Here is a 54,706-nt window from a genome sequence, read left to right as displayed (position 1 = left end):
CAGCAGCGCAACCTGGCGCCCGCTGAGCGCGGGCTGGCGTCCGTGCAGGCGGCCGCCCCCCAGCCCTTGGGGGAAGAGCCGGTGACCTTCGCCCACCTCAGCAGCAACCGGCTGGGTGAACTGCTGGTGCAGAGCGGCGACCTCGACGCCTCGGGCACCCGCGCCGAGCTGATCGCACCGCGCCGGGATGGCACCCCCCAGGGGTCGCGCTCGCGCCTGCGCTGGCAGGCCACCGGACCGATGCTGCTCCTGCCCGGCGGCGGCGCTGTGGTGGTGCCCGACAGCGAGGGGCTGCATCTGGAAACCCTGCCGCCCCGTCAGCCCCGCCGCCAGACCCTGCCGGGAAGCCGCGACCTGAGCAGCTTCTGCCCCCAGGCGGGGCGGGCCCTGCTGCTGCGGCACTGGCCCGACTTCCGCCGCTCCCTGGAGCTGGTGGAACCGGGTCAGGCCCCCCGCCAGCTGTGGCTGGGCCCGGAGGCCCTGGTGGCCAGCGCCTGCAGCCGGGGCGGCGACCGCTCCTGGGCACTGCTGGTGGAGGGTCGCGGCCAGCCCGAACTCTCCCTGCTCGTGCTCGACCGGCAGGGCCGGGAGCTGAGGCGCCGGCGCCTGGGCGGTTGGGAACTGGAGCCAGGCACAGGCCTCTACTACGACCCCAGCAGCGAGCAGTTGCTGGCCGCCCTGCGGCCCCTCTCCCCGATCAACGAGCCGCCGCCGCCGGCCCAACCCGTGCTGATTGATGCGGTGAGCCTGGCCTTGACTCCGCTGCCCCTGGCCGTGAGCCAGGTGCACTGGCTCCCCCCCGGCTAGAACACCAGCATCGACCATGCGCCTGTGGGTCCCACACTCAACGCCAGGCAGACGCGCCTGCTGGACACCCTGCGGCAGACGCCCCAGGAGCTCTCCGGCCAGGATCTGCATGCGCGGCTGAAGGCCGAGGCCGCCCCCATGGGCCTGGCCACGGTCTACCGGCACCTGCGCCAGCTGCAGCAATGGGGCCTGGTGCGCTGCCGCCATCTGCCCAGTGGCGAGGCCCTGTTCGCCCCCACCGAGCGCGACGACCACCACCTCACCTGTGTGGACTGCGGCCACACCCACAGGCTGCAGTGCTGCCCGGTGCACGGCCTGGAGCCACCCCGCCACGAACTGGCCGGCTTCCTGCCCCTGTTCCACACCCTGGAGTTCTTCGGGCTGTGCCAGGCCTGCCAGCAGCGTCAGCAACAGCAAGCCCAGGAAGGGGTGCAGCGAGCGGCGCAGGGGGGAGGCGCAGGCCCCGCCTAGGTTTGGGCTGGGCTTCCTGGCCCATCAGCTCACTCCCACACCGCCTGCGCCCATGAGCGAGACCGTCGACCGCCTGACCGGCCTTGGCTTCCGGGTGTTCCGCCGCAAGCGCAGCGCCTACGTGATGCTCGAAGGACCGCTCAGCTGGAAACGGGCCCGCAAGCGGGCGCGCAGGCTCGGCGGCGACCTGGCCACCGTGAACAACCGCAAGGAAAACCGCTTTCTCACCCGCCGCTTCGCCCCCATCGCCGCCGATGAGTGCGGGCTCTGGATCGGTCTGAAACGCAGCAACAAGACCGGCGGCTACAGCTGGTCCTCAGGCCAGCGGGCCAAGTACCGAAACTGGCTGCCGGCAGGCACTCCCGGTTACCGCCGGCCTGAGCCCAGCCCGGAACGCAACCAGCGGTTCGTGCACCTCTATTTCAACCCGAATGCCCGTGGGCGCTGGAAGAATTCCGACAACACCTACCGCGAGGTGCTGATCAGTGGCGGCATCGCCGAATTCCAGATCTGAGCCCTCCCCCCATGTCCCCGCAAGCCATGAGCACCTCCAGCCCCACAGCCCCCGCCGCCCTGCCGGTGACGATCCTCTCCGGCTTCCTGGGCGCCGGTAAAACCACCCTGCTGAACCACATCCTCACCAACCAGCAGGGGCTCAAGACCGCCGTGCTGGTGAATGAGTTCGGCGAGATCGGCATCGACAACGAACTGGTGATCGCCACCGGCGATGACATGGTGGAGCTCAGCAACGGCTGCATCTGCTGCTCGATCAACGGTGAGCTGCTGGATGCCGTGTACCGCATCCTCGAGCGCCCCGAGCCGGTGGACTACCTGGTGGTGGAGACCACCGGCCTGGCCGATCCGCTGCCGGTGGCCATGACCTTCCTGGGCAGCGACCTGCGCGACACCACCCGCCTGGATTCGATCATCACCCTGGTGGACGCCGAGAACTTCAGCGCCGATCTGCTGGAGGGGGAGGTGGCCCGGGCCCAGATCGTCTATGGCGACATGCTGCTGCTCAACAAGTGCGATCTGGTGGAGGAGGAGAAACTCCAGGCCCTGGAGCGGCAGTTGCGCGAGATCAAGACCGATGCCCGCATCCTGCGCTCGGTGAAGGGGGAGGTGCCGCTGCCGCTGCTGCTCAGCGTGGGGCTGTTCGAGAGCGATCGCCTCGTGGCCCAGCCCGCGGCGGCACCGGCCGCCGAAGACCACAGCCACTGCGACCACGACCACGGCCACTGCGAACACGAACCCCACCAAGAGCACGGGCATCACGACCACAGCCATAACCACAGCCATAACCACAGCCACAGCCATAACCACGACCACGACCACGGCAGCAATCCCGACCATGCCGCCATCGAGGGCTACACGTCCCTCGCGTTCGAGAGCGAGGGGCCCTTCTCGCTGCGGAAGTTTCAGAACTTCCTCGACAACCAGCTTCCTGCCGGCGTGTTCCGGGCCAAGGGGATTCTCTGGTTCAACGAGAGTGAGCGGCGCCACGTGTTCCATCTGGCGGGCAAGCGCTTTTCAATCGATGACAGCGACTGGCCCACGGCGAAGCGGCAGAACCAGATCGTGCTGATCGGCAAGGAGCTCAACCACGACCAGCTGCGCCGCCAGCTGCAGGCCTGCGTGGCCAAGGATGCCGGCAAGGGCTTTGGCTGATCAAGCGCTGCCCCCACCGGACCGGCGCGCTCCTGATCGCCAGCTTCCGTTTCCGAGCAGCCGGTGTCGGGATCACCGTCCCTGAGAACGGTGATCCCCGTTACACCCGCACCAGACAGCCTGGCTAGCATCCCCACATTCCTGAGAACAACATGGCTGAATTGCTGTTGTGCATCGGCGTTCTGGGCGTTCTCGGTCTGGCGTTCTGGCTCACCACGGATTCCGACGACGACAACGGCGGCGGCGGCCTGATGCAGCCGGCCCTCGTGCCCGTGCGCGTTCGCCGCAACGGCTGATCCCAGAGCCGTATCAATGGTCACGCGCCTTTGCCTCTTAGGCACGGATCCACGCCTGGGCTGATCCCTAGGTTCTTGAGGTTGTTGACGCCAAGCGTCCCGAATGATCGCTTCAACCCTGAGCGGACGTGCCGTTGGCAAACTGGCTCTGGCTCTGGTCGTCTCCCTTGGTGCCATTGGATGCGCCAACCAGAAGGAGAATGCAGCCGATTCCTCCGCCGTGCCGCCTGAGCTGGCTGGTACCGAGGTGGGCGTGTATTCCGGCCGCCACTACAACACCGACAAGGAGCTCTACAAGGAATTCACCGAGCGCACGGGCATTGAGGTGAAGCTGCTGGAGGCCAAGGACGACGCCCTGATCGAGCGCCTGCGCAGCGAGGGTGAGAACAGCCCCGCCGACCTGCTGGTGCTGGTGGATGCGGCCCGGCTGGACAAGGCCACCCGCATGGATCTGTTCCAGCCCACCGAGTCGCCAGCGTTGCAGCAGGATGTGCCCGCCGAGCTGCGCGACTCCCAGGGCCGCTGGTTCGGCCTCACCCGCCGGGTGCGGGCCGTGATCGTGAATCCCGAGTTGGTGGATCCCGCCACGATCACCACCTACGCCGATCTCACCAAGCCGGAGCTCAAGGGCAAGCTCTGCCTGCGCAACAGCAAGAGCGTCTACAACCAGTCCCTGGTGGCAGACCAGATGATCCAGCAGGGCGACGACGCCACCAAGGGCTGGGTGCAGGGCATGGTGGCCAACGTCGAGCAGCCCTTCTTCACGTCGGACACCCCCATGTCCCGGGCCGTGGCCAAGGGCGACTGTGGTGTGGCGGTGGTCAACACCTACTACGTGGCGCGCATGCTCTCGGGCGAGAACGGCGCGGAGGACAAGGAGCTGGCTGGCAAGCTCAAGGTGGTGTTCCCCGATCCCTCCCACGTGAACATCAGCGGTGCCGGCGTGACCCGCCACGCCAGCAATCCAGAAGGAGCCCGGCTGCTGCTTGAGTTCCTGGCCTCTCCCACCGGTGGCAAGGGCTACGCCGAAGCCAACAATGAGTACCCCCTCAGCGGCTACGGCGATAATGAGGTGCTCAAGACCTTCGGCACCTTCAAGGCCAACGGCGTCTCAGCTGAACAGATGGGCACCAAGAACCAGGACGCCGTGGCGTTGATGCAGGCCAGCGGCTGGAAGTGATCGCCCATTCCGCAGAGGTCCAGGGGCCGGGGGGGCGTCCAGCCCCCTGGCCCCGTTGGCCCACAGCCACCCACCTGCCCCAGCGGTCGCTGCTGGGGGCGGGCGTGGTGCTGGTGTCGGGCCTGGCCCTGCTGCCGGTGCTGGCCCTGCTGGTCTTCGCCGTCCAGGAGGGAGGCCTCGAGCAGCTTGGCCTGGGCTACGAAGGTGGCGAGCAGGTGGCCAACACGGTGGCGCTGGTGCTGGGGGTGGGCCTGGCCGGGGCCGTGCTGGGCACCGCCAACGGCTGGCTCACCGCCAACTGTCAGTTCCCCGGCCGGCGTTGGCTGCGCATCGCCCAGCTGTTGCCCCTGGCCACCCCCACCTACCTGCTGGCGGCCACCGCCATCGACCTCGGCAGCCGCCTGAGCTGGCGGGTGCATGGGCTCGGCTGGGCCCTGGTGGTGCTCACCCTGGGCACCTACAGCTATGTGTTCCTGCTCAGCACCGAGAGCTTCGCCGTCAGTGGGCGGCGCCAGCTCGAGGCCTGCCGCTCTCTGGGCGCCGGCCCCTGGGGATCCTTCCGGCGGGTGGCCCTGCCGATGGCCCTGCCCGCGATCGGCGCCGGCGTGGCCCTGAGCGGCATGGAGGTGGTGAACGAGCTGGGAGCGGTGGAGTTGCTGGGGGTTCCCACCCTCTCCACCGGCATCCTGCGCCGCTGGCAGGACCAGGGAGATCCCCAGGGTGCGGTGGCCCTGGCCCTTGTGGCCCTGGCGATTGTGAGCCTGTTGGTGGCTGTGGAGGGTCAACTGCGCCGCCGCAGTCGCCGCTGGCTGATGGGCAGCAGCGGCGACAGCCTCAAGCCCTGGCGGCTGAAGGGCTGGCGGGCCAGCCTCAGCCAGCTGCTCACGGCCCTGCCCCCCCTGCTCACCCTGGGCCTGCCCCTGGTGTGGACGGCGATGAGCTGGGACCAGCTGCGGGGCGAAACCGCGGCGGAGCTGGCCGGACTCACCGGGCGCACCCTGGGTCTGGGCCTGATGGCGGCGGGGCTCACCATGGTTCTGGCGCTGCTGCTCGCCATCGCCCGGCGCTGGATTCACCAGCACTGCTGCAACAGCTCACCTTCGTGGCCGGAATGGGCTACGCAGTACCCGGCACCGTGCTGGCCCTCGCCCTGATGCTGCTGGGCGGGCCCTGGCTGCTGAGCCCGCTGCTGCTGTTGGTGTGGGGGTACAGCGACCGCTTTCTGGCCGTGGGCAAAGGCGGCCTCGACGCTGGCCTGGAGAGAATCCCCCCCTGCGTGGATGAGGCCGCCACCGGGCTGGGCTGCAGCTGGCCCCAGGTGCTGCGGAGGGTACATCTGCCGCTGCTGCGTGGGCCCCTGTTGGTGGGAGGTCTCCTGGTGTTCGTCGACACCGTCAAGGAGCTGCCCCTCACCTTTGCCCTGAGGCCCTTTGATTTCGACACCCTGTCGGTGCGGGTGTACCAGTACGCCAGTGACGAGCGGGTGGGGGCCGCCCTGATTCCAGCGCTGCTGATTCTGCTGCTGGGCCTGGTGGCCTCCCTGGCCCTGGTGCCCAGCCTCAAGGAGGACTAGGCCTTGCCGCAGCGGCACTTGCCGCCCTTCCAGTTGGAGCACTTGCTGGTCTTGCAGCCCTTTTTCTTGGGTTCGCTGGGGCCCCGGCGGTTGGCGGAGTCTGGGCTGTCGTTGGCGGGTCCGATCGGCTGAGCCATGGTGCGGATTGACGGGCGAAGAGAGGAAAGAAACGGGGGGATGGGAGCCGGCTAGGCGTTGGCCAGGGGGGCTGACTCCACCAGGGAAGGAGCCAGGCGCATCCCGGCAGACCCAGGGGGCACTTCGATCAACTGGGCCTGGCGGATCCTCGAGATCAGCCGGGTGGTGGTGACCCGGGTGGTGCCGATCAGTTCGCCGATGCGCTCGTGGGTGAGGCGGAAGGGCAGATCACACCAGGGGCCGCAGCGGCGTCCCATGCGGCGCACCAGCATGGCCAGCAGGGCATGGAGGCGCTGCTCCGCACTGCCGAGGTGGCGGATCCGCAGCAGCTGCAGGGTCCACTCGTTCACCGGGTCGAGCCCGGCCTCGGGGTCGAGGGCAGCGCTGCTGCTGAAACAGAGCGGCGTGAGGGCCTCCACGCAGGCGCCCTCGCTGCAGAGGCGTGAGGCGTCGAGCTGATCGCCGGCCTGCAGGAAGGCCAGGGTCATGCCCTCGGTTTCCTCACAGGGGCAGTACACCCGGGCCACACCGTCGAGCACTTCGATGCAGCCACTGCCGGCGCGGCGGGCCGGATCAAGCAGCACCGAGTGCCCGGCCGGCAGCCGCACAGCGCTGAGGGGCGTATCGGAGAGCAATCGGAAGGTCATTGCCTGAGGGGCCTAGTTGCGAATGACTCGCAACCTAAACAAGACCGGCGGATTTTGCAAGCGATTCTCAATAGCGAGTGGCAGCTGCGATTCAGGCCGCCCGCCCTCTGCAACAAAGCCGTGCCGTTTCCGGGCAGCGTCGCCAATCTGCGGAGGTATCCCGCCATTCACAGGGGATTGACCATCCATGCTCACCCGCACACCGCGTCTGCACCGCGGCCCCCTGGGCTTCCTGGCCCGCACCGGGCTCCTGGCCACGGTCGCTGTCGCCTCCACCTGGGCGATGGCCTCCGCAATGGGAAGCCCCGCGGCCCGGGCCGCCGAAGAGACCCTCCATTACCAGCTCGAGACCACCTGCACCGTTCGGGGCGGGGCACCCCTGCCCTGCACGGTGGAAGCCGTCGATGAAGCCAGTGGGGATGTCACCATCTACCGCCACACGATCGGCAAGAACGTCACCTCGATCCGGGTGACCGACGACCCGCTGACGATGAGCGTGATGGCCCCAGGCAGCCAGGACTGGGTGGACATCAGCTCCGCCGGTGCCCGCTTCTCCACCAACACGATCTGCTTCAACGACCGCGATCTCTGCGTGGTGAACCCCAACTACCTCAACAGCGTGCGCGAGGAGCGGCCCCAATCCACCGCCGGCCGTGACCTCGTGGTGGTGCTGTTCGACGACGACGGCCGCGTCAACCTCACCTGTTACGACGACGGCTGTGAGGGGGTGCTGGAATGAAAGGCCTACGTTCCGGCTTCGGTCTGCTGCTGGCCGGCGTCCTGGTGCTGCCCAGCCTGCCGGCAACAGCCAGCTTCGGTTCGCCGAGCCCGGCCCAGCTTGAGTCTGGGGCCAGTGGCGAGCTGATCGCCCGCAAAGGTGGCGGTGGTGGCCGCAAAGGTGGGGGCGGCCACAGAAGCGGCGGCCACAAAAGCGGGGGCCACCGCAGCGGAGGCAGCAAGCACCGTGCCTCCAAGGGACACGGCGGCTTCAGCTCCTCGGGCTCCAGCCTCAACCGCGGCTCCAAGAAGCCCAGTGGTGGCTGGAGCAAGAAGGCCAAGAGCAGCGGCGGCCCTTCCTTGAACCACGGCAAGAGCTCCAAGGCCAAGGGCAGCAAGGGCTCCGGCACCAACCGCAAGGCCAGCAACAACAACCGCGACCGCAACCGCGCCACCGCCAGCAACGACCGCAACCGCAACGGCAACCGCGATCGCAACGGCAATCGTGACCGCAACCGCGACAATCGCGACGACCGGCGGGATCAACGGGGCGACCGGGCGGAAAACAGGCGCGACTGGAAAGATGATCGCCGCGAGGATCGCTGGGACCGGCGCGACAACATCCGCGAGGACCGCTGGGACCGGCGCGACGACCGTTGGAACGACCGCTGGGATCGCCATCCCGGTTGGGCCCGGCCCGGCTGGGGTTACGCCCGGCCGTGGAACACAGGCTGGTATGGCGGCTGGTCCAGTCCCAGCTGGGGCTGGTGGGGCGCCAGTGCGGCGGCCTGGGGGGTGAGCACCCTGGCCACGGCAGCGATCATCAACTCCGCCGTGGACAACGCCGTGAGCAACCAGTCCACCTACATCGTGGTGCCCAACAGCGACTACCGGCTGCTGTACGGCACCGTGGAGCCCGTGGGTGATCAATCGGTCTCGTTCGAGGCGATCAGCGGCGACAACTCGATCACGATGCAGGCCGACTGCGACCGCGGCACCCTCAACGGCAGCACCCCCAACAGTGCCTCCGAAGCGGAACTGCTCAATGCCGCCTGCCAGGTGGCCTACGGGTCGGTCTGAGGTCATCGGCCGCCATCAACGCCTGCCCTCTCAACGAGGGCAGGTTTTTCATGCGACTGCATTCAGGGACGGCAACACCCAATGTGGCCAACTGCTAAGGCACAGCTCCCAGGCGCGGCCAACGGCAGAAGATGACCAGTAGGCCTTCACGGACAGGGAGTAACGACACCATGCCTTTTCGTGTCCCATCCCCCCGTCAGCTGCTTCCCGTCGCACTCACCGCAGCCACGGCGCTGACCTGGGCTCTGCTGCCGGCGCCGGCCCGATCGGAGGTGCTCTACACGCTCGAGACCCAGTGCAGCCTCAAGCAGGGGGCAGCCCAGGCCTGCACGGTGGAAGCCACGGAACAAGACGGCACCACCCTCTACCGCCACACCATCGGCGACCGCGTGGTGCTGATCCGGATCGAGGCTGAACCCAGCCGCATGAGCCTCTGGAATCCAAGCAACAACCTGTGGACCTATCTGACCTCCGCCGGAGCCCTGCTGTCCAGCAACACCGTCTGCTTCAACGGGATGGATCTCTGCGTGGTGAACCCCAACTACCTCAACAGCCTCGTGGAGGAGAAACCTGCGCTGTACGAAGGGCGGGATCTGGTGCGGGTCAAGTTCGGCATCGATGGCCGGGTCGACCTGAGCTGCTTTGACACCGCCTGCGCCGAGGTGAACTGATGAAACGGCCCCTTTCAGCCTTCGGCCTGCTGCTGGCCGCCGTGATGGCCCTGCCGGCCGCACCCTCCTTGGCGGCCTTCAGCTCAGCAGCCGAGGTCCAGGACTCCAGTGAGCTGCTGGCCCGCAAAGGTGGTGGTGGGCGACGGGGTGGCAGCCGCCATGGAGGCAGTCGCAAGCGCGCCTCATCCCGGGGCCACACCGGCTTCAAGCACTCCGGTTCAAAGATGAACCGCGGCTCCAAGCAGCCCAGGAGCGGCTGGAGCAAGTCATCGAAGAGCAAGCGCGGCCCCTCCATGGACCGCTCCAGCCGAAACAGCTCCAAACGCAACAGCAAACGCAACGGAAACAGAACCACAAACAGAAACACCAACCGCAACGTCAACCGCAATGCATCTAGAAACACAACCCGGAATGTGAACCGGAATGTGAACCGCAACAGCAACCGGACTGGCCATCGCGGCCGTGACTACAACCGCGCTGGCAACCGCGGCAGAGCCTATGACCGCGGCTACAACAGGGGCTACCGCCGGGGCTATAACCGAGCCAACAACAATTGGCGGCGCTACGACAGCCGCTATCGCTACAGGGGTGGCTGGGCCCGGCCGGGCTGGGGCTATGCCCGCCCTTGGAATTATGGATGGTATGGCGGTCGGTACAGCTCCAGCTGGGGCTGGTGGGGCGCCAGTGCGGCCACCTGGGGGATCACCACCCTGGCCACGGCAGCGATCATCAATTCAGCCGTGGATAACGCCGTATCCACCAAAACCGAAGTCATCGTGGTGCCAAACACCGACTACGAGCTCTACTACGGCTCGATTCAGCCCACCAATGACGATGATGTGACCTTCCTGGTCAAGGCCGACGACGGGGACTACCAAATCAGCGCCGATTGCAAGGCCGGCACCATTGATGGCCAGTCCCCCAGCAACGCCTCCGAAGCGGAGCTGCTCAATGCGGCCTGCCAGGTGGCCTTTGGCTCCGCGGAGGCCTGACGGCCGATGTGGCCGCAGGCACAGCTGCAATAGACCACCCGCCCCTGCCCCAAGGGCGGATGAGACAGTGGAGCGCCATGCCATCGACTTCGCGTGCGAGCCCCTTGCAGAGCCATGGCACCCATCCCCTTTTGCCTGGCAGCCGGCCTCTTAGTCGCCTCCACGATGGTGGGAGTGAGCGCGGCCCGGGCTGAGGAGATGGCCGACAGCCCTGAACCAGAACAGGCTCCCGACTGGTCGGGCACCCTCGAGATCTACGGCTTTACGCCACTGAGAACCACGGGCACCACCACCATCAACGGGTTCGAGAGCGATGTGGATCTCGATCTCGGCGACATCCTCTCCGCCCTGGACTGGGCCACCTTTGTGCGGGGAAGCGTGGAGCGGGGCCGCTGGGGCCTGCTCACGGATCTGAGCTACGTGAAGCTGGGCGCCCAGATCGGCAGAACGACCCCCCGGGGCCGCATCACCGCCAAGACAGACATCGGCTCAACCCAGGGGATCTACGACCTGGCCGTGCGCTATCGCTTCGGTGACCCCGAATCGGCCGTGGCCAAACCCGGCAGCTTCAGCCTGATCCCGTACATGGGGGTGCGGGTGATTGATGTGGGCCTCGATGTACGGGCCCAACTGCAGAGCAACGGGCCTGAGCAGATTGTGCTCGGCGCCGAGCGGTCGTTTGATCGCACCTGGGCCCAGCCCCTGGCGGGAATCCAGGGCACCTATTTCCTCTCGCCCAAGCTGCGGGCCTTTGCCCGGGCCGATATCGGCGGCTTCGATTTCAGCGGCGCCAAGAATGTGTCCGGTAATGCCCAGATCGGCCTGGGCTACGCGGTGGGAAACAACACCGATCTCACCCTGTCCTGGCGCTATCTGGGACTGCAGTATGGCAATGGCAACACCCCTGCCAGTGGGTTCACCAGCTACCAAAATGGCATCGAGGCTGGCGTGAAGTTCTTCTTCTGAATCTGTTCAGCCGGCCCTGACCAGGTCCCGCTTCTGCCAGCGGAGAAACACGGTGGACATGATCACTGTGATCAACACGTAGCTGAGGATGGCCGGAATCAAGTCCGGCAGCACCTCGGGTGGCGCATAGGTGAAGGCCAGTTCCGCCGCCAGGCCCGTGTTGCGCATGCCACTCACCAAGGCAACCGTGCGCCGCTCCAGGGGATCCCGCCCTGCCAGGCCATAGCCGATCGCCAGGGAGAGCACGCTGAGGCCAGCCATGGCAGCCAGGCCAGCGAGGTTCTGCTGCAGGAATGGCAGCAGCTGGCGGGCGCTCAGCCCCAGCAGGGCGATCATCACCAACGCCAGCAGCAGGGTGGCCAGCTTGCCGAGCACCGCACTGCAGCGCTGAGCCAGGAGCGGCCGCCACTGGGCCAGAAGCACCCCGGCGATCACAGGCAGCACCTGCACCTTCAGCACCTGCACCGCCACGGCGATCGGGCTCACCTCCCAACCGCTCACTGGCCAGCCACTCAGGCCTGCACTGGCCTTGAACACGATGGCCAGCAGCGGAATGGACACGGTGGCCAGCAGCGCCGCCGCGATCTGCAGCCGTGCCGCCAGCTCAGCGGTGCCGCCACTGCTGCGCACCCGAAACAGGATGAGGGGGGCGCTGGGGCAGGCCAGCATCAGGGCCATGGCCACCCAGGCCGGCCGTGAGAACAGGGCCTGCAGGGGCAGAAGCACCAGCGCCAGGCCGGCCAGGGGCACCAGCAGGCAGGTGCCGAGCAGCACCCGCCAGAGGAAGCCGGGCCGATCCCTGAGCAAAACGAAGGGATAGTCCTTCAGGCCCAGGCCGAGGCTTAGCATGAGCGTCACGATCGTGGCCGTGACCAGAAGGCCTGCGGATTGGGGCATGGGAGTTAGATCGCCACAGAGCCAGTGACCAACAGCGCGAAGGCGGCAATGCCGATGATCGTGAGGGCAATGGCCGTGAACGTGGTGATCGAGCGCTGATCCACATACACGAAGTCGTCGCGTCGAATCAATCTGAGCGTGTGCAGGTGCTGCCGGGTGGCAGCGGCCATCGCCAGGATGCCGGTGAGCACAAAACCCATCGCCACCAGCCGCACACTCAGGCCGGCATGGCCACTGCCTTCGAAGCGGCTTCTGTTGATCGCCCCGATGATCTTGTCGAGGCCGAAACCGAAGCTGATCAGCGAGAGGCAGGTACGAATCCAGGCCATCATCGTGCGCTCCGCCGCCGCTCGGTTGCGCTCCTTGGCCAGTTCGTTGTTGAGGTTTCCCATCGTGGCTGAGGCCCGTTAACCTGGTGAGGATGGTGTGCTGGGAATGCCCCCAAGTGCCTTTGCCGAAGCAGCATCCTGGCTGGAGAGGGCATCTTCTAGTTTCTGCTCAGCCTCCACTTCCCGGGCCAGGAAGACATTCAGGAAGGTGCGGATCACGGCGACCACTGCCAGCTGAATCAGATTTTCGTTGGAGGGGGCAGTGGTGGTGGCCACGATGTCGGCAGCGAGCTGGAACTCCAGCGCCAGCGAGAGCCAGCTGCCGAAGGTGAGCCGCAGGCTGTTGAACGGGCGGGGATGACGACGGCGGTAGCCCCCTCGGCGCCTCAAGCGCAGGGCCTGGCCCAGGGTCAACGCCAGCCCCAGCCCCACCGTCACCACCGATAGACCTTCCAGCAACAGCCGCAGGCCACCGGACAGACCCTCCAGGGCGGACTCCAGCAGCGCCTGCTCCATTGCTCAGGCCCCTGCCACGCACCGGAAGCCAAGATGACAGGTGGAGGTATCGATGCCCTGGGCCATGCGGGCCGCTGGCCGGTAGCGGCGGCAGTAGCTGGGGGCGCACAGGAACGAGCCGCCCTTCACCACCTTGCGGGGAATCGAGCCGTGCTGGGAGGTGATGTCGATACTGGCCTCGCGGCCCAGGCCGCGGGGATTCTCGATCGTGCAGCAACCGCCCGCGGCCTTGTGGGCCGACACCAGGGCGGCATGGTCGCCGTACCAGTCGTCGGTCCACTCCCACACGTTGCCGATCATGTCGAGCAAGCCGTAGCCGTTGGGAGGGAACGAACCCACCGGCGAAGTGCGCTCAAAGCCGTCAAGGCGGCTGTTGTAGTGGGGGAAGTCGCCCTGGAAGGTGTTGGCCATGGGGCGTCCACCGGGGTGGAGCTCATTGCCCCAGGCGAACTCCCAACCCTCCTGGCCGCCCCGGGCGGCGCGCTCCCACTGGGCCTCGCTGGGCAGGGCCTTGCCGGCCCAGGTGGCATAGGCGAGGGCATCGGCATGGGCGATGTGCACCGCCGGGTGGTGGTCGCGGCCCTTGATCGAACTGCCCGGACCCTCGGGGTGGCGCCAGCTGGCGCCGGCCACGTACTGCCACCAGCGGTAGGGATCGCCTGTGCTGATCGGGCCCGGAGGCGGCACGAACACGATCGAGGCGGGGGCCAGCAGCTCTGGGAGCGCGTCGGGGTAGTCGGCGGGATCGGCGGGTCGCTCGGCCTCGGTGGTGTGGCCCGTGGCCTTCACGAACTTGAGGAACTGGGCATTGGTGACCGGCGCCCGATCAATCCAGAAGCCCTCCACCTGCACCCGGTGGGCCGGGGCCTCCTCGGGGTAATGGGCATCGGAGCCCATGGTGAAGCTGCCCGCGGGGATCCACACCATGTCCCGCGCCGGCGGCCGGCCGGGCGAGCGCTGAGGAGCGGGTGCGGGCAGCGTGTCGGCGGTGGAAGGAGCCAAGCGGGGGCAAGGGCACTGCCCGCAGTGTGGGGACCGGAGCCGCGGGTGGCAACGCCCCAGGGGTGACCATGGAGCGACAGCGCTTCCGCACGCCGCAGACCATGCTGGACACTCTGCTTCAGCTGACACGTCGTCGCCTGCCAGCCGCAGCGGTGGCCTTCGCCATGGGCCTGGCCACGGTCCTCAGCCTGGGGCCAGGCCTGACCATGGGGGCTACCGCCGCTCTGGATCTCGGCGAGAGCAGCAGAGGCGATGGGCCGCCCCCGCTGGCCAGCAAACAGTGGTGGGATCTGGACCGAGCCAGATCCTGCGGCCGGCTGAAGTGCAGCCAGGTGGTGAATCCCCACATTCCCCTCGGCCCCGGTGAACCGAAGATCACAGTGGCGGTGCTGGCCAGCGACGCCGAAGGGGGAGCGGCGGCGGCAGCGGCGCGGGTGGAGGCGCGGGCGACGGCCGTGGCGACCAGCCTGAAGCGGATCGCCTCCCTGCGGGAGAACCAGGTGGAGCCCGGTTCGGTCCGATCGAGCCGGCGGGGGGGAGGGTTCTGGCTGGACCGCCGCGGCAAGCCTCGCCATCCACTCACCCCCTCGCTGGCGGTGGGCGTTCAGAACCGCAGCCCGGTGATCTATCTCCCCGCTGACGAAGACAGGAACACGCCGCAGGTCACCCTGGTGACCCTGACCGGGCCCGACAGCATCGCCAACGGGCTGGACCGCCAGGCCCTCGCCCAGCAGTGGAAGGCGATCTTCGAGCGCACCCTGAGCGAAGCGCTCTGGGGGGCCAGTTTCGATCGGCACTTCCCCTGGGCCCGCTGGAGCGGTGCCCTGCTCACCCTGGTGCTCGGGTCGCTGGGCGTTGGGCTCAGTACCCGGGCCCTGGCGCAGCTGCGCCGGATCAGCCACAGCTGCGCCCAGGCCATGGAGGAGCTGAAATCGGCGCTGCCTGAGGTGGGACAGGACCTGCAGCTGCGCAGGCTGCAGCATCTCGAGCAACGCCAGCGGCGCTCCCGCTTCCGCCTGAAGATCCTGCAGGTGGTACGCATCGCCCTGGCGGTGATGGCGGTCACGATCACCCTGTTCATCTTCCCGGAAACACGCCTGGCGGCGATGGCACTGCTGCAGCAATCGGCAGGGATTCCACTGATCTGGATCGGGGTGATCCTGCTGGAAGGGCTGCTGATCTGGGCCGTGATGCGGCGTCTGAACCGCTGGGCCGAAGAAGCCCAGATGGCCCAGCCCAATTCCCTGCGCCCCCAGATCCGCCTGGAGACCAATGCCCGGGTGATCCGGGGCGGCATCGTGATCGGCACCACACTCCTGGGCCTGTATTTCACGGTGCTGCTGTTCGGGATCAACCCCGAGGTGCTGGCTGGGGCAGGGATCGTGGCCGTGGCGGTGGGCTTTCTGGCCCGCGGCCTGGTGGAAGACCTGATCGGCGGCGTGCGCATCCTGGCCACAGACCGCTTTGCCATCGGTGATTCGATCGCCGTGAACGGCCACAGCGGCCTTGTGGAGGAAATGAACCTGGTGCAGACGCAACTGCGAGGGGCTCAGGGGGAGGTGATCACCATCCCCAACGGCATGATCCGGGTGAGCGAGAACCGCAGCAAGGAATGGTCGCGGATCAACTTCGAGATCGACATCGCCTGGGATAGTGATCTGGAGCAGGCCTGCGCGGTGCTGGAAGGGGTGGCCTGCGCGCTTGCGGAGGACCCGGCCTGGCAAGGGCAGATCCTCGAGCAGCCCTCCTTGCTGGGAGTGGACCGGCTCGACCAGAGCGGCGTGCGGCTCAAGCTCTGGATCCGCACCCTGCCCTTGAAGCAATGGGGAGTGGCCCGCGAATTGCGCCGGCGGCTCAAGGGCGCCTTCGATGCGGCGGGCATTGAGCCGGGCAGACCGCAGCAGGTGCTGCGGCGCCCGTGATGGCGTTGTCCCCCCGCTGGGGGGAGCAACTCAGGAATGCCCTGTGGTGCTGAGCATCTTCTCCATCACCTCCTCCAGCGAGAAACTGGCCGCCTTCTGACGGGGCGGGAACTCCTGGAAGGTGGCCAGGAAGCGGGCCACGTAGGTCTGGGCCGGCACCAGCATGAAGGCGTGGTCGAGCATCCAGTCCCAGTAGGTGTTGGAGGTGATGTCGGCCCGTTCGTAGGGGTCGGTCTTGAGGTTGAAGATCTTCGGCACCCGCAGGGCCGTGAAGGGTTCCGCCCACACCTGGAGGGTGCCGGTGGCCCGCTGCTCCATGAACACCATCTTCCAGTTGTCGTAGCGCAGACCGGTGAGGTCGCCGTCATCGGAGAAGTAGAAGAACTCCACTCGGGGACTCTTCTCGGTTTTGCCCGTCCAGTAGTCGAGCATGTTGTAGCCGTCGAGATGCACGTGGTAGTGGCGGCTGCCGGCCTGGTATCCGGCCTTGAGCTTCTCCTTGACCTCGGGCTCCCCGGCAGCGGCCACCAGGGTGGGAAGCCAGTCGAGATGGCTCACGATCTCGGTGAACAGGGTGCCGGGCGCAATCTTGCCCGGCCAGCGCACCAGGGCGGGCACGCGGTAGGCCCCTTCCCAGTTGGAGTTCTTCTCGTTGCGGAAGGGAGTCATGCCGGCGTCAGGCCAGCTGTTCATGTGGGGCCCGTTGTCGGTGCTGTACATCACGATCGTGTCATCGGTAACGCCCAGCTCGTCGAGCAGGTTGAGCATCTCGCCGATGCATTCGTCGTGATAGATCATCACGTCGTGGTATTCCGACTGCCAGCGACCGCTGCGGCCCAAATCCTGGGGTCGGGCATGGGTGCGGAAGTGCATGTGGGTGGTGTTGAACCACACGAAGAAGGGCTCACCGGAAGCCACCGCATCGCGGATGAAGCGCTTGGCCTCCTTCAGGAACTCCTCGTCGCAGGTTTCCATCCGCTTCTTGGTCAGCGGGCCGGTGTCCTCGATCCGTTGGCTGCCGTCAGGGTTGGCCCAGGAGTGCAGCACCCCCCGGGGGCCGAAATTCTTGCGGAAGTCGGGCAGCTCCTCCGCCGTGGGGTAGTCGCGCAGTTCCGGCTCCTCCTCGGCGTTGAGGTGGTAGAGGTTGCCGAAGAACTCGTCGAAGCCCTGGTTGGTGGGCAGGTGCTCGTCGCGGTCGCCGAAGTGGTTCTTGCCGAACTGGCCGGTGCGGTAGCCCAGCGGCTTCAGCAGCGAGGCGATGGTGGGATCCTCGGTGCGGTAGCCGAGCTCGGCGCCGGGCAGGCCCACCTTGCTGAGGCCGGTGCGGAACACGCTCTGGCCGGAGATGAAGGCCGCCCGGCCGGCGGTGCAGCTCTGCTCGGCGTAGTAGTGGATGAAGCGGCCGCCCTCGTTGGCGACGCGGTCGATGTTGGGGGTCTGGTAGCCCATCAGCCCATCGCTGTAGCAGCTGAGGTTGCTCTGGCCGATGTCGTCGCCCCAGAGGATGAGGATGTTGGGTTGGCCGTTCGGCATGGTGGGTTGGTGCTTGAACCTGCCCTGCATTCTGCGCGCTGCAGCCCCAGGCTCATGAGCCGTTGCGGTTCTCAAACCCGCGCCAGCAGGCCCTTCTGCCAGCGCAGGAAGGGAGCCGACAGCAGCACGGTGACCAGCAGGTAAGCCAGTACGGCCAGCTTGATGGCGGGCATCCCAGCCCCGTAGGTGGTGGCAAAGACCAGGGCCAGGCCCGGATTGCGCATCGAGGTGACCAGAGCCACGGTGAGGCTCTCCCCGGGCGCTGGACCAGCAGCCAGGGAACCGATCACGAGCGCCGTGGCCACCATGACCGCCATGAAACCCAGGGCCGGCAGGTTGGCCGCCACGAAGGGCAGCAACACAGGGCCAACCCTGATCAGCACCACCAGCACCAGCAGGAGGAACAGACCATTGGCCAGCTTGTTGAGGGGCCCCTCCAGCCGCTCCACCAGGCCCCGCCGCCAACGCCGCAGCAGCAGTCCGGCCAGCAGGGGCAGCACCTGGGCCAGGCTCACCTGCATGGCCACCTGCCTGGGGCCGATGTCCCAGCCCTCGATGCCGAACGAGGCCCGAAACAGATCGGCCAGCAGGGGAATCGACACAATCGCCGCCACCGCCGCGCAGGCCTGCAGCACTGCCGCCAGCTGGTGATCGCCCCCCTGCTTTCCTGCCTTGCGCAAGGTGAGCGGTGCACTCGGCGAGATGGCCATCAGGGCGATGCCGAAGCGCACTGGCGGCGAGAGGGCGGCGCTCAGCGGCAGCTTCAACAGCACCAGCGCCACCAGCGGCACGAGCACACAGGAGCCGATCAGCACCCGCAGCACCAAGGCGGGTCGGCGGCGGATCTGCCCCAGGGCCTGGGGCTGCAGGCCAAGCCCCAGGGCAAACATGATCGCGAACAGGGTGAGCCCGGGGAGGGCGGCCGCGAGCTGGGCCAAGGAGGGGAGTCTTGAGCAGGACATGAACCTATGACCGCCGGCCCAGGCGCGACTGCGTCAGGGGCACTCAGCCTCCAGAGGTCGGGCTGGAGGATCGGCAAACACCCGGGCCCAGTCGTCGCGCATCGACACCACCATCCAGCCCCTCCCGGGCGCTTCCTTGAGGGCCCGATCGAGGCGGCCAATGGACGACGGGCTGTCGTAGGCCACCTCCCGCTCCGGATCGTCGTGGTGCAGGATCAGCCCCAGGCTCGCCCCAGGCTGGCTGGTGGTCCACTCCAGCATTTCGAAGTCGCCATCGGAATTGCCGAAGGCGGCAATGGGCTGACGGCCGATCACCTGCTCGATCATCACGGGCTTGATGGCCCCGTCGTTGATCAGCTGCACCTCCGCCTGGCGGACGATCGTCGGCAGCCCCTCCTGGAGGGCATAGCGGCTGGCCACAAACGAGCCGATCACCTGCTCGGGGGGAATGCCGTAGAGCTCCTCGCTCACGACCCGAACGAACTCCACGCCACCAGCGGAGACGATGTAGGTCTGGAAACCGTGGCTCCTGAGGTAGTCGAGCAATTCCCGCATCGGCTGGTAGGTGAGCGCGCGATAGGAACGCTTCCAGGTGGGATGGCAGGCGCTGGCGAACCAGTCGCCGACCAGCTCCCGGAACGCCTCGGCATCCATACCCGCATGGGTGAGGGCCACCAGCTCCAGCAGCTCTGGGATGCCCATGCTGGGCATCGCCTCAGCTTGACCGGCCGCAGCGGCCGCAGCGAGCACCGGATGGGCGGCCAGCTCAGGTTGCTGACTCACCAGCGTGCGGGCTCGATCGATGGCGAAGGCCAGCTGCACATACATCGGTTGCTCCGCCCAGAGCGTGCCGTCGTTGTCAAACACGGCGATGCGCTCCGCCGGCGCCACGTAGTCAGGGCCACCCGGTGTCGTCACCGCCGCCACGAACTGAAGGATGCGCTGGCGCGCAGCGCCCTCGTTCCAGGAGGGCAGGGGTTGGATCTGGGCCGCAACTGGAACAGTCGGCAGCCAGTACAGCGGGGCCAGCAGCAGGCCTGAAACCAGGGAACGCCACATCCTTCGTGATCTCAGCACGGCTGGCGCCCATGATGCCCCGCTCAGGAGCCGTCGCCGGCCTCGTGCTGCAGGAAACGCTCCACGGCGCGCTCCACAGTGAGGTGGAGCCGGCCCGGCCCGAGGCGGCTGCCCAGCTCGGAGCGGCGCACCACCTGCAGCACTTCCGGATTCAGCCCGGCCATCCACAGCTCGGTGCCATCGCGGCGCAACCGGCGCTCGGCCTCCACCAGGGCCTTGAGCGCCGAGTATTCCAGGTCGATCACCGCGCTGCCATCCAGCACCACCACCCTGGGCCGGCGCTGATGGATGCGTTGCCGCATGCGGCCGGCCACGGCCTCCGCATTGGCAAAGAAAAGCCGACCTCGGGATGGAGGATCAACAGCCCGGGCCAGGTTTCATCCTCAGGGTGCTGGGGCGAGACGGGGCGAAATCCATCTGTGCCGGGCTTGCGGCCCATCTCGTAGACGGCAGGGCTCACCTCCTGCTGCGCCAGGGACAGCAGCGACAGCACCACCGCCACCAAGATGCCCTTGAGGGTGCCGAGGAACACCACCCCCAGGAAGGCCACCACCGCCCAGCGAAACTCCTGGGCCCGCACGCGGCGGATCGCCAGGAATTCAGCCGGCGCGATCATCGCCAGGGCATAGGCGATCACCACCACGGCCAGGGCGGCCTGGGGCATCAGGGCGATCAGGGGCGCCAGCACCAACAGGGTGGCCACCGTGGCGGCCGCCGTGACCAGCGCGGCCAGCTGGGTGCGGGCGCCGGCGTTGCGGTTCACAGCGGTCTGGGAGGTGCCGCCGCCCGCCGCCATCGCGCCGAAGCAGGCCCCCAGCAGGTTGGCGGCGCCGAGGGCCAGCAGATCCTGATTGGCATCCGGCGCCGGTTCGCCCATCTCGCGGAAGGCCCGCGAGGCCGCGGCGCTCTCGGTGAAACTCATCACGGCGATGCCGGCCGCGGCCGGCCACAGCTGGTTGGCCAGGGCCAGGGGGGATGGGCCTGCGCTGTTGAGGAAAGGCAGTTGAAAGGCCGGCAGCCCACTGGGGATGGCCCCCACCACGTCCACGCCGCGCTCCGGCAGACCCAGCCCGGCGGTGAGCAGGATCGCCACCACCACCATCAGCAGCGGCGCCGGCAGACGGGGCCAGCGGCGCTCCAGGCCGATCAGCAGGGCCACCAGGCCAAAGGAAAGGGCCACGGTGGCCAGAGACGCCTGGGGCAACGCCGCCACCAGCGCCGCCAGGTCCCGGAACAGCCCCAGCTTGTCGATCGACACCCCCAGCAGTTTGGGCAGCTGGTCGACCACGATCACGACGCCGATCGCGCTCTTGAACCCCACCAGCACTGACTCGGAGATGAAGCTGGCGACGAAGCCCAGCCGCAGCAGCGAGGCAACCAGCAGCATCAGGCCCACCAGCAGGGCCAGCAGGCTGCTGCTCGCCAGCGCCTGAGCCGGATCCTGGGCCACACCGAGCCGGTCCAGCTCGCTGCCCACCAGGATGGCCAGGGTGGTGGTGGTGCTCACGCTCAGGGGCCTCGAGCTGCCCAGCAGCGCATACACCACCATCGGCACCAGGGCCGTGTAGAGCCCCACTTCCACCGGTAGGCCGGCGATCGTGGCAAAGGCCAGGGCCTTGGGCAGTACCACGGCCGCCGCCGTGAGCCCTGCCACCAGGTCGAAGCGGAGCCATTCAGGCCTGTAGGAACGCAACCAGACCGGGAAGGGGAGAGCCAACGGGGCGGAGTTCAGGACTGTTCGGCACAGCGGGGGCAGAGGGCCCGCACCGTGAGCACACAGTCGAGCAGACGAAAGGCGTGGGCCTTGGCCGCCTCGTGGCCGGCAACCAGCACCGCGGTGTTCTCGAATTCCTCGGTGCGACCGCAGCGCACGCACACCAGATGGTGGTGATCGCGGGTGGTATCACCGGCCAACTCAAAGCGCCGCCCCTCCGGCAGTTCCAGCTCCTGCAGGCGGCCCATCGAGCTGAGCAGCCTCAAGGTGCGGTAGACGGTGGCCAGGGACACCCGCTCGCTGGCTCTGAGCAGGCGTTGATGCACCTCTTCGGCGCTGAGGTGGGTGCCCTCACCGCTCTGCTCAAACAAAGCCAGCACCCGCTGGCGTTGAGGCGTGAGCCGCTGACCGCGGTCATGCAGGCTGTTGCGCAGCCCCTCGCTGTCGCTGAGCAGGCCCTCAGGGCCCCCCGTGGGCCCTGCGGCGGCAGCCCTGGAACCAGGGGTGGGGGGGGAAGGCACCACAGCGAGCCCAGGCTTCTCAACAATAGGCGCAATTGCGAAGCATGGCCATGGCGGCATGGCTCGCAGCTCAGGGGCGCCACTCAGACCACAGGTCGAGCTCCTGGGCCGCTCCTGCCCGTGGGGCGATCCAGGCGCTGGTCCAGGCGAGCCGTGAGGGCCGCCAGCAGATCCGCCAGGGTCACCGCGAGCCGGTAGCTGATGGCGATGGCCAGCAGCGGCGCTTCGGCGATCTGGCCGCCGAGCCGCAGCAGCAGCACCGCCTCGAACACGCCAATGCCCCCGGGAGCGCCTGGCACCACCAGGCCGGCGGTCCAGGCGAGGGCGAAGGCCGCCAGCCAGCCGCCCCACCCCAGGGACCCCTGCAGCTCAAAGGCGAGCACGCAGCAAGCGAAGCCGCCGAAGCGCAGCAGCACGAAACCCAGCTGGGCCAGCAGCGGGGCCACGGGATAGGCACCGGGCAGGGGAACGTCGCTCTGGCCCACAGCCAGCGTCTCGGAGCCACTCGCCAGATCCAGCTGGGGGCCCCGGCGCCGTTCGAGGGCCAGCAGCAGGGGCCTCAACCAGCGGGGCAGCAACAGCAACAGGGGCAGCAGCGCCACCAGGGCCACCCCACTGCGCCAGCCATCGGCCGCCACCAGGGCCAGGGCTGCCACGGCGGCAATCATCGGGTCAAGCAGCACGGCCGCCAGGGCCTGGGGCAAAGCCGCAGGGCTGCGCAGCGGACCGGCAGGATCCCGCAGCAGGGCCAGCCGGCTGGTGAGGTGCCAGATCCCCCCCGGCAGAAACTTGCGCAGGTTGGTGTCGAGATACATCCGCACCAGGCGGCCCAGCGGGGACGCTGCCCCAGCCAGAGCAACACCGCGCCAAAGCCGAGCCCATTGGCCACCAGGCTGAGCAGGCTTGCCCCCACCGCCAGCAGCAGCCAGAGCCAGCCCTGCAGGTCCAGGCTCAGTTGCAGCATCTGGCGGCCGTGGTTGACCAGGGCCGCCAGCAGAAACCCGAAGCTCAGCAGCGTGAACCAGAGCCCCAGCCCGCCGGGCGGGGCAGGCAGGCGCGCCACCCTGGCCTGAAACTGCCGCTTCAGGCCACTCGCCAGGCCGCCCAGACGCCCGCTCATCGGGCCTCCTCAATGGCACCAGGCTGCCCCTGATCACACGGGCTGCGCAGGGCCTCCTCAACCACGGCTCGCACCTGCTCAATGCTGAGATTGTGGCTGCGGGCGAGCCCCACCAAGGCGTCGTGTTCTGGTTTGCTGCGCCAGCGGCCGTCGGGCAGCAGGGCCTGCTTGATCGGCACCTCCCCCAGGGGGGTGGGGAGCAGCCGCTGGCGCCGGGGCAGCACCCAGCGAGGCTGGCTGCGTTCGCGCAGACCCAGGCTGGTGCTGTGCTGCCACCACACACCCCGCAGACTGGCCGCCATGACCGGGTGGGCCAGGGCCGTGACCAGCCAGCCGGGGCGTCCCTTCTTCATCTGGATCGGCGTGCAGAACACCTCCAGGGCGCCGGCCTGGCGCAGGGCCTCCTGCAGCACGGCCAGGTCTTCAGGGGTGGCGTCGTCGATCTGGGCCTGCTGCTCCAGCACGGTTTCCACAGCGGGCCCCAGCTCCTGCTCGCCCTGGGAGGGCCCTGGGGAGGCCCCGGGCCCCTCCACCGGATCGGCCAGCACCAGCCGCAGCAGGTTGGGACGGTCGAGCTGACGGCTGCCCAGGCCGATGCCCACCTGGCGCGGCCGGTGGGCCGGGGGCAGGCCGAAGTTCTCCGCCCATGCCGCCATCAGGGCCAGACCCGTGGGAGTGGTGAGTTCGCCGGCGGGGAAGCCGGCCGCGGAGGCCAGGGGAATGCCATGGCAGCGGGCGATCTCCAGCACCGCGGGGGCCGGCAGCGGCAGGAGGCCGTGGGCCGTGGCCACGGTGCCATGCCCCGCCGGCGGCGGGGTGCACTCCAGCCGGCTGATGCCCAGGTGCAGCAGGGCGGCGCAGACCCCCACCACATCCACCAGGGCATCGAGGGCCCCCACTTCATGGAAGTGCACCTGCTCGGGTGCATGGCCATGAACGCTGGCTTCGGCCTCCGCCAGCAGCTCGAACACGGAGAGCACCCTGGCCCGCAGCGCCTCGGGCCAGGGGGCCGCCAGCAGGGTGCGACGCAGGGATTGCCAGGTGCGCGCCGGGGGGTCGGCGTCCTGGTCCACGACCTCCAGGTGCAGGCCCCGCAGCCCGCCGCTGCGGCGCTCGCTGATCTCGAGCGCGTAAGTGCCCGCAAGACCCAGATCGGCCAGGGGGGCATGGACCACCGCTGGCGGCACGCCGAGATCGAGCAGGGCCGCCAGCAGCATGTTGCCCGCCAGGCCGGTGGGGCAATCCAGCAGGGCCAGCGTCATCGGCCCGGCTCGGCGCCGGAGTCTTCCGTCGGCGCCGCGGCGCCCGAGGGCGGTTGGTGTGAGCTGTCTGGCGGGGAGCCCCGGCCCCGGCCCAGGCGCGGTGCCGCCGCCAGCAGGGTCTGGGCCTGGCCATCCAGATCCTCGCGCCGCTTCCGCAGGCACTGCTCCACCTCGCGGCGGGCTCGGCGCTGTTCGCGCTGGGCCGTGTCCACGTCGTGGCCCGAGAGGCCCCAGAGCCGGCCCAGCAGGGCGCGATCATCGGCGCCGCCGACGTTGTCGCCGAAGATCACCTGCTCGGCAACCATGCCCGCCTGCAGAACCCGGCTCCAGCGGCGCAGGTCTTCAAGGGCCAGTTTGGCGCTGGCCGGAGGCTCCAGCTCGGTGGTGCCGCCGGCGCTGAGGCCCACGCGCAGACAGGCGAGGCTGCCCACCAGCACCTGGCGCACCACCATCCCCTCCTGGGCGGCGATCAGCACATGGCCGGCCTCATGGGTGGCGATGCGCCGCAGCCGCAACTGACCGCCTGGCATGGCCTCGGCCAGCAGATGGCCGCCCCGGCCCCCGAAGCGGAAGGCATCCAGGCTCAGACCACCGAGGCAGAGCGCCACCGCCAGGGCGATCCACCAGGGTGAGAGCCCGAGCAGGGGCCCCAGCACCGCCAGCAGACTGATCAGGGCGACCACCACCCCTGCGGCCAGGGGAGAGGTCATGGCTGCATCAGCCAGCCCGCAGCGGGGGCCAGCACCAGGGCCGCCAGGCCGTTCACCACCGAAGGATGGGGCAGCAGCAACAGATCTAGGGCCAGGGCCAGCACCAGAAGCCCACCCACGGCCGCCGTGAACAGCACCGCCGGCGCCTGGGAGGGATCGCCCACACCAGTGGCCAGCAGGGCGCCGACGCCGGAGAGGCCGAACTGCAACACACCGAGCGGCAGCAGCACCCAGAGCACCACCAGACCCACCCCGGCGGCCAGCACCGCCGCGCTGAGGCCGTCGAGGCCGGCCTTCACCAGCAGGAGATCGGGATCCCCCAAGGCGCCATTGCGCAGACAGCCCAGCAAGGTCATCGGACCGATGCAGAAGAGCACGAAGGCACCGCTCACCACCTCCGCAGCGCCGCGGGATGGGTCAGCCGCGCGGGGGCGGTTGAAGCTGGCCAGCCAGGCCTCAAGCCTGCGCTCAAGGGCCAGGCAGTGACCGAGCCAGGAGCCCAGCACCAGCACCAGCAGGGCCGTCAGCACGGCCGGGAAGGGCCCGAGCCGCAGGCTCCAGAGAGGCTGAACCATTTCGATGGCCAGCAGCAGAGTGATCACGCCGAGCCACTGCTGCCACTGCCCCCTGAGATCGGCGGGCAGACGGCTGCCGAGGCGCGAGCCCAGCAGGCCACCGCTGAACACCGCCAGCAGGTTGATCCAGGTGCCGCCGGTGGCCGCCCAGAAGGCCATCTCAGCCCACCGGGCGACTCACCGCCGTGCGACCGCCACCGCGCTTGGGGGAGGGCTTGCCACCGCCGTCACGGCGGCCCTTGCCACCACGGCTGCCCCGCTGCGCCACCGGTGCCAGCACCTCAAAGCTCTCGAGCTGCAGCTGTTCTCCATGGCGCCGCATGGCCAGCGACACGAAATGGCGCAGATGGTCGAGGGGAACTTCTCCCTTGAGCTGCAGCTTGAACGGAATCGGCCTGCTGCCATCGGAGCGGGGCATCTGCCGCACCTTGACCACCAGATCCCCCGTTTCAGGGCGGGTGTAGATCAGCTCGCCCCGCACCGAGAAGTAGTCATCGCCCTCGGGCAGATCGTCGCTGGCCACAGGGGCCACTGAAGCCTCGCTGACCGCAAGCTCAGGGACCGCAGGCTCGCTGGCCGGCGGCTCAGCAAGGGTGCTGGGTTCCCAGATGCCCACCATCTGCAGGTGCAGACCCTGCTCCTCCCGGGAGCGCGGGTACACCACCCAGAGATGGGGCTGGGAGAGATCGAGGTGCCGACGCATCAGGGTGAGCAGACGGCCGAGCACCACGGCCTCCACCGCCTGGCCATCAGCCGTGTGGATCGCTCCGCGGGTGAGCTGCTCGGGGTCGGTGGGCACATAGGTGCCGCGCACCACGCCGATGGCCCGGTACTGCAGCGGTTCTGTGACCGGTGGGATGGGGTGGTCGCGCATGTCGACCAATGTAAAGGCCATGGCCAGCCGTGCTGCCGGGGCCCCGGGGCGGAGAACCAGGGCAGACTGGGCACCATCTGCAGCGGTTGTCCGGCGCCATGCCACCAGCCCCCCGATGGCAGGGTCCCTGGCTCGCCGTTGCCGCCGTGGCCCTCGCCGGCACGTCTCTGACGGCGGGCTGGTGGCTGGGGCAGCAGCGGGGCGGCAGTGGCCCCGTCTCCTCAGCATCGCGGCCGGGGCTGCAGCGCGAGGCCGCCCAGCTGCGGCGCCGCTTCGACAGTGGCCAGGCCAACGATGCCGAGCAGCAACGCCTGCTGGAGTTGCTGGTGGCCCTCGACCGCCGGGCTGAGGCCACACCCCTGGTGGAGCGGCTGGCCGACCAGCAGCCCCAGCGCTGGTCCCTGCGGCTGCTGTTGGCTGAACTGCGCCGCGACCAGAACGACCGGGCTGGAGCCGAGCGGGAACTGCGTCAGGTGCTGAACCAACGCCCCGACCAGGTGGAGGCCCTCCAGTTGATGGCCCTGATCCAGCTGGAAACCGGACGTGCCGCTCAGGCCAGCAGCCAGCTGGAAGCGGCCCTGAAGCGGGCCAGCACGCCCACAGCCAAGCCCAGCGCCGTGCCGATCGGCCTGCTGCTGGCCAACGTGCTGCAACGCAGCGGCCAGGCCGGCCAGGCCGAAGCGGCGTTGATCAAGCTCTCCGCGGCCTTCCCGGACGACCCACGGCCCCTGCTGGCCGTGGCCCTGATTCAGCAGGAGCGCGGCGACACGAAGGCCGCCCACGAGACCTTTGCCAAGGCCCGTCAGCAGGGCGGCAAGGGCGATGATTCCCGGCTGGACAGAGTGGCCGCTGCCTGGGGCCTGGAATCGATCCGGGGCAAGGGACCGGCCGAGCCGCGACCGGAGGTCAGGGAGGGGGCAGCTGGGAGCCAGGAGACGCCGGCTGGGAATTGAAGTCCTGCAGCGCGGCGTCCACGGCATCCCCGGGAGACGTGGCGTCATCCAGTGCGGTGGCCCGCCGCAACCGGTTCATCAGGTCCATGGGGTTGGTGGCATCGAGGATGTTGCCGCCGCTGCTACGGGGGGCGCCGGTGCCGAAGTCCTCGTCGTTGGTGCCCAGCGGGCCGCCGAGGGTCTGGCCGTAGCCAGCCTGCTGAGCCCGGGAGGGTGAGGCCACCAGTCCGGCGGAAGCCCCCGCCAGAGCTGCGGCGACAGCCAGCCCGAGAACCAGGGACGCCGGGCGATTCAGAGCCGTCAGGGCCATGGGGAACGCTCGCGAAGCCGACCTCTGGATGCTAATGGGGTTGGAGCCGCTGCTGAGCCGAACCCGCCGATGCGCATCGCCACCTGGAACGTGAACTCGGTGCGGACCCGCCTGGAGCAGATCCAGGCCTGGCTGCAGCAGGAGCGCCCCGAGGTGCTCTGCCTGCAGGAGACCAAGGTGGCCGATGAGCTCTTCCCCCACCAAGCCTCGGTGAGCTGGGCTACGGCAGTGCCATCAGCGGCCAGAAGGCCTACAACGGCGTGGCCATCCTCAGCCGGCTACCGCTTGAGGACGTGCAGATCGGCTTTGCGGCCCTGCTGCCAGGGCAGGTGCAGGCCGAGCGGCTCGGCGAGCAGAAGCGGGTGATCAGTGCCCTGGTGGATGGACTCAGGGTGCTCAACCTGTACGTGCCCAACGGCAGCGCCCTCAGCAGCGACAAGTACCAGTACAAGCTTGAGTGGCTGGACTGTCTGGGGCAGTACCTCAGCATCCAGGCACAGCAGGGCGACCCCCTCTGCATGGTGGGCGACTTCAACATCGGCCCCGAAGCCCGCGACCTGCATGATCCCCAGCGGCTCACGGGGGGAATCATGGCCAGCGAGGCCGAGCGCCAGGCCCTGGCCACAGCGCTGGACAACAGGTTCAGCGATGCCTTCCGCCTGTTCGAGGCGGAGAGCGGCCACTGGAGCTGGTGGGACTACCGCAGCGGCGCCTGGGACCGGGACCGGGGCTGGCGGATCGATCACATCTATCTCTGCCAAGAGCTGGTAGCCTGTGCCACCGGCTGTCAGATCCACAAGCACACCCGGGGCAACGAGCAACCCAGCGACCACGCACCGGTGGTGGTGAACCTGGCCTGGCCACCCGAGGAGGAGGACGACGAAGACGGGGAAGGGTGAGTTCAGTAGCCTTCGCCCACCTCTTTTTCATCCTTCATGGCACGGCGTCAGGTCATCTCCAGGGGGATGAAGCGTTGCAGCAGGATCTTGAAGGGACAGCTGGTTGGCCTGGCTCTGCTCGCGGTCGCCGGTTCAGGGCTGCTCAGCCAACCCGCCAGGGCGGAAGAAACGCTCTCCTTCTCCTATGGGCCGCTGATCCGTTCGCTGAAGCTGAGCTCACTGGAGGCCTTTGCCAAGGATGGAACAGTTGAAGAGGATCTCGGTTTTTTCCTGGCGGCGGTGAAGCCCGAGCAGTACCCCCTGCTGCGCAAAGCCCTCACCACGAAGGCCAACGTTGACCCCCTGATCGTTTCGCGATTCTTCAACACGGGAATCGGAGAAGACATTCTCGAGCGCCTCGGCAAAGCGATCACGGTGCTGCGCGGTGAGAACGGGAAACTGGTGCTGCGGGCCGCCTTGGTGAATGCAGCCTTCTCCGAAGAGGGGCTCAGCTTGCTGTCGGTGCTCGACCAACTCCCCACCAACATCCAGATCCATGGCGAAAAGGTGCTGGGAGCTGAAAAGGCCACGGAGCGCGTGATCGCTGCCACCGAGCGCCTGAACACGGTGATGAGCAGCCTCACGGCTGCTGAAGCCGAGGCTCAGCCCGTGGAGGACTACGCCACCCTGGCGAATCCGCGCCAACCGGGTCCGTACACGGTGAGCAAGGACGTCTGGACCCTGACGGATGCCACGCGGGACCGTTCATTCTACGTGAATGTCTACACACCGAAGATCAAGGGATCAACAACGATTCCCGTGATCGTGTTGTCCCATGGCCTGGCCTCCCGTCCGGAAGATTTCGCTGAGGTCATGCAGCAGATTGCCTCCCATGGCTATCTGATTGCCGCCCCCCAACACCCCGGCAGTGATGCGATCTGGCTGCAGGAGATGCTGCGGGGCCTGCACCAGGACATCTTTGACGTCAACGACTTTGCCAACCGGCCCAAGGATGTCAGCTTCGTCATCGATGAGCTGGAGCGCCGTAATGCAGACCAGTTCAACGGCAGACTCGATCTCGAAAGAGTCGGCGTGGCTGGCCATTCCTTCGGCGGCTACACCGCGCTGGCCCTGGGTGGCGCCCAGGTTGATCTCGCCTACCTGAAGCAAGACTGCGAACGTCCCTATGCGGCCCTGAATGTCTCCCTGCTGCTGCAATGCCAGGCCCTGAAGCTGCCGGCCCAGGAGCTCACCGGCCTCCAGGACGGGCGCACCGCAGCGGTGTTCGCCGCCAACCCGGTGAATCGAAGCATCTTCGGCAAGGAGGGCATCGGCCAGCTCAAGGTGCCGGTGGTGATGGCCTCAGGGAGCTATGACCCCGCCACGCCCCCGGCCCTGGAGCAGGCCGCCTCGTTCACCTGGCTCACGGCCCCCGACAAGTACTGGTTGATCGTGCAGGGACAGGCCCATGTGAACTTCACCAAGATTGACCCGGGCATCAAGGACGCCATCCAATCCATGACGGATCTGACCCTGCCCAGCCAGGGCCTGATCGGCGGCTACATGCAAGGCATGGCCTTGCCCTTCTTCGAGGTGCATCTGCAGGGGAACGACACCTACAAGCCCTACCTGCGGTCCTCCTATGCCGACTATCTCAGCAGGGATGAGAGGTTCAAGCTCTTCATGGTGAGCGGCGCCTCCTCAGAGAAACTCAGCGAGGCCATCGAAGCGTTCCGCAAGGAGTATCCATGAGCAAGAACAATCCGTTGGGAAAGCCCAGCGGATCAGAACACCACAGCCTCCTCGGGCAAGCTGACCCCTTCCTGCTTCAGCACCTGCACCCGACGGGCTGATTCCGCGCAGGTGCGCGGGGTGGGAAAGATCTTGCCGGGGTTGGCCCCGCCCAGGGGATCGAAGCAGCGGCGCACCAGCTGCATCGTGGCCAGGTCGTCTGGGCTGAACATCCAGCTGAGGTAGCAGCGCTTGTCGCTGCCCACACCGTGCTCACCGGTGATGCTGCCGCCCGCCTCCACACAGAGCCGCAGGATCTCCGCCCCCAGCTCCTGCACCCGCTCAGCGATGCCCGGCTCACCGGCCCGATAGAGGATCAGGGGGTGGAGATTGCCATCGCCGGCGTGGAACACATTGGCCACCGGCAGATCAAAGCGCTCGCCGAGGCCCTCGATCGCCGCCAGCACCCGGGGCAGGGCGCTGCGGGGCACCACCCCATCCTGGAGGTAGTAGCTGGGGAAGCGTCGGCCCAGGGCCGAGATCGCCGACTTGCGGCCCTTCCAGAGCAGGGCCCGCTCCTCGGGATCCCAGGCTTCGCGCACCCGCCTGGCCCCCGCCTGGCGGCAGAGGGCGGTGGCCAGCTCAGCGGCGGCGGCCACCTCCCGCTGCTGGCCATCCAGCTCGATCAGCAGCACGGCGGCGGCGTCGCGAGGGTATTCGTCGTGGCCGAAGTAGTCGTCCACCGCCTCGATCGTGAGGCGGTCCATCATTTCCATCCCCGCCGGCATCACCCCGGCCGCCGTCACCTGGCGCACGGCTTCACCGGCGGCCTCCATGGAGGTGAAATCAGCCAGCAGCACGGCAACGCTCTGGGGTGCCTGCAGCAGCCGCAGGGTGATGGCGGTGGCGATGCCGAGGGTGCCCTCGCTGCCGATGAAGGCGCCGCGCAGATCGATCTCGGCCATCTCATCGAGCTGACCACCCAGGGTAGTCACTGTGCCATCCGGCAGCACCACCTCCAGGGCCAGCACGTGGTTGCTGGTGACGCCGTACTTGAGGCAGTGCACGCCGCCAGAGTTCTCGGCCACGTTGCCGCCGATGCTGCAGGCCACCTGGCTGGAGGGATCGGGGGCGTAATAGAAGCCATCTCCGGACACCGCCCGGGTCACCCAGCTGTTGATCACGCCGGGCTGCACCACCACCCGCCGGTTGGCGAGGTCGAGCTCGATCAGCTTGCGCATGCGGCTGGTGGCCACCACGAGGGCCTCGGTTTCGGCCACGGCCCCACCGGAGAGGCCGGTGCCACTGCCCCGGGCCACGAAGGGCACCCCCTCGCGGTGGCAGAGCGCCAGCACATCCGACACCTGCTGGGTGGTCTCGGGCAGCACCACCAGGGGCGGCTGGTGACGGTTCAGGGTGAGGCCGTCGGAGTCATAGGCGAGCAGCTCCTGGGCCGCCGCCACCACGGCACGAGCAGGCAGCAGCCGAAGCAGATCGCGCTCCAGGGCGGGCCAGTCGATGCGCCCGGCGGCAGAGCTGGCCGAGCCGGATCTCAGGGTGCCGGAGCTCACAGTGCCGGAAGATTCACAGGGCCGGAAGGCTTCCAGGGCCGGTTGAACGTGACCCGAAGCTACCCACAAACCGTTCTGCCGGGTCTTGGGCCAGGATGGGAAGCGGTCGTTCCGTAATGCTCCACCGTTACGGCGCACTGCACCGGGCTCTCCCCGGCGGTTGCTCCCCGGCCTCCGACACCCTTCACCCCCCGCGGAATCCGCTTTGACCTCGGCTCCCGTATCGGCCCCCGCCCTGAACACCGCCCGCTCCCAGGAGATCTTCACTGCCGCCCAGGCCCTGATGCCCGGTGGTGTGAGTTCGCCGGTACGGGCATTCCGTTCCGTGGGGGGCAATCCGATCGTGTACGACCGGGTCAAGGGCGCCTACGCCTGGGACGTGGATGGCAACCGCTTCATCGACTACATCGGCAGCTGGGGGCCGGCCATCTGCGGCCACGCCCACCCCGAAGTGATCGCCGCCCTGCACAGCGCCCTCGACAACGGCACCAGCTTCGGCGCCCCCTGTGAACTGGAGAACGAGCTGGCCCAGCGGGTGATCGAGGCCGTGCCCTCCGTGGAGATGGTGCGCTTCGTGAACAGCGGCACCGAGGCCTGCATGTCCGTGCTGCGCCTGATGCGTGCCTTCACCGGCCGCGAGAAGGTGATCAAGTTCGAGGGCTGCTACCACGGCCACGCCGACATGTTTCTGGTCAAGGCCGGCTCCGGCGTGGCCACCCTCGGCCTGCCGGATTCACCGGGGGTGCCCCGGGCCACCACCGCCAGCACCCTCACCGCCCCCTACAACGACCTGGAGGCCGTGAAGCAGCTGTTCGCCGAAAACCCCGGCGAAATCTCCGGCGTGATCCTCGAACCGGTGGTGGGCAATGCCGGCTTCATCCCGCCGGTGCCGGGCTTCCTGGAGGGCATCCGCGAGCTCACCAAGGAGAACGGCGCCCTGCTGGTGTTTGACGAGGTGATGACCGGCTTCCGCATCAGCTACGGCGGCGCCCAGGCCCGCTTCGGGGTGACCCCCGACCTCACCACCATGGGCAAGGTGATCGGCGGTGGCCTGCCGGTGGGGGCCTACGGCGGCAGGGCCGACATCATGGCGATGGTGGCGCCGGCCGGGCCGATGTATCAGGCGGGCACCCTCAGCGGCAACCCCCTGGCGATGACCGCCGGCATCAAGACCCTCGACTTGCTGCGCCAGCCGGGCAGCTACGAGCGGCTGGAAGCCACCACCCAGCGCCTGATCAAGGGCATTCTCGAGGCCGGCAAAGCGGCGGGCCTGCCGATCTGCGGCGGCTCGATCAGCGCCATGTTCGGCTTCTTCCTCTGCGCTGGGCCGGTGCGCAACTTCGAGGAGGCCAAGGCCGCCGATGCGGCCCGCTTCGGCAAGCTGCACCGGGCCATGCTCGAGCGCGGCGTGTATCTCGCCCCAAGCGCCTTCGAGGCCGGCTTCACCTCCCTGGCCCACAGCGACGCCGACGTGGACGCCACCCTCACCGCCTTCCAGGAGAGCTTCGCTGCCATCGCCTGAGGTCCTGATGGACCCCACGCCTGCGGTCAGAGCCCCCGCCACAGACCAGCCGCTCAGCTTCACCAGCCTGCGCCAGGCCCTGGGGCCGGGGGTGCTGCTGGCCGGTGCCGCCATCGGCGGCTCCCATCTGGTGGCCTCCACCCAGGCCGGTGCCCGCTATGGCCTGGGGCTGCTGGCCCTGGTGCTGCTGGCCAACCTGGTGAAATATCCCTTTCTGCTGGTGGGCACACGCTTCACGGCGGTCACCGGCCTCAGCCTGCTGGAGGGCTACCAGCGCCAGCGCCCCTGGTATCTGCCCCTGTTTCTGCTGATCACCCTCGCCACCGGCGTGGCCAACATCGCCGCCGTGACGGCGGTGGCCGGCAGCCTGGCCACCAGCTTCCTGCCCTTCAGCCCGGTGCTGCTCTCCCTGGCCCTGCTGGGCCTGGGGCTGGCCCTGCTGCTGCTGGGTCACTACCGCAGCCTCGATCGGTTCAGCAAGGTGATCGTGCTGCTACTGGTGCTGTTCACGCTGCTGGCCACGGGCGCCGTGCTGCTGCGGGGGCGCCTGGGCAGTGGGGCCAGCCTGTTGAGCCCCAGCCCCTGGAGCCTCACGTCCCTGCCCTTTCTGGTGGCCCTGATCGGCTGGATGCCCTGTCCGCTGGATCTGGCGGCCTGGTCATCGCTGTGGATCTTCGCGCGGGAGGACGACACCGGCGTCCGCAGCAGCCGTGCGGCCGTGGAGGCCGACTTCAACCTCGGCTACGCCCTCACCACCGTGATGGCCGTGCTGTTCCTGCTGCTGGGCGCCTGGGTGATGCACGGCACGGGCCGGGAGTTCTCGCAGGCCGGAGCCGCCTTTGCCCAGCAGCTGGTGCAGCTCTACACCGCCAGCCTGGGGAGCTGGGCCTACCCCCTGATCGCTGCTGCGGCCTTCATCACGATGCTGAGCACCAGCCTCACCTGCCTGGATGGCTACCCCCGCTCGGCCTCAGCCGGCCTGCGGCTGCTGCGCGGCCACCGGGGCCGCCAGGTGCACGATCGCCGCGATCAGCAGCTCTGGATCGGCCTACACGCGCTGCTGGCGGCTGCCGTGGTGGGCCTCTGGCCCGGCTCCATGGGCACCCTGGTGCAGCTGGCCATGCTGGTGTCCTTCCTCACCACACCCGTGCTGGCGGCAATGAACCTGAAGGTGATGCAGGGCCGCCAGGTGGCCCCGCAGGATCGCTTCCACGGCGGCCTGCTGCTGCTGGCACGCCTCGGCCTGGGGCTGCTGTCGGCGTTTCTGCTGGTGTTCCTGCTCAGCCTGGGCTGAGTTCCCGGCGCAGGCGTTCGCCCAGCGCAGGGCCAGGGCGATCACAGTGAGGCCCGGCCCCACCGCCGGACAGCTGGGAAACACGCTGGCATCGGCCACGCTCAGGTTGGCCAGGCCATGGCAGCGACCCTCCAGGTCCACCACGGCCTGGGCCGGATCTGAGCCCATGCGGCAGGTGCCGCTGGCATAGCCCATCACCGCCAGCGGCGCCTCGCCACGGGGGTAGATCGGGGCGGCGCGCACCACCTGGGTGAGGGGGTCGGCCTCCAGCTTCTGGATGGTGTCCAGCCAGCGGTAGACGAGCCGGTCGTGGGCCTCACGGTTGTTGGGCAGGTAGTTGATCTGGATGCTCTCCCCGCGCAGGGTGACGCGGTTCTCGGGCTCGGGCAGCACGCCGCTCATCGCCCACCAGCTCACGGAGCGATCGGCCAGCCATTCCACGGCGCGATCGGGCAGCAACCGGGTGATCAGCGACAGGATGGGCGGCGATTCGGCGAACAGCGGATCCTGCAGCACACCCCCACCGCTCTGGATCGAGCCGAGCGGGAAGCTCACATTGCGGTCGCCCCAGTAGTAGTCGCTGATGCCGAGGCTGCGGGCATAGCGACCCGAGTTGGGTTCGCTGGCCAGCTGCAGCATGGCGGTGAGCTGGGGCTTCATCAGGTTGCGGCCCACCTGGCCGGAGCCGTTGGCCAGGCCCTCGGGATGGCCGTCGCTGGCGGAGCGCAGCAGGATGGCGGCGGAGTTCACGGCGCCGGCAGAGAGCACCACCTGGTGGGCCCGGAACAGCCAGCGCTGGGAGCCGATCTCCGCCTCCACCCCCTTCACTTCAGTGCCTGCGGGGTTCACGTGCAGGCGCCGCACCTCAGCGCCCGTGCGCAGCACACAGGATCCCGGCCCTTCCTCACAGGCGGGCCACACGCCGAACAGCTCAGCATCGCCGGTGGGGTCATCCGGATCGCTCGACCAGCTCAGGGGCAGGGGATAGGGATGGAGGCCCCGCCGCTGCAGGCCAGCCTCAATCGCCTCCATCAACGGCTCGAAGCGCCGCGGCGGATGGGGGTAGGCCGTGCTGCGGGTTGGCTCCGTGGGATCGATGCCGGCACGGCCATGCACCCGGTAGAGCTGCTCAGCGCGGTCGTACCAGGGGGCCAGATCGCCATAGCGGAGGCCCCAGTCGGGGCTGCGGCCCTCCTGCAGGGCCAGGCCGCTGAACTCCGCTTCGCGCATGCGCTCAAGCACACCGCCCCAGATCTTGGAGTTGCCGCCGGGGGCATAGAGCATCTGCGGCAGAAAGGGATCCCCATCGGGGCCAAACCAGCTGCCCGAGGGGTGGTAGCGGCGGCGGCGGAACAGATCCACATCAGCCACGTTCTGATCGGCGAGCGGCAGGGAGATGCCGCGCTCCAGCAACAGCACTGAGCAGCCGGCCCGCACCAGCTCAGCGGCGAGGGTGCCACCGGCTGCGCCGGCGCCGACGATCAGAACGTCGTAATCGCGGTCGTCAATGATCATGGCTCCGGGTCCCAACTCAGCCACCGCGTCAGACCTGCCACACGTAGAGGAGCAGGAACAGCACGATCCAGATCACATCCACGAAGTGCCAGAACAGCGACACGGCCACCACGCCCACCTCGCCGTCGTCGTAATTGCCGGGCCGAAAGGAGCGGGCCAGCATCAGGCCCATCAACAGGATGCCGCTGATCACATGCAGGCCATGGAAGCCCGTGAGCAGATAGAACCCCGCCCCGAACACCCCATCACCGAGGCCGAAGGGCAGCCGCAGCCACTCCATCACCTGGCCATAGATGAACACGCTGCCCATCAGCATGGTGAGCAGCCACCAGGCGCGGAAGCTCCAGAGACGGCGGCGGTGCAGGGCGCGTTCGGCCAGCCAGGCCACACCGCTGCTGCTCACCAGCACCGCGGTGTAGGCCAGCGGTTCACGCACCTCCAGGCCCGTCACCCCCGGCGGCAGCCACAGCGGCGAGGAGGCCTTGAGCACCGCATAGCCGGCAAAGAAGGCCAGGAAGATCACGCTCTCCGAGAGCAGGAAGATCACGAAGCCCGTGAGCGTGTGGTTGGCGTGGCCGTGGCCATGGCTGGCGGCGGCGGCCGTGGTCTGGGAGGAGAAGTCCGTCATGGCTCGATCCGGCCGGCGGCCTCGGCCCAGTCCACGTAGCGCTGCTGGTCTTCCACGAGCGGTCGGTTCAGGCCGTAGCCGTAGGGACCGCTGATCACGGTGGGCACGTGGTCTTCGAAGTTCTCCACGGGCGGTGGTGAGGGCAGCAGCCACTCCAGACCGATCGCCTGCCAGGGGTTGGGCGGCGCCTTGGCGCCCCGGGCCCAGGAGCTCACCACGTTGAGCAGGAAGGGGATCGTGGCCACCCCCAGCAGGAAGGCGCCGAGGCTGGCCAGCACATTGGCCAGGGCGAATTCGGGGTCGTAGGAGGCCACCCGGCGTGGCATGCCCATCAGGCCGGCCCAGTGCATCGGCAGGAAGTTGAGGGTGCTGCCCACGAAGGTGAGCACGAAGTGCAGCTTGCCGAGGCTCTCCACCATCATCCGGCCCGTGAATTTGGGGAACCAGTGGTAGATGGCGGCAAACACGCCGAAGGTGAGGGTGGAGAAGATCACGTAGTGAAAATGGCCCACCACGAAATAGGTGTTGCCCACGTGGATGTCCACCGGCACGGTGGCCAGCATCACGCCGGTGATACCGGCGAAGATGAAGTTCACGATGCCGCCCAGGCAGAACAGCATCGGCGTGCTGAGCCGGATGCGGCCGCGCCAGAGGGTGCCGATCCAGGCAAACACCTTGATGCCGGTGGGCACTGCGATCAGCATGGTGGTGACCATGAACACATTGCGCATCCACTGCGGCGTACCGCTGTAGAACATGTGGTGTACCCACACGATCAGGCTGAGGCCAGTGATCGCGAACGAGGCCACGGCCACAACCGGATAGCCGAACAGGGGCTTGCGGGCGTACACCGGCAGGATCTCCGAAAAGATGCCGAACACCGGCAGGGCCATCACATAGACGGCCGGATGGGAATAGAACCAGAAGAAGTGCTGATAGAGCATCGGGTCGCCACCGCCTTCAGGGCGGTAGAAGCTGGTGCCGAAGCTGAGGTCGAACAGCAGCATCACGGCGCCGCCGGTGAGCACCGGCAGGCCGATCAGCTGGATGATCTGGGCGGCGGCGGCGGTCCAGCAGAAGATCGGCATCCGAAACCAGCCCATCCCAGGCGCCCGCATGCGGATGATGGTGGTCACGAAGTTCACCGCCCCCAGGATCGAGGAGATGCCGGAGAGGGCCACCGCCAGAATCCACAGAAACTGGCCGTTGAGGAACAGCCCCAGGGGGTTCTGCAGACTCAGGGGCGGGTAGGCCCACCAGCCCGAACTGGACGGACCACCGGGCACCAGGAAGCTGGCCATCAGGATCACCCCGAACACCGGGAACATCCAGAAGGCCAGGGCATTGAGCCGGGGAAAGGCCATGTCCGGCGCGCCGATCATCACCGGAATCAACAGGTTGTTGAAACCGTTGAGGATCGGGAACAGAAACAGGAACAGCATCACTGTTCCATGCATGGTGTAGAGGCCGTTGTACACGGTGGGATCCACCAGATCGGCCGGCGGAGTGATCAGCTCACCGCGCATGATCATGGCCAGCACACCGCCCACCAGCAGGAAGAGCAGGGCCACGGCGATGTACTGAATGCCGATCACCTTGGCATCGGTGTTGAAGCTGAAGAAGCGCCGCCAGTTGTCCGGAGCGCCGGGTACCGGATGGGAGGCCTTCAGCACCCGGGGATCAAAGGGGGAGGTGGAGGTCATCTCAGGCGTCGTGGGGGGCGGAGGGGTCGGCGCTCACGTTCACCTGCGGCGCTGGAGCCGGTGGCACGGTGGCCCAGCCGCGGTCGCCGCGGGCCTGGCGCTGCTTGTAGAGCTCCACGGCAGGGTTGGCGCCGGGGCGCAGGGGCTCGCGGCTGGCTGCCTCCAGCCAGGCCTGGAAGCGCTGCGGCGTTTCCACCACCACGTCGGTCTGGTTGGCAGCGAAATAGGCACCGCTGAACATCGAATCGCGCAGCCGGTAGCGGCCGGGGCGGGTGGGGATGAGGCTGTAGTCGATCACGCTGCCGGGGATGAGGTCCTGCTTGAGGCGAAACGCCGGCACGTAGAACCCATGGATCACATCCAGCGACTGCAACCGGAAGTGGGCCCGTTCATCCACCGGCAGATGCAGCTCGGTGCTGCGCACGCCGTTGGGGTAGATGAACTCCCACGACCACTGGCGCGCCAGCACGGTGATCGGCTCGGGGGCCGCGGCCGGATCGCTGGCGGCCAGGCCAGCGGCCTGGGCCGTGAGGGGGCCGGCCTCCAGCACCGGTGCAGCGGCGGTGGGAAGGCGGAGCTTGCCACCCAGGGTGGCCAGGGTGCGGTTGACGCCGATCGCGTGCCAGCTGATCGCCATCACCACCAGCAGGGGGATCACGGTCCACACCACCTCCAGCTTGAGGTTGCCTTCGATCGGTGCGCCGTCCTCCATGTCGTACTTCGGCGCCCGGTTGAACAGGAGCGTCCAGCCGATCACGCCGAGGCAGCCGAAGAAGATGAAACTGCCGATGCCCGTCTCCAGGGCGAAGAGGTTGTCCACATGGGGGGCCGCGGCCGAGGCCTGCACCGGCAGCCAGCGGTGCGAGAGCCGGGCCATGCCCAGGCTGAGCCAGCCGTCCAGGAGCACGGCGGCGCCGAGGCCCAGGCCGAGAGGCATCAGACGGCTGCTGCTGGTCATGGCAGGGCCTCGCGCAGATCGAAGCCCCTGGCCAGCAGCTGGTCGGCGGTGACGTGCACGCCGAACTCAGCCGCCAGCTCGGCGCCGAGGGTGCCGTGCAGACCGATCACCCCGAACAGCACCAGGCCGGAGAGCAGGTAGCTCCACTGCACCTGGCGGCCCAGGTCGCGCCGCCAGCGGAAGCGCTGGAAGCCGCGCCAGAGCGTCATCGCCACGATCAGCAGCAGGATCAGCACCCCGCCCACGCCATGCCAGAGCAGGGTGGCGGAGGCCCCCAGGCCCAGGCTGCTGGTGACCCCCTCGATCGGCTGGGCCAGCAGCATCTCGTAGAGGCCCGCAGCCACCGTGAAGAAACTCACCAGAGCGCAGGCGAGCAGGTTGTACCAGCCCACGGCGTGAAAGCCGGAGCGGGTCACCGGCAGGGCCAGAAAGCGGAACAGCCGCTTCTCCAGGGGAAACAGGGCGCCGGCGACGTCGAAGGCGATCGCGATCACGAACAGGCCGATCGTGAAGTGCACCAGGTTGGGGTGGATCGGCAGGGCGTAGGGAAGATCGTTGGGGCCGAGGGCCATCAGACCAGGCCTCCACGCACCGCTTCCACCACGGGCACCGTGTGCAGGCCGTAGATCCACACGAGCTGGTTGCCCAGCCCCACCTGCACCACGATCAAGGCGCTGAGCAGGGCGCCGGCGGCCAGGAAGGCCAGGGGCAGGCGTTCGGGGTCCCGGCCCCGGATCACGTAACGCCAGCCGGAGAGCAGCGACAGCACGGCCGCCAACGACCAGCCGATGGTGCTGTGCAGGCTGAGGATGTCGCGGGACTGGCCGTAGGGGTTGGCCAGCCCGGCCTCCACCTGGCCGAAGATGATCGCCACGAAGATCGCCGCGGTGGCGAACAGCAGGTTCCAGAAACTGACCTCAAACAGGGCCGGCTTGCGGGCCACCACGCCGATCAGATCGAACACGAACATCACCAGGCCCATGGCGATCACGAAGTGCACCACGATCGGGTGAATCGTGTCGATCCAGGGGAGGTTGTGGTCGTTGAGGGGGGGCAACAGCTCAAACATGGGGCTGGCACCACCGAACAGTTCCAGCCTGCTGGCTCGATCGGCAGCGTCGCTGCGGTTGTGATGGATTGCGACAGCCGTGTGGGCAATCCCCCATCTGCACTCGGCTCTGGCCTCACTCCGGCAGGGCCTTGGCCTCGGAGCGGCGCGGATCCACCGCGCCGAGGCTGCCCTCCGCCGTGATTTCCACACTGTTGGCGGAACCCATGGCGCGGCTGCGCCGCAGGCTGTGGCCGCGGGCCTCCAGCAGCCTCAGGGTGTCGGGGCTGAAGCCCTCCTCGTGGGAGAGGCGATCGGGCAGCAGCTGGGCATGGATGCGAGGGGCGGCAACGGCCCCGGCCAGGTTGAGGCCGTGGTCGATGCGGTTGAGCAGCACCTGCAGCACGGTGGTGAGGATGCGGCTGCCGCCGGGGCTGCCCGTGGCCAGCCAGGGACTGCCATCGGGCCGGAACACCAGGGTGGGGCTCATCGAGCTGAGGGGCCGGCGGCCGGGGGCGATCGTGTTGGCGGCGCCCTGCACCAGGCCGAAGGCATTGGGGCTGCCGATCCGCGCCGTGAAGTCGTCCATCTCGTTGTTGAGCAGGAAGCCGGCGCCTGGCACGGCGATGCCGTTGCCGAAGGGGAAGTTCAAGGTGGTGGTGAGGGCCACCAGGCCTCCCTGGCGATCGGCCACGGAAAAGTGCAGGGTGTCCTCGCTCTCCGGCAGGGGAGGCGGGCCCTGCTGCACCGCCGCCGCCGGGCGATGGCGCTCCAGATCCAGGGCCTGGCGCTGGGCCTCCACATAGGCCGGATCCAGCAGCCGCTCCAGTGGCATGGCCACCTGGTCGGGATCGCCCAGCAGGGCGTTGCGGTCGCGGTAGGCCAGGTGCATCGCCTCCGCCATCCGGTGCAGGCTGGCGGCACTGTGATGACCCAGGCCAGCCAGGTCCATGGGCTCCAGGATCGCCAGCAACTGCAGGATCGTCACGGCGCTGCTGGGGGGCGGCGGCACCAGCACGGTGTGACCGCGGTAGCGGCCCACCAGAGGGCGCACCAGCACGGCCCGGTAGGCGGCCAGATCGGCCGCCGTGATCAGGCCGCCGCCCTGGCGCATCAAGGCGGTGAGGGCTTCAGCAGTGGGGCCGGCGTAGAAGCCCAGCTCCCCCTCGGCGGCGATGCGCCGCAGGCTGGTGGCCAGCTCGGGCTGGCGCAGCCGGGCGCCGGCGCGGGCCGCCGGCAGAAAGAGGCGGCTGGCGGTGGGATCGGCCTGCAGCCGGGCGGCACTGCGGCTCAGGTCCTCAGCCAGGGCACGACTCACCACGAAGCCCCCCTCGGCCAGGGCGATGGCGGGGGCCATCACCTGCTCCAGGGGCAGGTGGCCGTAGCAGCGTTGGGCCAGCGCCAGGCCCGCCACCGACCCCGGCACGCCGGTGCTGAGCAGGCTGGCCGTGGCGCGCTGGCGGTCCACGCTGCCGTCGGGGCGCAGAAACAGGTCGGGGCCGGCGGCCTGGGGGGCCTTTTCCCGGAAGTTCACGGCCACGGCCGTGCCGCCGCCGATGCGCAGCTCCACTCCCGGCTCGCCGCCAGGCCCAGGGGTGGACCCAGGGGCGCTGCGGCCATCCAGGCAGCCGCGCCCCTCAGCCGGCGATGGACCCGGCAGCCACAGCACCAGAAAACCGCCGCCGCCAAGGTTGCCCGCCTGGGGTTCGGTCACCGCCAGAGCGAAGGCCACGGCCACGGCCGCATCCACGGCATTGCCCCCCTGGCGCAGCACCCGCACGCCAACCGCCCCGGCGATGGGCTCCTGGGCGGCCACCATGCCCCGGGCTGACCACACCGGCTGGAAGCGCTGGCCCCGCTCCTGCAGCACATTGGACGGTGCCACCGAGGCGCCACCCTGGGCTCCAGCCGCAAGGGGAACGGCCGCCAGCAGCGCTGCTGCCACGGGCGCCACGGCCAGCAGCGCCGCTCCCAGCAAGCCGCTCAGCCAGCCCTGGCGGCCGCGATCAGTCCGGTGCGCCATAGCCCCCACCTCCAGGTGTTTCGATCACCAGTCGATCACCGGGCTCCACCGCCACTTCGCAGATCCCGGCAAGCATCACCACTGTGCCGTCCTCCCGCTCCAGGCGGTTGCAGCCCACCCGGCCCGGCTGCCCGCCGGCCAGCCCCGCCGGCGCCACCCGCCGCGCGCCCGAGAGCAGCGACACCGTCATCGGGGCCAGGAAGCGCAGCTCCCGCACCACCCCGTCGCCGCCGGGCCAACGGCCGTGGCCACCGCTGCCGCGCCGGATCGCAAAGCGCTCGATCCGGATCGGCAGACGCTCCTCCATCACCTCGGGGTCCGTGAGGCGGGAGTTGGTCATGTGGCTCTGCACGGCGCTGGCGCCGGCAAATCCCTGGCCCTGCAGGTCCCTGCCGCCGCCGGTGCCGCCGCAGATCGTCTCGTAGTACTGGATCTGGCGGTGCCGAAGCTGAGGTTGTTCATCGTGCCCTGGGCCGCGGCCTGCACGCCCAGGGCCGCGAACAGGGCATTGGCCAGGGCCTGGGAGGTTTCCACATTGCCGGCCACCACGGCCGCCGGCGGGGCGGGATTGAGCAGGCAGCCTGGCGGCACCAGCAGTTCCAGGGGTTCGAAACAGCCGGCGTTGAGCGGAATCGGCTCGCCCACCAGGCAGCGGAACACGTAGAGCGCCACGGCTCGGGTGATCGCCAGCGGAGCGTTCAGGTTGCCGGGGTGCTGGGGGGAGGTGCCCCGGAAATCCAGCAGGGCCAAGCGCCGCTGCCGATCAAGGCGCACGGCCACCACGATGCGGCTGCCGTCATCGAGTTCCACGCAAGCCGAGCCATCCTTGAGGCGATCGATCACCCGGCGCACGGCCTCGGCGGCATGGGCCTGGCCATGGGCCATGTAGGCCCGCACCTCGGCCAGGCCCTTGGCCCGGATCAGGCCCGTGAGCTCCTCCACCCCCAGGCGGTTGGCGGCCACCTGGGCCTGCAGGTCGGCGAGCAGCTGGTCGGGCTGGCGCACCGGATGGGGCCCCTGATCAAAGCGCCGGCGCCAGGCCGTGATGTCGATCTCACCGCGGTGCAGAAACAGCAGGTTGTCGAGCCTGAGCCCCTCCTGCTCGATCGTGCGGCTGAAGGCTGGCATCGAGCCGGGGGTGATGCCGCCCACGTCGGCGTGGTGGCCCCGGCAGGCCACGAAACAGCTGGGCGTCAGCGGGTCGCCGCCGGGGGCGAACACAGGGGTGATCGCCGTGATGTCCGGCAGGTGGGTGCCGCCTTGATAGGGGTCGTTGGCGAGCACCACGTCCCCCGGCTCCAGGCGAGGGCGCTCGCCGCGGGCCACGGCCGCCAGCAGGCTGGCCACGCTCTCGCCCATGGAGCCGAGATGCACCGGAATATGGGGGGCCGTGGCCACCAGCCGGCCGGCCGCATCGAAGACGGCGCAGGAGAAGTCGAGCCGCTCGCGGATGTTGAGGGAGCGGGCGCTCTGCTGCAGGCGTGTGCCCATCTGCTCGGCGATGGCCACGAAGCGGTGGTGGTACAGCTCCAGCAGGGTGGGGTCTGCCCGTGTTGGCAGCGCTGGGGCGGACGCAGCGGCTTGGGGCAGAGAAGGAGCCTGGCCAGCAGCTGGGGCCTGCAGCAGCAGCGCCCCGTTGCTGAGCACCTCTCCAGACCAGCCTGCTTCCAGCACCGATGTGCTGGTGGGATCAAGGAGCACTGCTGGCCCCTCCAGGCGCTGACCGGGCCGCAGCTCAGCGCGGCGCCAGAGGGGCACCGGCTGCCAGCCCTGGACCTCGTCGAGCCACAGTTTCGTCGTGGCACGGGGTTGCCCGGGAAGCTGGCCCCTGCTGGCGTGAGCACCAGGGTCAGGTTCGGCCGCAGGGCCATCCGGGGCTGCCTGGCCTGCTGCTGGGATCTGGTCTGGTTCCGGATTCCGGCCTGGGGGTGCTGCTGGCCCCCCGGCCGGCTCCGGCGGAGCCACCTCCACCAGCAGCCGCTGCACCACCAGCTCCGCCATCGGCAGCCCAGGGGAGTAACCAAAGCGCTGGCGATGTTCCTCGCTGAAGGCTGCCGCCAGCGACTCAGCGCTGTCACCAGGCGTCCAGGCCAGCAGCAGGCCCTGATCGCGACCAGGTGGTCGCACCTCAAGGGAAAACCAGCAACGCAGCGGCCCCTCGGCGCTGGCCAGGTCACCGGCCTGCTCCAGGGCCAGGGCGGCCTCGTGGCGCAGGCCCTCGGCCCGGCGCTGCAGCTGCTCCAGGCTGGCCGGCAGCAGCGGCAGCGCCATGGGGCACTCCAGCAGGCTGCGCTGCTCGGCATGGCCGATGCCATAGGCCGAGAGCACGCCAGCCAGGGGATGGAACAGCACCCGCTCGATGCCGAGGCCCTCGGCCAGCCGGCAGGCGTGCTGGCCGCCCGCGCCGCCGAAGCTCACCAGCAGAGCTTGGCGGAGGTCGTGGCCCCGCTCGATCGACAGGCGCCGCACGGCTGCGGCCATGGTTTCCAGGGCGATGAGCAAGGCACCGGCGGCCACCTGCTCCGGCGTGATGCCGGGCGACACCAGCTGCATGGCCGCGGCCAGCTGCTGGAAGCGCTTGGCCACGGCCTGCAGGTCTGGGGGCTGGTCGCCGCTGGAGCCGAACACCGCCGGTAGCGCTGCGGCGGGCAGCCGTCCGAGCAGCAGGTTGGCATCGGTGAGGGTGGCTGGACCATCCCGGCCGTAGGCCGCCGGCCCCGGGTCGGCCCCTGCGGAGGAGGGGCCCACGCTGAGGCTCTGGCCGTCGAAGCTCAGGATCGAGCCGCCGCCAGCGGCCACGGTGTGGATCGGCAGCATCGGCGCCTGGAGGCGCAGGCCGGCCAGCTCGGATTCGCTCTGGCGCTCCCAGGCCAGGGAGCCGCGGCAGGGATCCCAGTGGAACACGTCGGTGGAGGTGCCGCCCATGTCGAAACCCACCACGGGTCCCAGGGGGGAGCCCGACGCCGCCATCGCCTCGCGGGCCACGGCCACCGCCCCCACCATGCCCCCGGCAGGACCGGAGAGGATGGTGTCCTTGGCCAGCAGCGTGCGGGGATCGGCCAGGGCGCCGCTGGAGCGCATCACCCGCAGGCGCGGCGTGTTGGCTTGGGCTGAGGCGTGGTTCTCGAGCAACTGTTGCAGCTGCTCCAGGTAAACCCGCAGCACGGGCGCCACCGCCGCCTCCACCAGAGTGGTGTGGCCTCGGGGCACCAACCGCGGCAGGGCGCTCAGACGATGCGAGAGCGCCACCTCCTGAAAGCCGAAAGGCTGCAGCCAGGCCTCCAGCTGGAGTTCGTGGATCGGCTGGCGGCAGCTGTGCAGCAGAGCCACCGCACAACTGCTGAAACCGTCGCTGCGGGCCTGATGCACCGCCTGGGCCAGAGCGTCATCGAGGAGCAGTGGCAGCAACTCCTCGCCGCTGGCGCCGAGACGCCCGGCCACTTCCACCACCCGCACCTCCAGAGGTCTGGGGCGCTGGATGGCCAGCGAAAAGATGTCGGGGCGGTGTTGATCGCCGATGGAGAGCAGGTCTGCAAAACCCTGGTTCACCAGCAGCAGCACCGGCGCCGCGCCATGCTCGAGCAGGGCGTTGGTGGCCACGGTGGTGCCCAGGCGTACGTCCTCGATGGGGCCTGGGCCTGCCATGTCAGCCATTGCGGCCAGCACAGGGTCCCCCATTGGTCCACTCTGCAAGGAGAGCATCTTGCGCACGTGCAAGACACCCTCGTGGTCGCGGCCGATGACGTCGGTGAAGGTGCCGCCGCGATCGATCCAGAAGTGCCATCCCCGGGGAGCGGAGCCACTCTCAGCGAAAACCAAGGAACAGCAAGGAAACTGGATGAATCCCTAGTTTATCGATCGTCGAAGCCCTCAAAGCTCAGGCACACGGAATGTTCTCTGGCACATCAGGCGCTGGAAAATCAGGGAAAGCCCCTCATCCATCAGTTGAGGATATTCATGACCACCATTTTCGATGGATCAACACCAGGAATCATGTAGCGGCCATCACCCATGCGCCGCAGGTCTCTCTGGCGAACTGTGATACCAAGATTTTTAAGTCTGATGATGTCATTAGATCCAAAGTTTCTGACCCTAAAGCGCTGCATATGAACCACAGGATCTTTGGGTGTTTTATTTCTGAACACGAGAACATCGCGAGCTAGATCCTTACGGAAGTCAACAACAGTATTGACCCGCTTGGTGATCGCACCAGCCTGAGATCCCCAGACAAACCGATTTCGCCCCCGTGTACCTCTGACGTCGTAGCTGGCCTGCATCATCCGGTCGAAACGAACGCCTGTGACGTCGTCCTTACCAGACAGCCTCACCTTGATTCGTCCTACAACAGGCTGCCCCTTCCAGGTGGAATTGCCAGAGAAACGGAGCACGCCCTTTCGATTGACTTTGCGGTTGACCCATGAGGGCACGTTGCGAACTCTAAAAGTCATTGTTTAGAAAGTCAGAAAAGTTTTGGCTAAATGTTGAAAGATACTTAGGACGCCCTTCCAGGGACTAAGGGCATGCGAAGACCGAGAGATCGACTCCCAGAAATCACCGTCCGATCGACCACAGATTTCCCGGCCCAACCAGAGCGTGCTGAGAGCCGGAGAACACCTCGACTGTTCTCACGCTTGCCCATCCAGGCGGGAAGTCCGTGGAGCTTCCAATCAGTCATCAAAAAGCAAAGGGTCTTGAAACTACAAGGTAACGAAAGCCCCTGAGTTGTCGAGGTCGGACAGTCGATCAACTGGATCAGGATCCGGGATGAAATGCAGCCTTGACATCGCTCCTGCTAGATGGCATGACAAGACGCGATCCAAGCCAACAGTGGGCACAAGCCAACGCCGCCTAGGGGGCTTGCCAGATGCTTGGGTCAACGGTAGTTCTCGAACTGCAGCGGCACTTCCACCTCCTGGTCCCTGAGCAGTTGGATCGCCGCCTGGAGATCGTCCTTGCTCTTGGCGGTGATCCGCAGGCTCTCGCCCTGGATCGCCACGGACACCTTCTTGAGGTTGTCGCGCACCACCTTGCTGAGATCCTTGGCCAGCTCCTTGCTGAGGCCCTTGCGCAGCTTCACCTCCTGCTTCACCCGGTTGCCGCCCACGGCCTCGGCGGTCTGGAAGTCGAAGATCTTGAGGGAGAGGTTGCGCTTGGTGGCCTTCTGGCGCAGCACGTCCTCCACCGCCTGCAGGGTCATGTCCGTGGCGGTGGTGATGGTGAGGCTGGTCTCCTCCAGGGCGATCTCGGTGGCCGAGTCCTTGAGGTCGTAGCGCTGGCCCACATCCCGGCGCACCTGGTCGAGGGTGTTCACCAGTTCCTGGCGGTCGAAATCCGAGACCACATCGAAGGAATAGGTGTCAGCCATGGACAGGGGAAGCGCGGGGTGCGGGTCTCAGCGTAGAAAACGGCCCTGGCGCTCAGCGCACGGCCACCAGCACCCGGTGCCTCGGGTCGCAGGCCTCGCCCCGCACCGCCTGGAAGCCAGCCTCGGCCAGGGCGGCCGGCAGATCCAGGCGGAAGTAGTCCTCCAGGTAGGGCTCGGTGCTCTTGAGCAGGGTGGCGATCGGGGCGGGCAGGCGGCGGATCACCGCCGAGCCAGGGTCCTGGTCGACCAGGGCGATCACCCCCGACGGCCGCAGCAACCGGAAGGCCTCAGCCAGCACGGCCCTGGTGGCGGCGGCAGGCAGTTCATGGCACACGAACTGCAGGGTGATCAGATCCATGCACGCGTCCGGCAGGCCGGTGGCCTCGGCCGCCGCATGGTGCCAGGTGTGAATCTCCTGGCCGGCATCGCGCACCCTGGCCACGGCCAGCATCTCGGGCGAGAGATCGAGCCCCTGCACGTTCACCGCCGCCTGCTGGCGCTGCTCCAGCCAGTGCTTGAGGGCGAGGGTTCCAACCCCCACCGAGCAGCCCAGGTCAAGGGCGTCCCGCAGCGGGCGGCCCTGGAGGCTGGGTTCGATCGCCGCGAAGATCGCCTGCCGCAGACGCTGTTGGGCCTGGGATGGCGTGAGGGCTTCATCCGGCCAGACCCGCAGGGCCATGGCATCGGTGGCCTGCTCGGCTTCACAGGCCGCCTGCCAGCAGAGATTGCCCTGCTGATAGGCGTGAAAGCGGGCCCGGTAGTAGGCGGGGGTGCCGGTGTGGGGGTTGCGGCTCGCCGCCAGCAGGGGCTCAGCCTGCTGCTGCAGCACCTGTCGGCGGGCTCGCCAGGCGATGCCGCGGCCTTCGGCCGTGCGGATGATCAGCTGGCGCGCCTGCAGGAACATCAATCGCCGCAGGGGCTCCACGGCCAGCAGCAGGGCGATCAGGCGCCCGAGGGGATGGCGGTTGTCGATCCAGTTGGGCGGAACCGCCGCTGACGCAGGCGAGGCAGCGGAAGCGGAGGAGGTCATGGCGTGCCGGAGCGCCGCCTGATCCTGGCCGAGGCGGCTGCGATCATGCTGGCGCAACCACCACGCGATCCCGGGCCACCATGAGCGTCACCATCGCCGCTGTTCCCCTGGCCTGGTCCCTGGCGCTGGCTGGGGCCGTGGTGCTGCTGAGCACGGTGCCCCTGGGGGCGGCCCGCTCCCAGGCCGACTTCAGCCTGGACGACCTGCAGGCGCCACGGGCCATGTTCGAGCGGCTGCCGGCCTGGGGCAAGCGCGCCAGCTGGGCCCATCAGAACAGTTTCGAGGCCTTCACACTGCATGCTCCCGCCGTGCTGCTCTGCCTGGTGGCGGGGGCCGCAGGGCCGGCGGTGGTGGCGGCAGCCTGGCTGCATCCGGCCCTGCGGCTGGCCTACCTGGGGGCCTACATCGGCAATCTGGCGCCCGTGCGGGGGCTGTGCTGGGCCGCCGGAGTGCTCTGCAGCGGCATCCTCTACGTGGCCGGGCTCAGGGCTGTGCTCGCCCTCGCCGGCTGATTCTGGTCAACGCATCAGGATCAGTCGAAATAGAGCAGGCTCACCACCTTGCCCATGTCTTCGGCCACCCGCACGCTGGCCAACAGCGTTTCACTGTCATGGAAGGCGTAGCAGATCAGCTGGTCACAGCGGGTGATGATGTCCTGATTGCAGAGGCTGCTGGCCATCGGCAGGGGCAGCTCGTCGTGCTCGGGCTTCTCGATCAGATGCAGCACCCGTTCGAGCTGATCGCGTGACTCACTGGGCTGGCGATCCAGGCTCTGGGGCAGCAGCACGGTGAGACGGGAGGGATCGATCTCCAGAACGCTGCGAATCACCGCGGCGTTCACACCCTGGGCCCCCGAGGTGATCAGATTGTGGCCCTCCTGGGCCAGGGAGCGCGCCATCACCTCCACCAGGTGGATCGACACCACCGGCACATGGCGGCTGCCCAGGATGGCGATCCTGCGCTTGCTGGTGTCCTGGAGCATGGCGAGCTCCTGAGCCAGGGTGTCGATCCGTTCGATGGAGGGAAGATCCAGGGATCGGGTCACCGCAAGATCGCAGGCTGCGCCATGAAACTAGCAGCGTTATTGCGCCATTGCGGGCAAGCGTAGGCGAGTGAAAAGACGCTCGAAATCGAAGTGTTCCTCCACCAGGCGCACCGCATAGGTGGCCTTGACCGCCTCATGCAGCCGCACGTGGCCAAAGGCCCGCTCGATCACTTCCACCGTGGTGAGGGTGTCGTGGTCCACCTTGAGGAGGGGCACATCCAGCTCCTCGGCGCGGGTCAGCAGCTGGGGCAGCGGGTCGCCCGCCCCGGTGAGGATCAGGCACTGGGTGGAGGCCTCCAGGGCAGCCAGCTGGATGTCGGTGCGGTCGGCACCGGTCACCACGGCCATGTTGCGGCGGCGGCGGAAGAACTCCATCGCCGAATTCACGTTCATGGCCCCGATCGAAAGGGTCTCCACCAGCAGATCGAGGCGGTCGCGGCAACAGAGCACCTGGGCGCCGAGACGGCGGGCCAGCTCCTCCACGGTGACGCTGCGCAGCAACGGACTGCGGGGCATCACCGCCAGCACCGGCAGGCCGAGCTGCTCGAGGGCGGGCACGATGTCCTGGCCGAGCTGGGGCACCATGGCGGGATCCACGGCATTGAGCGCCACACCGAGCAGCTGATCGCCCAGGCGGGCCTTGGCCTCAAGCAGAGAATCCACACTGCGGCTGTCGGTCCAGGGCTGCACCAGCAGCACCGGGGCGTCCAGCCCCCGGGCCAGCTGGGGCAGGCTGAGCCCGTAGAGCAGGCCTTCATGCAGGGTGCCGGCGGCCTCCAGCAGGGCCACACCGTCAAAGTCCTGCGCCAACCTCTGCCTGAGCTGGGCAAAGCCCACGCCTGGATCCAGATCCGCCGCCAACAGCCGCTGGCGGGCCACGGCGGGCTCCAGGGCATCGAGGGAGGGAATCAGCTGCTGCGATTCCAGCCCGAGCGTGGCCCCCACAAAGCGCACATCCGCATCCAGCAGCGGTTCACCGGCTGGGGGAAGCTCCTCGCCATCAAGAGTGGTGGCCAGGGGCTTGCCGAAGTGAACCGCCAGACCCTGGCGGCGCAGGCGCCGAGCCAGACCGAGCACCACGGCCGACTTGCCACTGAACGGTTCACAGGAGCCGATCAGCAAGGTGGGGGCCATAGATCAACCTCGCCGAGGGCTGCCGGTTTGGTCAATCTAGGGCGGGCCAAGGGCTGCAGGCCCGGGCTGCCCAGGCAGCTGGCCCAGCCGCATACGGTGTGCCCAGGAGCTCGCCTGCAGAGTTCTGCATTCCCGTGGTCGTGCCTTGATGGCCCCTTCAGCTCCGCGCTCCCAGCCCCCCACGGTGGCGATCACCGGGGCGAGTGGATCCCTGGGCCAGGCGCTGCTGCGCCAGTGGCACCGCCGCGGCGCCCGCCTGATCGCCCTCAGCTCGGGGCCGGCCCGCCTCGACCTGCGCGACAGCGCCGGCCGGCCGATCCCGCTCCAGCAGGTGCTCTGGCAGGTGGGCGAGGAGCAGAAGCTGGGCCCGTTGCTTCAGGAGGTGGACGTGCTGGTGCTCAACCACGGCATCAACGTGCATGGCTGCCGCTCCGAGCAGGCGGTGGCCAGCTCCCTGGAGGTGAACGCCCTGAGCAGCTGGCGCCTGCTGGAGCTGTTTGCCACAGCGACGGCCGAGCGCGGGCGGGGGGGAGCCAGCAGGGAGCGACCACGCCCGGAGGTGTGGGTCAACACCTCGGAGGCCGAAGTGCAGCCGGCCCTGAGCCCGCTCTATGAGATAAGCAAACGCCTGATGGGCCAGCTGTTGAGCCTGCGCTCGCTGGAACTGGGCGACAAGCTGCGGCTGCGGCGCCTGGTGCTGGGGCCCTTCCGCTCCGACCTCAACCCGATCGGCGTGATGCCGCCCGATCTGGTGGCGGCCCTGGTGCTGCGCCAGGCCGAACTGAACTGGGGACTGATCATCGTGACCCCCAACCCCCTCACCTACGTGACAATGCCGCTCTCGGCCCTGGGCCGCTGGCTCTACTTCCGGGCCTTCAGCCGTCCTCAGGCCAGTCCCTGAGGCTCAGAAGTCGCGGTCGGTGAGGATCTCGCAGCCATCGGAGCTCACCACGATCGTGTGCTCCCACTGGGCCGAGAGGCTGCCGTCCACGGTCACCACGGTCCAGCGGTCCTTGAGGGTGCGGCAGGCCTTGCTGCCGGCATTCAGGATCGGCTCCACCGCCAGGGTCATGCCGGCCCGCAGGGTCATGTTGGGCAGATCGCGGGTGCGGTAGTTGAACACCGAGGGCTCCTCGTGCAGGTTGCGCCCCACGCCGTGGCCGGTGTAGTCCTCCACCACCGCGTAGCCATGGGCCTCCACGTGGTCCTGCACGGCGCCGGCGATATCCAGCAGGGTGTTGCCGGCCTTGATGTGGGCGAGGCCCTGCATCAGCGCTTCCTGGGCCACCCGGGCGAGGCGCCGGGCCGGTTCAGGCGTCTCCTCGCCCACGCAGAGCGTCACGCAGCTGTCCCCGTGGTAGCCCTCGAAGTAGGCGCCCGTGTCCACCTTGAGCAGGTCGCCCGCCTTGATCACCCGTCTGGCGCTGGGGATGCCGTGCACCACCTCGTTGTTGATCGAGGCGCAGATGCTGGCTGGAAAGCCGTGGTAGCCCTTGAAGCTGGGCACGGCGCCCATGGCCCTGATGCGGCTCTCGGCATGGGCATCGAGATCAGCGGTGGTCATGCCGGGAGCAGCCATCGCCATGATCTCGCGCAGCACGGTGGCCACGATGCGGCTGGCCTTTCGCATGGTGGCGATTTCCCGCGCCGATTTCACCTCGACGCCACGGCGGCTCTTCTGGATGCGTGGCCCGGCCTGCACCAGGGGCGAGGGGGCGGTGGTGGCGCGGGTGCTGGCCAGCAGATCGGCAAACAGGTTCATTCGGATCGGCGGGGACGGGCACGGTTACCGCTGATTCTGGCGGGCCCGGGCCTCCATGGAGATCCGGCCCCATCTACGGCAGCGGTCCCATCATGGGGTCCGTTGCCGGCAGGCCTTCGGTCCGCCGCCCTGCCAGCCCCCAAGCGCCCTCCGCACCGGCTCAGCGTGAAACCGTCCCAGGCGGAACCCTCCCAGGCGAAGCCGTCCCAGCCCAGGCCCTCCGCGGCGATGCTGCTGCGCCTGCGCCAGGCCCATGCCGCCGTGGCGCCGCTGGTGCTGCTGCCCCTGCTGCTCACGGTGTCCACAGGGGTGTCCTACCGGCTGCTGCGCGACTGGGCCGGCCTGGGCCGCGACCAGGCCCACGTGCTGATGCTGTTGCACGAGGGCGAGTGGTTGAAGCAGTGGTTCGGACCCAACGGCGAGACCATCTATGTGCTCTTCAACGGTCTGGGGCTGCTCTGGATGCTGCTCAGCGGTGGCGCCATGGCCGTGCAGCGGCTGCAGCGTCAGCTGAATCGCACGGGAGGGTGACCCCCAGCCCGTACACTGGTGGTTTGGCCAGGCGACGCGGAGTTGAGATGGCGGTTGAGGACACCCAGGACCAGCAGATCCAGGACGACACCAGTGAGGAGGCAGAGACCGTGACAGCAGAGGCCACGGTGACGCCAGAGGCAACAGCCGGGGCTGCCGCCCAGGTCACCACGGGCAAGCTCAGCGCCTACGCGCTGATGCAGGCCTTCGAGAACGAGCAGCTCAAGAGCGACCTGCCTGAGATCTACGTGGGCGACACCGTCAAGGTGGGCGTGCGCATCCGTGAAGGAAACAAGGAGCGGGTTCAGCCCTACGAGGGCGTCGTGATCGCCAAGCGTCACGGCGGCCTGCACGCCACGATCACGGTGCGGCGGATCTTCCAGGGCGTGGGCGTGGAGCGGATCTTCCTCCTGCACAGCCCCCAGGTGGCTTCCGTGAGCGTGGAGCGACGCGGTAAGGTGCGCCGGGCGAAGCTGTTCTACCTGCGCGATCGGGTGGGGAAAGCCACCAGGGTCAAGCAACGCTTCGACCGCTGAAGGATTCTCCGCAAGGAGGTTCCGGTCGGTTTCGTCAATGTCTCACTGGGGACATCGGCCCTGCGCCGTTAGTTCAGTTGGTAGAACGCAGGTCTCCAAAACCTGATGTCGGGGGTTCAAGTCCTCCACGGCGCGTTCGATGTCCCCACCTGCTGTTTCCTGGTTCCGGACATGGAGTTGGATCTACAACCCGGTGATGTCGTCAAGGTGCTCGAGTCTGCCGCTCTGGGCTGGGTTCGGGCCCGGGTGATCCGGGTCAAATCCGGTGGCCGGGTGGTTGTACAGAGTGATCAGGGCCGCGAATTCACGGCCCGCGGCAATCAGGTGCGCCTGATCGAGCCGGCAGGCTTTCGTCCCTGAGCCTGCCGCCCTGGCCCACAGCCTGCTGGTCCCCTCACCTGTTGACGTTGGGGCCAGTGATCACAGATACTTTCAAGGTCGAGATCCGGCCTGAGCGCTGGGGACCTTGGTCCTCTCCGCCCAGCCAGCCACCGCGACCACGCCAAGGGTCAGATCACCCGATGGCCCGCCAGGGTCCTTGACCTGTTTGGGACTGTAGTTCAACCGGTTAGAGCACCGCCCTGTCACGGCGGAAGTTGCGGGTTCGAATCCCGTCAGTCCCGTTTCCCCTCCACTGGTCCTGCTCCGGCCGGTGGTTCCCATGGAGTGCAGCAGGTGACTTCAGCTGGCGCGGTACGCGTTCGTCTCGCCCCCAGCCCCACCGGCACCCTGCACATCGGCACAGCCCGCACGGCGGTGTTCAACTGGCTGTTTGCCCAGCACCACGGCGGCCGCTTCCTGCTGCGCATCGAAGACACTGACCGCGAGCGCAGCCGTCCCGAATTCACCGCCAACATCCTTGAGGGCCTGCGCTGGCTGGGCCTGGACTGGGACGGTGAGCCGGTGATCCAGAGCCAGCGGCAGGAAGCCCACCAGGCGGCCATCCAGC

General features: G+C 68.4%; 53 protein-coding genes, 2 tRNA genes and 4 pseudogenes (2 of these 59 only partly in view). 26 read left to right on the top strand and 33 right to left on the bottom strand.

All coding sequences use genetic code 11. From position 1 onward, the window contains the following. The 7 genes and pseudogenes from IQ220_RS12280 to IQ220_RS12250 form a co-directional block, all read left to right on the top strand. Nucleotides 1–807, top strand: partial view of a hypothetical protein gene (locus IQ220_RS12280; protein ID WP_228009180.1) — the 3' portion only. 576 nt of this gene lie to the left of the window's left edge; only the last 807 of its 1,383 coding nucleotides appear in the window; its start codon lies off the left edge, out of view; the stop codon is at nucleotides 805–807. 24 nt (nucleotides 808–831) lie between these two features. After that, nucleotides 832–1,278 (top strand): transcriptional repressor, encoded by a 447-nt coding sequence (locus tag IQ220_RS12275; protein WP_186699178.1) that lies wholly within the window; start codon nucleotides 832–834, stop codon nucleotides 1,276–1,278. Between the two features lie 52 nt (nucleotides 1,279–1,330). Continuing rightward, nucleotides 1,331–1,792 (top strand): lectin-like protein, encoded by a 462-nt coding sequence (locus IQ220_RS12270; protein ID WP_186699176.1) that lies wholly within the window; start codon nucleotides 1,331–1,333, stop codon nucleotides 1,790–1,792. 26 nt (nucleotides 1,793–1,818) lie between these two features. After that, nucleotides 1,819–2,946: a GTP-binding protein gene (locus IQ220_RS12265; protein ID WP_193915293.1), complete on the top strand. Its 1,128-nt coding sequence runs from the start codon at nucleotides 1,819–1,821 to the stop codon at nucleotides 2,944–2,946. A gap of 152 nt (nucleotides 2,947–3,098) precedes the next feature. Then, the gene (locus IQ220_RS12260) at nucleotides 3,099–3,242 is read left to right on the top strand and encodes a hypothetical protein (RefSeq protein ID WP_186699175.1); all 144 of its coding nucleotides are present in this window, start codon (nucleotides 3,099–3,101) and stop codon (nucleotides 3,240–3,242) included. A gap of 220 nt (nucleotides 3,243–3,462) precedes the next feature. Beyond that, nucleotides 3,463–4,422, top strand: coding sequence for an extracellular solute-binding protein (locus IQ220_RS12255; RefSeq protein WP_370566465.1), 960 nt, complete (start codon nucleotides 3,463–3,465; stop codon nucleotides 4,420–4,422). A gap of 74 nt (nucleotides 4,423–4,496) precedes the next feature. After that, nucleotides 4,497–5,995: pseudogene (locus tag IQ220_RS12250) on the top strand (ABC transporter permease). Here the strand turns inward: IQ220_RS12250 and IQ220_RS12245 are convergent. Both IQ220_RS12245 and IQ220_RS12240 read right to left on the bottom strand, forming a co-directional pair. Then, on the bottom strand, nucleotides 5,992–6,132 hold the full coding sequence (locus IQ220_RS12245; RefSeq protein WP_186699172.1) for a hypothetical protein: 141 nt from the start codon (nucleotides 6,130–6,132) through the stop codon (nucleotides 5,992–5,994). The pseudogene IQ220_RS12250 and the gene IQ220_RS12245 sit on opposite strands and share 4 nt — an antisense overlap. A 51-nt stretch (nucleotides 6,133–6,183) precedes the next feature. Then, nucleotides 6,184–6,780: a Crp/Fnr family transcriptional regulator gene (locus IQ220_RS12240; protein ID WP_193915289.1), complete on the bottom strand. Its 597-nt coding sequence runs from the start codon at nucleotides 6,778–6,780 to the stop codon at nucleotides 6,184–6,186. A gap of 187 nt (nucleotides 6,781–6,967) precedes the next feature. Here IQ220_RS12240 and IQ220_RS12235 point away from each other — a divergent pair, with 187 nt between their 5' ends. From IQ220_RS12235 to IQ220_RS12215, 5 genes are all read left to right on the top strand, one after another. Continuing rightward, nucleotides 6,968–7,519: a hypothetical protein gene (locus IQ220_RS12235; RefSeq protein ID WP_186699169.1), complete on the top strand. Its 552-nt coding sequence runs from the start codon at nucleotides 6,968–6,970 to the stop codon at nucleotides 7,517–7,519. Further along, nucleotides 7,516–8,577, top strand: coding sequence for a hypothetical protein (locus IQ220_RS12230; protein ID WP_193915287.1), 1,062 nt, complete (start codon nucleotides 7,516–7,518; stop codon nucleotides 8,575–8,577). Before IQ220_RS12235 ends, IQ220_RS12230 begins: the two co-directional genes overlap by 4 nt. Before the next feature lie 170 nt (nucleotides 8,578–8,747). Next, nucleotides 8,748–9,248, top strand: coding sequence for a hypothetical protein (locus IQ220_RS12225; RefSeq protein WP_186699165.1), 501 nt, complete (start codon nucleotides 8,748–8,750; stop codon nucleotides 9,246–9,248). After that, nucleotides 9,248–10,240, top strand: coding sequence for a hypothetical protein (locus tag IQ220_RS12220; protein ID WP_186699163.1), 993 nt, complete (start codon nucleotides 9,248–9,250; stop codon nucleotides 10,238–10,240). The genes IQ220_RS12225 and IQ220_RS12220 overlap by 1 nt, the downstream gene beginning before the upstream one ends. A gap of 114 nt (nucleotides 10,241–10,354) precedes the next feature. Beyond that, nucleotides 10,355–11,206, top strand: a complete 852-nt coding sequence (locus tag IQ220_RS12215; RefSeq protein ID WP_228009179.1) for a hypothetical protein — start codon at nucleotides 10,355–10,357, stop codon at nucleotides 11,204–11,206. Between the two features lie 6 nt (nucleotides 11,207–11,212). Here the strand turns inward: IQ220_RS12215 and IQ220_RS12210 are convergent, their stop codons facing one another. The 4 genes from IQ220_RS12210 to IQ220_RS12195 are packed head-to-tail and all read right to left on the bottom strand — an operon-like array spanning nucleotide 11,213 to nucleotide 13,875. Further along, a complete protein-coding gene (locus IQ220_RS12210; RefSeq protein WP_193915285.1) occupies nucleotides 11,213–12,103 on the bottom strand; it encodes a bile acid:sodium symporter family protein in 891 nt (296 codons plus the stop codon). A 5-nt stretch (nucleotides 12,104–12,108) separates the two neighbouring features. Beyond that, nucleotides 12,109–12,495 (bottom strand): YidH family protein, encoded by a 387-nt coding sequence (locus IQ220_RS12205; protein ID WP_186699159.1) that lies wholly within the window; start codon nucleotides 12,493–12,495, stop codon nucleotides 12,109–12,111. 15 nt (nucleotides 12,496–12,510) lie between these two features. Continuing rightward, nucleotides 12,511–12,948, bottom strand: coding sequence for a DUF1622 domain-containing protein (locus tag IQ220_RS12200; protein ID WP_193915283.1), 438 nt, complete (start codon nucleotides 12,946–12,948; stop codon nucleotides 12,511–12,513). A gap of 3 nt (nucleotides 12,949–12,951) precedes the next feature. Continuing rightward, complete coding sequence (locus IQ220_RS12195) at nucleotides 12,952–13,875, bottom strand: formylglycine-generating enzyme family protein (protein ID WP_193915366.1); 924 nt, start codon at nucleotides 13,873–13,875, stop codon at nucleotides 12,952–12,954. A gap of 143 nt (nucleotides 13,876–14,018) precedes the next feature. Here IQ220_RS12195 and IQ220_RS12190 point away from each other — a divergent pair, with 143 nt between their 5' ends. Then, complete coding sequence (locus tag IQ220_RS12190; RefSeq protein WP_193915281.1) at nucleotides 14,019–15,872, top strand: mechanosensitive ion channel family protein; 1,854 nt, start codon at nucleotides 14,019–14,021, stop codon at nucleotides 15,870–15,872. Nucleotides 15,873–15,902: 30 nt separating this feature from the next. On the opposite strand, the gene IQ220_RS12185 is transcribed toward IQ220_RS12190, so the two are convergent. The 11 genes from IQ220_RS12185 to IQ220_RS12140 all read right to left on the bottom strand — a co-directional run bounded on the left by IQ220_RS12185 (nucleotide 15,903) and on the right by IQ220_RS12140 (nucleotide 26,220). Continuing rightward, a complete protein-coding gene (locus tag IQ220_RS12185) occupies nucleotides 15,903–17,405 on the bottom strand; it encodes an arylsulfatase (protein ID WP_193915279.1) in 1,503 nt (500 codons plus the stop codon). A 71-nt stretch (nucleotides 17,406–17,476) separates the two neighbouring features. Then, a complete protein-coding gene (locus tag IQ220_RS12180; RefSeq protein ID WP_228009177.1) occupies nucleotides 17,477–18,343 on the bottom strand; it encodes a bile acid:sodium symporter in 867 nt (288 codons plus the stop codon). Between the two features lie 57 nt (nucleotides 18,344–18,400). Next, nucleotides 18,401–19,426, bottom strand: coding sequence for an HAD family phosphatase (locus tag IQ220_RS12175; protein ID WP_193915275.1), 1,026 nt, complete (start codon nucleotides 19,424–19,426; stop codon nucleotides 18,401–18,403). A gap of 41 nt (nucleotides 19,427–19,467) precedes the next feature. Beyond that, entirely contained in the window at nucleotides 19,468–19,746 is a 279-nt protein-coding gene (locus IQ220_RS15835; RefSeq protein ID WP_228009176.1) for an STAS domain-containing protein, read from the bottom strand. Then, nucleotides 19,686–21,137, bottom strand: a complete 1,452-nt coding sequence (locus tag IQ220_RS12170; protein WP_228009175.1) for a SulP family inorganic anion transporter — start codon at nucleotides 21,135–21,137, stop codon at nucleotides 19,686–19,688. Before IQ220_RS12170 ends, IQ220_RS15835 begins: the two co-directional genes overlap by 61 nt. Nucleotides 21,138–21,172: 35 nt before the next feature. After that, nucleotides 21,173–21,679, bottom strand: a complete 507-nt coding sequence (locus tag IQ220_RS12165; RefSeq protein WP_370566464.1) for a Fur family transcriptional regulator — start codon at nucleotides 21,677–21,679, stop codon at nucleotides 21,173–21,175. Nucleotides 21,680–21,762: 83 nt separating this feature from the next. Beyond that, nucleotides 21,763–22,494, bottom strand: a complete 732-nt coding sequence (locus IQ220_RS12160) for a UPF0104 family protein (RefSeq protein ID WP_370566463.1) — start codon at nucleotides 22,492–22,494, stop codon at nucleotides 21,763–21,765. Between the two features lie 301 nt (nucleotides 22,495–22,795). After that, nucleotides 22,796–24,061, bottom strand: coding sequence for a LarC family nickel insertion protein (locus IQ220_RS12155; RefSeq protein ID WP_193915271.1), 1,266 nt, complete (start codon nucleotides 24,059–24,061; stop codon nucleotides 22,796–22,798). Then, nucleotides 24,058–24,771, bottom strand: a complete 714-nt coding sequence (locus IQ220_RS12150) for a hypothetical protein (RefSeq protein ID WP_228009174.1) — start codon at nucleotides 24,769–24,771, stop codon at nucleotides 24,058–24,060. Before IQ220_RS12150 ends, IQ220_RS12155 begins: the two co-directional genes overlap by 4 nt. After that, on the bottom strand, nucleotides 24,768–25,505 hold the full coding sequence (locus tag IQ220_RS12145) for a DUF554 family protein (RefSeq protein WP_193915269.1): 738 nt from the start codon (nucleotides 25,503–25,505) through the stop codon (nucleotides 24,768–24,770). The genes IQ220_RS12150 and IQ220_RS12145 overlap by 4 nt, the downstream gene beginning before the upstream one ends. Nucleotide 25,506: 1 nt before the next feature. Beyond that, complete coding sequence (locus tag IQ220_RS12140; RefSeq protein ID WP_186700237.1) at nucleotides 25,507–26,220, bottom strand: hypothetical protein; 714 nt, start codon at nucleotides 26,218–26,220, stop codon at nucleotides 25,507–25,509. Nucleotides 26,221–26,318: 98 nt separating this feature from the next. Here IQ220_RS12140 and IQ220_RS12135 point away from each other — a divergent pair, with 98 nt between their 5' ends. After that, a complete protein-coding gene (locus IQ220_RS12135; RefSeq protein WP_186699142.1) occupies nucleotides 26,319–27,173 on the top strand; it encodes a lipopolysaccharide assembly protein LapB in 855 nt (284 codons plus the stop codon). Here IQ220_RS12135 and IQ220_RS12130 read toward each other — a convergent pair. Further along, nucleotides 27,127–27,483, bottom strand: coding sequence for a hypothetical protein (locus tag IQ220_RS12130; protein ID WP_370561666.1), 357 nt, complete (start codon nucleotides 27,481–27,483; stop codon nucleotides 27,127–27,129). The genes IQ220_RS12135 and IQ220_RS12130 overlap by 47 nt on opposite strands. A 69-nt stretch (nucleotides 27,484–27,552) precedes the next feature. Here IQ220_RS12130 and xth point away from each other — a divergent pair. Both xth and IQ220_RS12120 read left to right on the top strand, forming a co-directional pair. Then, nucleotides 27,553–28,382, top strand: a pseudogene (gene xth, locus IQ220_RS12125) (exodeoxyribonuclease III). Nucleotides 28,383–28,469: 87 nt separating this feature from the next. Continuing rightward, nucleotides 28,470–30,113 (top strand): alpha/beta hydrolase, encoded by a 1,644-nt coding sequence (locus tag IQ220_RS12120; protein WP_228009173.1) that lies wholly within the window; start codon nucleotides 28,470–28,472, stop codon nucleotides 30,111–30,113. Between the two features lie 32 nt (nucleotides 30,114–30,145). On the opposite strand, the gene IQ220_RS12115 is transcribed toward IQ220_RS12120, so the two are convergent. Next, on the bottom strand, nucleotides 30,146–31,612 hold the full coding sequence (locus IQ220_RS12115; protein WP_193915364.1) for an FAD-linked oxidase C-terminal domain-containing protein: 1,467 nt from the start codon (nucleotides 31,610–31,612) through the stop codon (nucleotides 30,146–30,148). Nucleotides 31,613–31,898: 286 nt separating this feature from the next. On the opposite strand from IQ220_RS12115, the gene hemL reads away from it, so the two are divergent. Together hemL and IQ220_RS15830 are read left to right on the top strand one after the other, a co-directional pair. Then, complete coding sequence (gene hemL / locus IQ220_RS12110) at nucleotides 31,899–33,185, top strand: glutamate-1-semialdehyde 2,1-aminomutase (RefSeq protein ID WP_193915362.1); 1,287 nt, start codon at nucleotides 31,899–31,901, stop codon at nucleotides 33,183–33,185. 7 nt (nucleotides 33,186–33,192) lie between these two features. Next, nucleotides 33,193–34,287, top strand: a pseudogene (locus IQ220_RS15830) (divalent metal cation transporter); the annotation flags it as partial. Here IQ220_RS15830 and IQ220_RS12105 read toward each other — a convergent pair. The 11 genes and pseudogenes from IQ220_RS12105 to IQ220_RS12055 form a co-directional block, all read right to left on the bottom strand. Continuing rightward, entirely contained in the window at nucleotides 34,234–35,994 is a 1,761-nt protein-coding gene (locus IQ220_RS12105; protein ID WP_193915265.1) for a GMC family oxidoreductase, read from the bottom strand. The pseudogene IQ220_RS15830 and the gene IQ220_RS12105 sit on opposite strands and share 54 nt — an antisense overlap. 28 nt (nucleotides 35,995–36,022) lie before the next feature. Then, complete coding sequence (locus IQ220_RS12100) at nucleotides 36,023–36,622, bottom strand: heme-copper oxidase subunit III (RefSeq protein ID WP_186699135.1); 600 nt, start codon at nucleotides 36,620–36,622, stop codon at nucleotides 36,023–36,025. Next, nucleotides 36,619–38,325 (bottom strand): cbb3-type cytochrome c oxidase subunit I, encoded by a 1,707-nt coding sequence (locus IQ220_RS12095; RefSeq protein ID WP_193915262.1) that lies wholly within the window; start codon nucleotides 38,323–38,325, stop codon nucleotides 36,619–36,621. Before IQ220_RS12095 ends, IQ220_RS12100 begins: the two co-directional genes overlap by 4 nt. 1 nt (nucleotide 38,326) lies before the next feature. Further along, nucleotides 38,327–39,283 carry a cytochrome c oxidase subunit II gene (locus IQ220_RS12090; protein WP_193915260.1) on the bottom strand — a complete coding sequence of 319 codons (957 nt, stop codon included), beginning with the start codon at nucleotides 39,281–39,283 and terminating at the stop codon, nucleotides 38,327–38,329. After that, nucleotides 39,280–39,855: a DUF2231 domain-containing protein gene (locus tag IQ220_RS12085; protein ID WP_193915258.1), complete on the bottom strand. Its 576-nt coding sequence runs from the start codon at nucleotides 39,853–39,855 to the stop codon at nucleotides 39,280–39,282. Before IQ220_RS12085 ends, IQ220_RS12090 begins: the two co-directional genes overlap by 4 nt. Continuing rightward, on the bottom strand, nucleotides 39,855–40,352 hold the full coding sequence (locus tag IQ220_RS12080; protein ID WP_186699127.1) for a DUF2231 domain-containing protein: 498 nt from the start codon (nucleotides 40,350–40,352) through the stop codon (nucleotides 39,855–39,857). The genes IQ220_RS12085 and IQ220_RS12080 overlap by 1 nt, the downstream gene beginning before the upstream one ends. 115 nt (nucleotides 40,353–40,467) lie before the next feature. Beyond that, nucleotides 40,468–42,354 carry a gamma-glutamyltransferase gene (gene ggt, locus IQ220_RS12075; RefSeq protein ID WP_193915256.1) on the bottom strand — a complete coding sequence of 629 codons (1,887 nt, stop codon included), beginning with the start codon at nucleotides 42,352–42,354 and terminating at the stop codon, nucleotides 40,468–40,470. After that, nucleotides 42,338–46,173 (bottom strand): annotated as a pseudogene (locus IQ220_RS12070) (hydantoinase B/oxoprolinase family protein). Before IQ220_RS12070 ends, ggt begins: the two are co-directional and overlap by 17 nt. A 122-nt stretch (nucleotides 46,174–46,295) precedes the next feature. Further along, on the bottom strand, nucleotides 46,296–46,742 hold the full coding sequence (locus tag IQ220_RS12065; RefSeq protein ID WP_193915254.1) for a hypothetical protein: 447 nt from the start codon (nucleotides 46,740–46,742) through the stop codon (nucleotides 46,296–46,298). 485 nt (nucleotides 46,743–47,227) lie between these two features. After that, complete coding sequence (locus IQ220_RS12060) at nucleotides 47,228–47,719, bottom strand: YajQ family cyclic di-GMP-binding protein (RefSeq protein ID WP_193915252.1); 492 nt, start codon at nucleotides 47,717–47,719, stop codon at nucleotides 47,228–47,230. A 52-nt stretch (nucleotides 47,720–47,771) separates the two neighbouring features. Beyond that, nucleotides 47,772–48,749: a class I SAM-dependent methyltransferase gene (locus tag IQ220_RS12055; RefSeq protein ID WP_193915250.1), complete on the bottom strand. Its 978-nt coding sequence runs from the start codon at nucleotides 48,747–48,749 to the stop codon at nucleotides 47,772–47,774. An 80-nt stretch (nucleotides 48,750–48,829) separates the two neighbouring features. Between IQ220_RS12055 and IQ220_RS12050 the strand changes: the two genes are divergently transcribed. Continuing rightward, complete coding sequence (locus IQ220_RS12050; RefSeq protein ID WP_193915248.1) at nucleotides 48,830–49,261, top strand: MAPEG family protein; 432 nt, start codon at nucleotides 48,830–48,832, stop codon at nucleotides 49,259–49,261. Between the two features lie 20 nt (nucleotides 49,262–49,281). On the opposite strand, the gene IQ220_RS12045 is transcribed toward IQ220_RS12050, so the two are convergent. After that, nucleotides 49,282–49,794: a DNA-processing protein DprA gene (locus IQ220_RS12045; protein WP_186699115.1), complete on the bottom strand. Its 513-nt coding sequence runs from the start codon at nucleotides 49,792–49,794 to the stop codon at nucleotides 49,282–49,284. Between the two features lie 36 nt (nucleotides 49,795–49,830). Further along, nucleotides 49,831–50,928, bottom strand: coding sequence for a phosphotransacetylase family protein (locus IQ220_RS12040; protein ID WP_186699113.1), 1,098 nt, complete (start codon nucleotides 50,926–50,928; stop codon nucleotides 49,831–49,833). 148 nt (nucleotides 50,929–51,076) lie between these two features. Here IQ220_RS12040 and IQ220_RS12035 point away from each other — a divergent pair, with 148 nt between their 5' ends. Beyond that, complete coding sequence (locus IQ220_RS12035) at nucleotides 51,077–51,829, top strand: NAD-dependent epimerase/dehydratase family protein (protein ID WP_186699111.1); 753 nt, start codon at nucleotides 51,077–51,079, stop codon at nucleotides 51,827–51,829. A 3-nt stretch (nucleotides 51,830–51,832) separates the two neighbouring features. Here the strand turns inward: IQ220_RS12035 and map are convergent, their stop codons facing one another. Then, the gene (gene map, locus IQ220_RS12030) at nucleotides 51,833–52,690 is read right to left on the bottom strand and encodes a type I methionyl aminopeptidase (RefSeq protein ID WP_186699109.1); all 858 of its coding nucleotides are present in this window, start codon (nucleotides 52,688–52,690) and stop codon (nucleotides 51,833–51,835) included. A 228-nt stretch (nucleotides 52,691–52,918) separates the two neighbouring features. On the opposite strand from map, the gene IQ220_RS12025 reads away from it, so the two are divergent. From IQ220_RS12025 to gltX, 6 genes are all read left to right on the top strand, one after another. Beyond that, nucleotides 52,919–53,221, top strand: coding sequence for a peptidase (locus tag IQ220_RS12025; protein WP_193915360.1), 303 nt, complete (start codon nucleotides 52,919–52,921; stop codon nucleotides 53,219–53,221). A 47-nt stretch (nucleotides 53,222–53,268) separates the two neighbouring features. Beyond that, nucleotides 53,269–53,757, top strand: a complete 489-nt coding sequence (gene rplS, locus IQ220_RS12020; protein ID WP_225875792.1) for a 50S ribosomal protein L19 — start codon at nucleotides 53,269–53,271, stop codon at nucleotides 53,755–53,757. A 62-nt stretch (nucleotides 53,758–53,819) separates the two neighbouring features. Beyond that, nucleotides 53,820–53,892, top strand: a tRNA-Trp gene (locus IQ220_RS12015). Between the two features lie 36 nt (nucleotides 53,893–53,928). Then, the gene (locus IQ220_RS12010) at nucleotides 53,929–54,117 is read left to right on the top strand and encodes a hyperconserved protein Hcp (RefSeq protein ID WP_006043540.1); all 189 of its coding nucleotides are present in this window, start codon (nucleotides 53,929–53,931) and stop codon (nucleotides 54,115–54,117) included. Nucleotides 54,118–54,306: 189 nt separating this feature from the next. Next, a tRNA-Asp gene (locus tag IQ220_RS12005) sits at nucleotides 54,307–54,380 on the top strand. 52 nt (nucleotides 54,381–54,432) lie between these two features. Then, a protein-coding gene (gene gltX, locus IQ220_RS12000; protein WP_193915246.1) for a glutamate--tRNA ligase crosses the window boundary here: on the top strand, nucleotides 54,433–54,706 show its start. It continues 1,190 nt past the right edge of the window; the window shows 274 of its 1,464 coding nt (coding positions 1–274); its start codon is at nucleotides 54,433–54,435; its stop codon lies beyond the right edge, outside the window.

The sequence above is a fragment of the Cyanobium sp. LEGE 06113 genome (assembly GCF_015207615.1).
This window is presented reverse-complemented; position numbering and strand designations above follow the sequence as displayed.

What these genes read in the sequence shown, in the direction of transcription:
- IQ220_RS15835 (WP_228009176.1), bottom strand. Translation starts at nt 19,746, where the DNA reads ATGCGGCAACGCATCCATCAGCGCCGGCCCAGGGTGGTGGTGCTGGAT.
- IQ220_RS12210 (WP_193915285.1), bottom strand. Translation starts at nt 12,103, where the DNA reads ATGCCCCAATCCGCAGGCCTTCTGGTCACGGCCACGATCGTGACGCTC.
- IQ220_RS12215 (WP_228009179.1), top strand. Translation starts at nt 10,355, where the DNA reads ATGGCACCCATCCCCTTTTGCCTGGCAGCCGGCCTCTTAGTCGCCTCC.
- IQ220_RS12130 (WP_370561666.1), bottom strand. Translation starts at nt 27,483, where the DNA reads ATGGCCCTGACGGCTCTGAATCGCCCGGCGTCCCTGGTTCTCGGGCTG.
- IQ220_RS12205 (WP_186699159.1), bottom strand. Translation starts at nt 12,495, where the DNA reads ATGGGAAACCTCAACAACGAACTGGCCAAGGAGCGCAACCGAGCGGCG.
- IQ220_RS12100 (WP_186699135.1), bottom strand. Translation starts at nt 36,622, where the DNA reads ATGACGGACTTCTCCTCCCAGACCACGGCCGCCGCCGCCAGCCATGGC.
- IQ220_RS12160 (WP_370566463.1), bottom strand. Translation starts at nt 22,494, where the DNA reads ATGTATCTCGACACCAACCTGCGCAAGTTTCTGCCGGGGGGGATCTGG.
- IQ220_RS12090 (WP_193915260.1), bottom strand. Translation starts at nt 39,283, where the DNA reads ATGACCAGCAGCAGCCGTCTGATGCCTCTCGGCCTGGGCCTCGGCGCC.
- IQ220_RS12225 (WP_186699165.1), top strand. Translation starts at nt 8,748, where the DNA reads ATGCCTTTTCGTGTCCCATCCCCCCGTCAGCTGCTTCCCGTCGCACTC.
- IQ220_RS12140 (WP_186700237.1), bottom strand. Translation starts at nt 26,220, where the DNA reads ATGCGCGACCACCCCATCCCACCGGTCACAGAACCGCTGCAGTACCGG.
- map (WP_186699109.1), bottom strand. Translation starts at nt 52,690, where the DNA reads ATGAACCTGTTTGCCGATCTGCTGGCCAGCACCCGCGCCACCACCGCC.
- IQ220_RS12220 (WP_186699163.1), top strand. Translation starts at nt 9,248, where the DNA reads ATGAAACGGCCCCTTTCAGCCTTCGGCCTGCTGCTGGCCGCCGTGATG.
- IQ220_RS12105 (WP_193915265.1), bottom strand. Translation starts at nt 35,994, where the DNA reads ATGATCATTGACGACCGCGATTACGACGTTCTGATCGTCGGCGCCGGC.
- IQ220_RS12155 (WP_193915271.1), bottom strand. Translation starts at nt 24,061, where the DNA reads ATGACGCTGGCCCTGCTGGATTGCCCCACCGGCCTGGCGGGCAACATG.
- IQ220_RS12060 (WP_193915252.1), bottom strand. Translation starts at nt 47,719, where the DNA reads ATGGCTGACACCTATTCCTTCGATGTGGTCTCGGATTTCGACCGCCAG.
- IQ220_RS12035 (WP_186699111.1), top strand. Translation starts at nt 51,077, where the DNA reads ATGGCCCCTTCAGCTCCGCGCTCCCAGCCCCCCACGGTGGCGATCACC.
- IQ220_RS12265 (WP_193915293.1), top strand. Translation starts at nt 1,819, where the DNA reads ATGAGCACCTCCAGCCCCACAGCCCCCGCCGCCCTGCCGGTGACGATC.
- IQ220_RS12245 (WP_186699172.1), bottom strand. Translation starts at nt 6,132, where the DNA reads ATGGCTCAGCCGATCGGACCCGCCAACGACAGCCCAGACTCCGCCAAC.
- IQ220_RS12025 (WP_193915360.1), top strand. Translation starts at nt 52,919, where the DNA reads ATGCTGCTGCGCCTGCGCCAGGCCCATGCCGCCGTGGCGCCGCTGGTG.
- IQ220_RS12270 (WP_186699176.1), top strand. Translation starts at nt 1,331, where the DNA reads ATGAGCGAGACCGTCGACCGCCTGACCGGCCTTGGCTTCCGGGTGTTC.
- IQ220_RS12240 (WP_193915289.1), bottom strand. Translation starts at nt 6,780, where the DNA reads ATGACCTTCCGATTGCTCTCCGATACGCCCCTCAGCGCTGTGCGGCTG.
- rplS (WP_225875792.1), top strand. Translation starts at nt 53,269, where the DNA reads ATGGCGGTTGAGGACACCCAGGACCAGCAGATCCAGGACGACACCAGT.
- IQ220_RS12200 (WP_193915283.1), bottom strand. Translation starts at nt 12,948, where the DNA reads ATGGAGCAGGCGCTGCTGGAGTCCGCCCTGGAGGGTCTGTCCGGTGGC.
- IQ220_RS12010 (WP_006043540.1), top strand. Translation starts at nt 53,929, where the DNA reads ATGGAGTTGGATCTACAACCCGGTGATGTCGTCAAGGTGCTCGAGTCT.
- IQ220_RS12145 (WP_193915269.1), bottom strand. Translation starts at nt 25,505, where the DNA reads ATGGCCTTCTGGGCGGCCACCGGCGGCACCTGGATCAACCTGCTGGCG.
- IQ220_RS12080 (WP_186699127.1), bottom strand. Translation starts at nt 40,352, where the DNA reads ATGTTTGAGCTGTTGCCCCCCCTCAACGACCACAACCTCCCCTGGATC.
- IQ220_RS12085 (WP_193915258.1), bottom strand. Translation starts at nt 39,855, where the DNA reads ATGGCCCTCGGCCCCAACGATCTTCCCTACGCCCTGCCGATCCACCCC.
- IQ220_RS12195 (WP_193915366.1), bottom strand. Translation starts at nt 13,875, where the DNA reads ATGGTGTGGATCCCCGCGGGCAGCTTCACCATGGGCTCCGATGCCCAT.
- IQ220_RS12050 (WP_193915248.1), top strand. Translation starts at nt 48,830, where the DNA reads ATGAGCGTCACCATCGCCGCTGTTCCCCTGGCCTGGTCCCTGGCGCTG.
- IQ220_RS12190 (WP_193915281.1), top strand. Translation starts at nt 14,019, where the DNA reads ATGGAGCGACAGCGCTTCCGCACGCCGCAGACCATGCTGGACACTCTG.
- IQ220_RS12055 (WP_193915250.1), bottom strand. Translation starts at nt 48,749, where the DNA reads ATGACCTCCTCCGCTTCCGCTGCCTCGCCTGCGTCAGCGGCGGTTCCG.
- IQ220_RS12175 (WP_193915275.1), bottom strand. Translation starts at nt 19,426, where the DNA reads ATGTGGCGTTCCCTGGTTTCAGGCCTGCTGCTGGCCCCGCTGTACTGG.
- IQ220_RS12135 (WP_186699142.1), top strand. Translation starts at nt 26,319, where the DNA reads ATGCCACCAGCCCCCCGATGGCAGGGTCCCTGGCTCGCCGTTGCCGCC.
- IQ220_RS12150 (WP_228009174.1), bottom strand. Translation starts at nt 24,771, where the DNA reads ATGACCTCTCCCCTGGCCGCAGGGGTGGTGGTCGCCCTGATCAGTCTG.
- IQ220_RS12260 (WP_186699175.1), top strand. Translation starts at nt 3,099, where the DNA reads ATGGCTGAATTGCTGTTGTGCATCGGCGTTCTGGGCGTTCTCGGTCTG.
- IQ220_RS12185 (WP_193915279.1), bottom strand. Translation starts at nt 17,405, where the DNA reads ATGCCGAACGGCCAACCCAACATCCTCATCCTCTGGGGCGACGACATC.
- IQ220_RS12040 (WP_186699113.1), bottom strand. Translation starts at nt 50,928, where the DNA reads ATGGCCCCCACCTTGCTGATCGGCTCCTGTGAACCGTTCAGTGGCAAG.
- ggt (WP_193915256.1), bottom strand. Translation starts at nt 42,354, where the DNA reads ATGGCGCACCGGACTGATCGCGGCCGCCAGGGCTGGCTGAGCGGCTTG.
- IQ220_RS12235 (WP_186699169.1), top strand. Translation starts at nt 6,968, where the DNA reads ATGCTCACCCGCACACCGCGTCTGCACCGCGGCCCCCTGGGCTTCCTG.
- IQ220_RS12095 (WP_193915262.1), bottom strand. Translation starts at nt 38,325, where the DNA reads ATGACCTCCACCTCCCCCTTTGATCCCCGGGTGCTGAAGGCCTCCCAT.
- IQ220_RS12230 (WP_193915287.1), top strand. Translation starts at nt 7,516, where the DNA reads ATGAAAGGCCTACGTTCCGGCTTCGGTCTGCTGCTGGCCGGCGTCCTG.